Source organism: Gemmatimonas sp. (genome assembly GCF_044376735.1).
Classification (GTDB): Bacteria; Gemmatimonadota; Gemmatimonadetes; order Gemmatimonadales; family Gemmatimonadaceae; genus Gemmatimonas.
In genome coordinates, this window is record NZ_JBILKJ010000015.1 from 1 (window position 1) to 52,556 (window position 52,556).

Genomic DNA, 52,556 nt, shown 5'->3' on the forward strand with positions numbered 1-52,556 from the left:
TACATACTTTCAGGAGCCGTATGTCGACGCTCAAGCCGAGTCGTGATATCCAACCGGTGACGGAGTTTCGCGCCAATGCCGCGCAGTTCATCGAGCAGGTGCAGGCGACTGGCGAACCCGTGATTCTGACCCAGCACGGCCGGAGTGCTGCCGTGCTCCTCGACGTCGAGTCGTATGAGGGCATGCTCGACGAGCTGGCGCTGTTGCGCGACGTACGCCAGGCCGAACAGCAGGTGGCGACCGGGAAGACGGTGACGCACGCGGCGGTTGCGAAGCGGCTTCGGGCGCGACTCGGGCGATGAAGGTGGTCTGGTCCCCGCTGGCAGAGCAGCGGGCGCTCGAGGCCGTGGAGTATATCGCACAGTGTCGACCGCGGACGGCCGCGGTTTGGCTTGAAAGACTGCTGGAGCGCGTGAGCCAGCTCGACCGCTTCGAAGAGCAAGGCCGCGTGGTGAGTGAAATCGGCATTCCGGCCTATCGAGAGATCCTGCACGTGCCGTATCGCATCATCTATCGCGTCGACGCGTCACGTGTTGTGATTTTGACGCTCCGGCATGTGCGGCGTGCGTGGGACCCTGCGGAAGTCGACGACGCATAACGTTTCGCTGCTGCCGACAGCGACGGTGGGGTACGCCGTGTAACTGCGGCGCTGGCGCGCCTTCGTTCACGGCTATTTGTTGAGCGTCGCTGCTGCAGAGCTCCGCGTTATGCGCATCGAGGCCGGAATGGACGCGCGCGGCGGGGCTACTGGCGCGCTGTATATTATCAGCATATACTTTCGGGGTGACTGACTTTTCCGCCTTCGCGGCCCGACTGGCCGGCTTTGACTGGGATCGCGGGAATGCGGAGAAGAACTGGGCTCGGCATGCGGTCTCGCGGAACGAAGCCGAGGAAGTCTTTTTTCATGAGCCGGTGCTGCTGGCCGAGGATGCCAAGCACTCCACCCGAGAGCCGCGCTACCTTGTGCTGGGCCGTACGGCGGCGGATCGGCGACTCGCGGTGATCTTCACCGTGCGTCGCGATCTGGTCCGTGTGATCTCAGCCCGGCCGATGAGTCGAAAGGAGCGAACCCTGTATGGCAAAACCCCGCACGACGCCCCGTAAGCCGATCCCGACGTTCCGCTCCGAAGACGAGGAGCGGGCGTTCTGGGCGACGGCGGATACGTCCGAGTATTTCGCGTATCCGCAGGCGACCCGCGTGGCGTTTCCGAATCTGAAGCCGTCCACCGCGACGATTTCGCTGCGCCTGCCGCAAGGGCTCCTCGATGAGCTCAAGGTGTTGGCGAATCAGCGTGATGTCCCGTACCAGTCGCTCCTCAAGGTGTACTTGGCGGAGCGCATTGCGGCCGAACGGCGCGCGAGCGCATAACGTTTCGCTGCTGCCGACAGCGACGACGCGGTGCGCCGTGTAACTGCGGCGCTGGCGCGCCTTCGTTCACGGCTATTTGTTGAGCGTCGCTGCTGCAGAGCTCCGCGTTAGGCCGCTAGCCTTGAGTTGACATGTGTCACGTGACACAGTACACTTCTGAGTGATCAAGACATTCGCTGACCGCGCGACTGAAGAGCTCTTCCGGACTGGAAAGGCAAAGCGAGTGCCGGTGGATGTGGCTCGGCGCGCGCTACGCAAGCTCGAAGCGATCGATGTGGCAACGCAGCTTTCCGATTTGCGCGTCCCGCCGGGGAATCGGCTGCACGCGCTCAGGGACGATCGAGCGGGCCAGCATTCGATTTCCGTTAACGACCAGTGGCGCATCTGCTTTCGCTTCGAAGAAGGCGATGCGCATGATGTCGAGTTTTGCGACTATCACTAACCGGAGTCCTTCTCGCATGAGCATCCCCAACTCGCGTCCACGCGAACGCCGGCCGATTCACCCCGGCGAAATTCTTCGCGAAGATTTCCTGCCGGAATACGGGCTCTCCGTGACCGCACTCGCCGAGTCCGCCGGTGTGTCTCGTCAGTCGATGAATGAGCTGCTGCGAGAGCGCCGCGCGCTGACCCCAGAAATGGCGCTGCGGCTCGGCAAGCTGTTTGGCAACTCGCCCGAGTTCTGGCTGAATCTGCAGCGCAACGTCGACCTGTGGGACGCTGCACGCGGGTTGAAGCACGAAATTGCGCACATTCGACCGTTGCAAGTCGCATAACGATGCTTGCTGCAGGCGGGCGGCTTGGTAACTCGCTACGCTCGCGTTTTATTTGGCCGCCCGCTGCAGAAGCCAGGCGTTAGCGTGCCAAGGCAAGCTGGCGCGCTGCAACGGTAGCCGTTATAATAGATACTGTGATACGTACGTTCGCCGACGCCGCCACGGAGGACCTGTTTAACGGACTCGACAGCCGGCGTGCGCGCCGTGCGTGTCCGGCGACGCTGTGGCCGGCTGTGACGCGGAAGCTGACGCAGCTCAACCGCGTACGGGAACTGCGGGAGCTGGCATTTCCGCCAGGGAATCGACTCGAGGCGCTGCCTGGCACGCGTCGCGGCCAGCACAGTATCCGCATCAACGATCAGTTCCGGATTTGCTTCCGGTGGGAGGACGGCTATGCCGACGACGTCGAAGTCACGGACTGCCACTAAACGGCCGCCGACGCTGGTGCAGCGGCGACTGCCCACGCATCGCCCGCCCACGCATCCGGGTGAGATGCTGTTGGAGGAGTTCCTGCGTCCGCTCGGCATCTCGCAGTCGGCATTCGCGGTCCAGCTTGGCGTGTCGTTCCCGCGACTGAACGAGGTGATTCACGCCAAGCGCGCGGTCACCCCGGATACGGCGCTCCGCTTGGCGCAGGTGACCGGCATGAGCGCGGATTTTTGGCTCGGCCTGCAGCAGGATTGGGACCTGTGGCATGCGTTGCGCTCCGCCGAAGCCGCCGCCATTGCTCGACTGAAGCCTTTGCCGCGCGCCGGCTAGAGGCACGCTCACGGAACGTTGCTGCTGACAGCGCGGTGCAGTGTGCGGCAGGCGGCCGTCGTGCTGGCGCACGGCGTCCGTCCGGCCGCACTTTTTTTGATGCGCTGCAGCAGAACGCAAGGCATTCGGCGGGTTTCCAAACACCAGGAGAGGTGATGCGAACAACAGTGATGGCGTGGCTGACGATGCCGCTGTTTGCGGCGAGCGCCATGGCGATCGCCACGGCGAGCGCGTCTGCGCAGACGACGGGAGCCACGGGCGGCGCTGGGAGCGCCGCGCAGGCGGCCCGACAGGCGGCGGCGAACAAGCCGCGCACCATCGAGGGCATCAACACCGTGTGGCTCGAGGAACTCACCCAGCCCGAGTTCCGCGACATGATCAAGGACGGCTACACCACGGTGCTGATCATGACCGGAGGCGTCGAGAACAACGACGGCAACCTCTCGATGAACAAGCACAACATCAACAACAAGCTCCTGGGCGAGATGATCGCGCGGAAGATGGGCAAGACACTCGTCGCACCACTCGTCACGCTCGAACCCGGCAACGCCGGCCCCAACATTCAGCCCGGCCGCGCCGGCCCGATGCTGTCGCAGGCCACGTATACCGCGCTGCTGTATGACATGGGCAACTACCTGCGCAGCATGGGCTTCACGGAGATCTACTATCTGGGCGACAGCGGCGGAAACGCGCGCGGCATGCAGACCGCGGCCGACTCACTCACCAAGGTGTACGCCGACAGCCCGAACAAGGTCTCCTTCAAGCACGTTGCCGAGTATTACAACCACACCAGCGTGGTGCAGCCGTACCTCCAGAACGAACTCAAGATCCCCGAAGGCATCAAGATCGGTGCCAGCAGCGGCACCAGCGGTCTCCACGAAGAGCTCGGGATCGACGCCACGATGGCGCTGGCCGATCCACAGTCGATCCGCTTTGCGCAGCGCGTGAAAGCCGGTCAGGCCGAGATCAACGGCATCAAGTTCGAGTCGCTCACGTGGCTTCAGGACCTCGGCCGCAAGGTGGCCGTGCTGCGCGTGACCACGACGATCAACGCGATCACTGCCTATCGGGCTACGCTACCGAAGCCGCAGTAGGTCGTCGAAGGCGGTGATCCCCCGCCCTCACCGCCCGAGCGCGGCGTGCTCCAATCGCGGCAGCACGCACCGCGCGAACAGGTCGCACTCCGCGGCGTGCGGATAGCCGGAGAGGATGAATGACTCCATCCCCGCCGCACGGTACGCGTTGATCTTCGCCAGCACCTGATCGGGGTCGCCCACGATGGCGGCGTGGCGATCAGCGTGGTGACGGGACGGGTATTGGATGCGGGGTTCGGTTTCGCCCCACTGTTCCTGTTCGCCGCCTCGTCGTACCTGCTGGCCCTCGCGTGGCTGCAGCTGCTCCTGCCCCGCATTCAGCGGGCGGCGCCGACGCCGTCGTTTCACACGGCATTGCCAGCGTGACGTTGGCTCACGCGCCGCCGCGCCTGCTCAACGCACGGCAGTTCCGGCCGGCGTGGCGCGTACGAACCCGACGATGCGCCGCACGATCTCGCTGTCGCCGCGACTGATCCGCGCAAAGGCGCCCACGGTCACGCCGTGCGTTCCGGGTACCCAGAGCTCTTCCACCGGCACCTGCGCTTGGCGCAACGTGGACGCCAGCGAGCGGGTATTCCTGGGGTTCACCGTCTCATCGTCCAGCCCCATCACGAGGAGCGTGCGCAGCGACCGCGGCGTCACGAAGTGCACCGGCAGCGCATCGAACTCCCGCTCCTTCGGGCCGGCAAAGGTCCGTTTGAGGAGCTCGGTATCGAAGACAAAGTCGTAGGGACCCGACAGCCCCACGAAGCCGCCCAGGATGTCCGGCGTGGTCCCCTGCTTCGCGAGATAGCGGGGGTCGTAGGCCACCAGCGCGGCCAGTTGTGCCCCCGCGCTGTGCCCCATCAGCACCACGCGCGCCGTGTCTCCCCCCCACGTGGCGGCGTTCGCCTTCACCCGGGCCACCGCCCGCGCGACGTCGTCCACGAAGGCGGGAAAGCGCGTGTCGGGCATCAGCCCGTAGTTGGGGAGCACGGCCACGAATCCCATCTGCGCCAGTGCTTTCCCGACCCACGCGTAGTCGTCCTTGCTACCGCTCTGCCAGCTCCCGCCGTGGACGAAGATCACCACCGGGGCCGGCGTGGACCGTGGCGCCCCCGTGCTGTCGAGCGCGCGGTACACATCCATGCGCTGCCGCGGTCCATCGCCGTAGGCGATCTCCATGTGGGGGACGGCCACGGTCTCGATGAAGTTGGCCGCGTCGAGCTGGATGGCGGTGCACCCGGGGGCGCCGGCCAGTGCGAGGAGCGGCAGGAGGCGGACGAGGCGGCGGAGGCGCCCCCTCACCGCGGGTGGCGCGGGGCTGTCGTCGTGAATCGGCGTCGGCACGTGCATGGTGCGCTCGGTTCCTGTTGGCATGATCGCGGGTTGACGAGTGACCAGCGGCCGGACCTTCGCGGACACGGCCGTCCGCCCGCTCCCAGCCAAGTGACGCGCGGCGCGGCCACGATCATGGTGCACGGTGATCACGAAAGGTACTGCGCGAGGGGATGTCGCCGAGTAACGACAGTGTTGCGAGATCGATACACAAATGATGTATCACCGCAACATCTCCATGTACGCCGGCACGACGGAAAACCGGCTGCGCGTCGAGAGCTGCCGTCGCGCCGGTTCGGAACGGGATATGCGTATTCTGGCAAGTGGAATGATCGGTTCGACCGAAGTTCCCCTTGACGATGGAGTACTTATGCATGCGCGTCTCGCACTGTCCGGCCTGTTCCTGCTCGCGGCGCCCCTCGGCGCACAGACGGTCTACACCGGATTCACGCAGAACCCCGGCTGCGTCGTAAACGGCCCCAACATGTGCGCGCAGAAGATCGCGCCGCAGGGCGCGGCGCTCACCGCCCGCAACGCCTTCTTCGGCCAGCTCACCAACAACGTCGCCACCCAGAACTTCGAGAGCTTCGCGCCCGGGCTGGGTGCGCCGCTCGCCCTCGACTTCGGCTTCGCGGGTATCGCCACGCTCACCGGCGCCGGCAACATCGAGGCGGAGGATCCGGTCGACATCATCCCGTTCGGCCGGATGGCCATCAGCGGCAGCCAGTACTACCAGACCAGAGCCGCCGGGGTCGCCAACTTCTCCATCGTGTTCAGCCAGCAGGTGGCCGGCTTCGGCTTCTATGGCATCGACTTCGGCGACATCGGTGGCTCGGTCGGGCTCGATCTCTTCAGCGGTGGCAGCATGCTCAGCTCGCTGGTGATCCAGCCGCAGGTGGCGCCGTCGGGGACGTTCGTGCCGGAGCTGAACGGCGGCATGCGCTTCTGGGGCGTGCTCTTCGGCAGCAATGCCATTGATCGCGTGGACTTCACCCTGACCGGCCTGCCTGACGACGCCGACGTGTTCGCCTTCGACGACCTCACGGTGGCCGATGCGAGCCAAGTCCAGAGCACCGTGCCGGAGCCGGCCACGCTCGCCCTGATGGGGGTGGGGCTCCTCGGCGTGCTCGCGGTCAGGCGTCGGCGCGTCATCCGTCCATGACTTTGTCACGGGCGGGTACGAAGCGCGCCACACCTTCGATACGCTCTGGACGCAGGAAGCGGCAGGAGTCAACCATACACGGTTGACTCCCTCCACCTACCGCCTCGGACGATGATCCCATCTCGCGTCGGAATCGTGCTCATGAGCGCCCTCGGTGACGTCACTCTGGGGCTCCCGGTTGCCATGGCCATCAAGCGTGCGTCGCCGTGGACGCGGATCACCTGGATTGCCCAGCCGGGTCCGCTCGAGCTGCTGCGTGGCCATCCGGCGGTCGACGAGTTGATCCGCTTCGATCGGTTCGATGGGCTCTCCGGGTACGGCACCGTGCGCGACCGGCTGCGTGAGCGTCCCGTGGATGTGGTGCTCGACTTGCAGACCGCCTTCAAGGCGGGGTTGGTGACCGCGCTCTCGGGCGCCCCGCGACGCGTGGGGATCGACCGCCGTCGCTCGCAGGACGGCAACTGGCTGTTCACGAATGAGCGCCTCCCCAGCCGTCCGCGGGCGCACCTTGCCGACCAGTTTCTCGAGTTCCTCCCCGCCATCGGTGTGCCGAACGGTCCGGTGGAGTACGGATTGCGCACTTGCGACGTGGCGATGTCCGATGTGCAGCGACTGCACGCCGAGGATCCGCGACCGCTGGTCAGCATCGTCGTCGCCTCGTCGAAGGCGGCGAAGAACTGGTCACCGAACCGACTGGCGAGCCTCTGCGTGTCGATGGTGGCCGACTACGGCCTGCGCCCGGTGCTGGTCGGCGGACAGAGTGACGCGGAGATTGCCGCGGCGTCGGTCATCATGCGCCATGCGACGGCGCAGCTCCCGGTCGGCGATTGGCCCATCGTGGCCCTTGGCTGCGGGATTCGGGCGCTGCTGGCCTGGATTCAGCAGTCGGCGTTGGTGATCAGTCCGGATTCCGGACCGCTGCATATGGCGGTGGCGATGGAGCGACCGGTGATCGGCCTGTATGGCGCCACCAACCCGCTCTGGGTGGGCCCGTACGGTCGGTATCAGGACTTGGTGGTCGACCGTTTTCATCGCGCGGGCGAGACGCCGCGGCCGAGCGCCGAGAAGCGTCCGGGGCAGATGGCGCTCGTGACGGTGGATGATGTCCTGTCGCGCGTCGAGCACTGGCGGACCGCCTACGCGCCGTCGACGCTCGCGACGCTGCCCCACGTGCTCCGTCGGCCAACGGCGCGCGAGGTGGCCGTTGTCGGCCCGACCCCCAGCGCGCCGGCGATGCCTTGGGGCCTTACGGCCGCGACGAATCGCGCATAAGGCCGCGCGGCGAGTCCGCGCGTGACCAGATCCCGTTTAGTGCGGCGAGCACCTGCGACGCGCTGAGCTCCCGCATGCAGCGGAAGTGCCGCTGTGGGCAGCGTGGCGGGCCGTGGGCGTGGCAGGGGCGACAGGGGAGCGACGTCACCTCCGCGACGACCGAGCCATCCGCCAAGGGCCCGAAGCCGAAACGCGGCACCGTGGGGCCGAACACGGCCACCGTGGGTGTATTGACCGCGCTGGCGAGGTGAATCGCCAGCGAGTCGTTCGCCACCAGCGCGTCGGCGTGGCGAATCAGGGCGGCGGTTCCGAGGATGGACAGCTGGCCGGTGGCGTCGACGGCGTCGGGGCGGTGCGCGCGAATTTCTTGTGCGAGGGGCCGGTCGGTGCTGCTCCCCGCGATGACCACACGAGCCCGGCCGGCCAGCTCGGCGGCGAGTGCGGGGTAGCCGGGCCACCGTTTGGTTGCCCACACGGAGCCGGGAGCCAGCACGACCAACGGTCGCCCGTCGTCGGCGGGGATGAGCGCGCGTGCCGCCTCGACGTCTTGCCACCGGAGCGCCAACGACGGGCGTTCCGCCGTGGCGCGAGGGGCTGGCGTGGCGATCGCCCCCAACTGCCACAGGCGCGTGGCGGCATGCACCGTCGCGTCGTGCGGTACGCACTGCGTGTACAACCACCGCGCGCTGGAGGTCGTCCACCCGATGCGCGTCGGCACCCCGGCCAGCCACGGGAGCAGCGCCGACCGCCACGACCCCTGCGCAAGAAAGGCGTGCGTGCTCTGGCGCGGTGCGCCATTCGCGCGCTGCCGCACCTGCGCAGCCAGCCGGCGAATGCCGCCCCATCCGCGGTCCTGGCCGCGCTTGGCAAACACGAGCAGATCGCGAACGGCGGGGTGGCCGTCCAGAATCGCCGCGGCATCGGGGCGCACGATCACGTCCACCGGACCGTGCTCGGCGAGGGCGGTGAGGAGCGGCGTCGTGAGCACCGTATCGCCCAGGAAGCTCGTCTGCACGACCAGCGACACCATCGTCACCGCGCGCTACCGCGGTCGGGCGCGCTGCCGCACGGCCAGAGCGTCGAGATACACCGCCTCGGTGCGTTCTGCCGTGCGGGGGAGCGTGAACTCCGTGCGCACCTGACTTCGCGCGGCCGCCGCGACGCGTTGGCGGGCCGCCTGATCGGCGAGGATGCGATCGATCTGCGCCGCCCACGCCCTCGGATCGGTGGGAGGCGCAAGCCATCCCGTCAGGTCGGGTTGAATCAGTTCACCGTTGCCGCCCGCGTGGCTGGCGAGCACCGGCGCGCCGAGGGCCATCGCCTCGAGCAGCGCCTGAGAGAGCCCCTCGATGCGCGACGGCAGCGTCACCAGCGTCGCGTAGTGGTACAGGGGCAGGGGCTCCGGTACGGTGCCGAGGAAGACGGCCCGATGCCGGGCGGGGAGTGCGTCGGCCAGCGCTTGCAGTGTCGGGTCGGCGTCGATGCCAGCGAACACCGCCGCCACTGGCGCCGACACGTACGGCAACGCGCGCAGGAGTATGTCTTGATCTTTGCGGCGGGCGACGGTCAGCAGCACATGGTGCTGGTGCAGCGGCCGCATGACTTCGTCGGCAAAGGCCGCTGCCGCCGCCGAGGGCGCCTGATCGACCCGATCGAGCATGATGCCATTGCGCACGACATGCAGATGCCGATTCGGATGCCCGCGCCGCTGGAGTCCCTGGCGTACCGCCTCGCTCACGGCGATCGTGGCATCGGCGGTGTAGCCGACCGCCATCAACTCGGGAAACCAGGTAAGTGGCATCGTGCGGCGCGTAATGACGAGCGCGGGCGCCAGGGCACCTTGCCAGCGCAGCAGAGTGCAGGCCCGTCGATCGCGGGTGGCCTGCGGGTTCACGATATCGAACGGCGTCTGCTGCAGCAGCGTCCGCACCGAAGCCGCCAGCGCCGACGGCGTGTCGAAATCGAGTGCTGGACGGGGGAAGCCCTGCGCGAGCAGCTGCGTGTCCAACAGGAGGCCCGGTGTGCGTCCGACCGTGACCGCGTGTCCGCGCGCGCGCAGATGCGTGGCCAGACTGTACACGGACACGGTGGAGCCGGCGACGTGGCCACCATCGCTCAGGAGCAGGATCGACAAGCGTGACACGTCGTCAATCGTAATCGCCCTCGTCCAGCGGGTCGCGGGTGCTGTGTAACGGATCGGCGACAGCGCCTGTCGTCCGGCCGAGAGGTAGTCAGGTTGCCAAGCATTATGGAGAACGCTGAGTCAACGGACGCCGCCGTGACTGGTCGGTCGGCGAGTGGTGCCGGGGTTCGTTGGGGTGCGCTGACGGCCGACGGGTATGCGACGCCGCTGCTGTGGCTGCTGGTGGGCACCGCGCTGTTGCGCCTGATGTTGGCCGCGATGCTGGGGTTGGGGATCGACGAGGCATACGCGGTGGCGGTGGCACGTCCGGTGCAGCTCAGCTACTTCGATCATCCGCCGCTGGTCTTCTGGATCACGGCCCTGACGGAGTGGCTCACCGGCAGCCGCGAACCGTGGGTGCTGCGGGTGCCGTTCATTCTGTGTTTCGCCGCCACCACGTGGTTTCTGGCGTCGCTGGGGCGCACGCTGTACGGCCCACGGGCGGGGTTCCTCACGGCGGTCGTCGTCAACCTGACCGGGCTGTTCGGTGTGGCGCACGGCTCGTGGATCTTGCCCGACGGGCCGTTGCTCTGCGCGTTGGCCATCGCGGCCGACGCGGTGGCGCGGGTGTGCTTCACCCGCCTGTCGCGCGCGGCGACCGCCCGGCAGTGGCTGATCGTGGGGCTGGCGGCTGGCGCGGCGGGGCTCGCGAAGTATCACGCGATTTTCTTGCCCGTGGGCGTGTTGCTGTTTCTCGCGACGACGCGACGACTGGGGCTGCTCCGCTCACCGTGGCCGTGGGTGGCCGGCGCGATCGCGATCGCGCTGTGCACGCCGGTGGCGGTGTGGAACGCGCAGCATGACTGGGCGTCGCTTCGTTTTCAGCTGGGGCGCGCCGGGTCGTCGCGACCGGGCTATGACCCCACGCCGTTCATCCAGAACGTGCTCGGGCAGATCGGCTACGTGCTGCCGTGGGTGTGGTGGCCGTTGATGGTGAGCGCGGCCGGGGCGTGGCGCCGACGCCGTGGTGATGAACGGGCGTGGTTTCTGCTCTGTCTGGCCGCCGGTCCGCTGGTGGTGTTCACCACCGTCGCCCTCCTCGGCACGCGGGCCCTCCCCCATTGGCAGGGACCGGGCTACCTGTTCCTGATGCCGCTGCTCGGGGCGGCGCTCGACGCGCGCTTGTCCGCCGGTGACCGGCGCGCGACGCGCTGGCTGCGTGTGTCGGCGGGGCTCGTGACGTCGCTAGCCGTCCTGATCGGGGTGCAGGGGCGCACCGGCTTGCTTGCCCGACTCGCGCCCGGGCTGGTGCGCACCGGCGATCCGTCGCTCGAACTGCAGCCGTGGAGCAGTGTGCCGGCGGCGATCGACGAGGAGATCCGGACGGGCGGCCCGGTGGCCTTTGTGGCCACGACGCACTGGATGGACGGCGCGCGACTGGGCTCGGTGTGGCCCACGACGACGCGCGGGGCTGATGACCCGGCGGTGCTGGTGCTCTCCGACGACGCCCGACACTTCCCATTTCGCACGTCCCCGCGCCGCTACGCGGGGCGTACGGGCCTGCTGGTCCGGCGGGCTCAGCCGGCGCCGCTCGACACCGCGGTGCAGCGACAGTTCGCCTCCATCGTGCTCGTGCGCCACGTAACCGTGCGACGCGGGGGGCAGCCGGTGATCGACCTCGAGCTCTATCGGGTCAGCGGGTTCGCGCCGACTCCGTAGCGAGTGTGTATCGGTCGTCGGACGCGGTGGCGAGGTCGGCGATCGCGCCGCCAGCTTGAGGAGAGTTGCTGGTGTGCATTGATGTTTTGTTCCCGCGCAGGATCAACGTGTCATGCGTGACGCCGTTCGGGTTTCCGAACGGATTCGAGTGAAGATCACATGGTTCCAATCGTTCGCGACGTTCGCACAGTATTCCGTTCGTCCACGTTGGTTCGGCGTGCTGCGGCGCTCACGACGGCGGCGACCATCGTCCTGCTGTCCGCTTGCGCCGACACGGCGCTGACGCCTCCAGCCGCGGTGCTTCCGATCGACCCGGCGATCCCCGCGCAGTACCGCGGCGCGGCGTTCATTTTCGACGTCAACGCAACCAAGAAGACCGTCGGCGTCACGGCACCGACCACGACGATCAGGTCTCCCATCGCTGCCGCCTCGCTCAACCTCGGCGTCAACTCCGGGCGGAGCTACTCGGTGCTCGGTGGAGACGTCATCGGCCTGACCGTCTCGAACTTCCAGGCGAGTGCGGTCGGCGCGTTTACTCCGGGCAAGCTGCGCATCACGTTCGATCTGGGCATCAACAATCGCCTCGCCGGTATCCGCTTGGTCACGCCGACGTTCCCGGCGCCGCCGGTTGGTGTCACGGGTGTGCAGGCGTTCCCATTCCAAATGAGCGTGACCTCGACCTCCGGTAGCGTGGAAAAGGGTACGTCCAACAACGAAACCGTGATCACGCCGAGTCTCGGCCTCGTGGTGCCGAGCACGAACTGGGACGGCGACCCGCACAACTTCTTCAACGACACGGGCTGCCCCGTGACGGCCACCGACTGCTTCCGCTACGAGTCGTTCGGCGTGGTCGGGCCGCTGGGGTCGTCCACGACGCAGCAGATCGGTTTCGACGTCGACCCCACGATCGCGATCTTCCGCGTGCGGGTCCTCTTGGTCGCGGACCTCGAGAACGTCGACCTCTGGCCCACGGGCAGTGTGAGCGGCACCGTGACGACGCCGGCGGGTGTCAGCCTTGCGGGCGCGATCGTGAACGTGTCCGGTGGCTTCTCGGGTACGGTCGCGGCCAGCGGTGCCTATACGGTTGCCTCGGTCCCGACGGGCTCGCGCACAGTCTCGGTGACCAACCTGCCGAGCTTCTGTGTGACGCCGGTCAGTCAGAGCGTGACGGTGAGCGCCGGGGCCGCGGCGACAGCGAACTTCGTCGTCTCGTGCACGGTCCCCACGGCTCCATCGCCCGGGCGGTCACCAGCCGCCACGGCGGCGATCGCCGGCAGGTGAGCCTCACGCCGCGCCGACGAACATCCGGTCGTTGGCAGCGGTTGGCACGCGCGCGGCATTTCGGCCACGAAGGCCCGCGGCCTCGATGACAGGGGTGACGCTCGAGGTCGCACGCGATCCTCAAGTTCTGTGCCCGTGATGCCGAAAACGTGAGGGAATGAATGGCAGCAACTAGTCGTGTTGAATTTTGCAATTCCCGGGGACGGGGCATTGAGCCGGATCAGCGAACAGACATCAGCGGGTGCAGGACCGCCTGACGAGCGCATCGCCAAGATTGCGAGCTGGCTCGTGCAGTTTTCGCGCGTACTGAAGTCGGCCCGCCTCTATGATGCGCGCAGCCCCATCACCATCAAGTTCCGTAGCGAACTGGGCACCGCGATGGAGGCCCTGCTGGAGGAACACGGCGTATTCCGGCTGGATTTCTCCGCGCACCAGATTCACTGCGACGGGCACCCGGTGCTGGTGCCGCGGCCCGGCGAAAGCGACTTCGCCATGCCGTTCTACCGCGACGGCCTCCGCACGCTGACGTTCAACGACGACGCCGAAGCGTGGGAACTGGACCTGATCGTCGACTTTCTGCTGCTCGTCACGAGTCGCAACGACCACGGCGGCGAAGACCTGATCACGCTGCTTTAGGGCGCGGATCTGCCGCACATCGACATGAGCTACGTCGACGCCGAGACTGACGCGGACTTGGACGACGAGCGCCACGATGATTCGCCGGGCGAGCATACGCCGGAGACGGGCAAGGTGCTGCCGTGGCCCGGGAGCGGCGGGGGCACGCCGGGAGAAGTAGAGCCGAAGGACGGCCCCGGCACTCCTGGGCGAACGGGCGTCGATGAGTCTGCCCCCCCAACCGGCGAATCCGCCGGCGCGACGCCGTCGCTTTCCACGGCGGCCGAGGAGGAGCAGTCCGACGTGGCGACGGTCTCGATCCGGTTGCGCAGCGACGACTGGCTCGCGGGCGAGCCCGCGCACGAGCTCGAGGAGTGCTACCTCGCGCTGACTGCGACCAGCAGCACCGACCTCGACCGGTTCGCGGCGGACCTCCCGCAGGACCGTGGCTGCAGCCTCGTGCAGGCTACGCTCGGGATGGTGGGCGACGCCCTGCGCTCCAGCCTGCGTGAGGACGACCGCGCCGACCTCACCGACCTGCTGGAACGCGCGCTGTACGACGCGATCGCCGTGGCGGGCTGGGCGGACGCCCGCCAGGTGTTCGACGGCTTGACCGAGCTGACGGAGGGGCGGTGGGACGCGGCCCCGCTGATCGACCGGCTGGCGCGCGCCGACTCGCCGGTGAGCGGTTCGCTCGTACGCTACCTCGACGAGCGGACGATCGCCGATCTCACGGAGTTCGTGGCGTTCGCGCACACGCTCGGGCCAGTTGCGATCACATGGCTCATGAGCCTTCTCGCGCGCGCCAGCCAGGAGCCTACCCGGCGCACGCTGGTGCAGGCACTGACCGAGTTCTGCGAGGGGAATCCCGCGCTCGTGGCGCCTTGGCTGACCGATGAACGCTGGCACGTGGTGCGCAACGCCGTCTGCATCATCGGCACCACGGCGGGCGGGGCGATCCCCGCGCTGTTGCACCCGCTGGTGGATCACCCCGAACCGTGCGTGCGGCGCGAGGTGATCGTGGCGCTGGCGAACACCCCAATCGACGCGGCCCGCCCGCTGCTGATCGCGCTGATCGAGGACTCCGACGCGTCCAACCGCCGGGCCGTGCTCCATCGCCTGGGCTCGGAGCGCCACCCCGAGGTGAGCGCGGCGCTGCTCCGGATCGTGCGCGACCCCGACTTCCGCCGCCGGCCGGTCGAAGAGGTGCGCTCGGTGACCACGGCGCTGGGCGGCTGCGCGGGTGACGAGGCGCTGCCTGACCTCGAGCAGCAGCTCTATGCTCCCGGCTGGTTCAACAACTGGGCGGCACCGCACTGCCAGATGATCGCGCGCTGCATCATCCGCATCGGCACACCGGCGGCGGTGGCGTTGCTCGAACGGAACGCCTCCTCGCGCGTCGCCGCAACGCGCGACGCCTGCCGTCTGGTTCTCAGGGCGACGAAACATGCGTAACCGCGAGGGCAGTATGGGCGACGAGCTCACCATCGAAGGCGACGCCCTGCGTATGGCCACGCTCGGCGGCATCATCATCAGCCGCCTGAACGGCCTGCTGCGCGCCATGCGCCTGTACACCGGTGGCAACCGGGCGCTGCTCTCGCAGCAGCAGGAGTTGCTCGACGCCGTCAAGGCCATGCAGGTCGACGAGGTCTCGCTGCTCGGCATGGGTGAGTATTTCTACGTCAACGGGGTACGGCTGCGCCCCGCTGGTTCGTCCATGTCGGTTTTTCGCGCGCTGCTCGCCGAGTTCGAGGCGCGCCGCGTCGGTGGGCTGCGCTTCTCGGCCCAGCTGAGCATGGAAGAGCTGGAGTTCTTTCTGCGCGTCTTCCTGAGGGAGCGGCACGAGAAGGCCGCGGCGGTGCTGAGAGAGGAGTCCACCCGCGCGGTGCGGGGCACGAGCGCCCTGTTCAAGCGCACCGCGCGCACGGGCAGGCCGGCGCTGCAGCAGGCGCGGCGCGTGGTGCAGCCGCTTGTGGATCGGATGTTCGAGGACGCGGATGCGTTGATCGGCCTCTCGGCGCTGAAACGACACGACGAGTACACGTTCGTCCACTGCGTCAACGTGAGCATCCTCGCGGTCCGCATGGGACAACTGCTCGGGTTTTCACGCGCGGAGCTGGCCGGCATCGGCGTGGCGGCGCTGCTGCACGACACGGGCAAGCTCATGGTACCCGGTGAGGTGTTGCGCAAGCCGGGCCAGCTGGACGAAGCGGAGTGGGCGGCCATTCGCCGGCACCCGATCGAGGGGCTGCGCATCATCAGCCGCATGCCGGGGCTCTCGGCGCTGATGCTGAGTGCGATGCGGGTGGCCTTCGAGCACCACAGGAACGTGAACCACACGGGGTATCCGCCCTTGCGGGGTGCCCGAGACATGGGGACGTTCTCGCGCATTGTCGCGGTGGCGGATGTGTTCGACGCCCTGACCTCGCACCGCGCCTATCGTGCGCGTCCCATGACCGCCCACGAGGCGCTGCGCCTGATGCTCGGGCGGGAGTGTGAGCAGTTCGACCGCGCCGTGCTGTGGGCGCTGGTCAACACGGTGGGGCTCTACCCGGCCGGCACGCTGATGCGCATGGAATCCGGCCGGGTGCTGCTCAGTATTGCCCCGAATACGGAAGATCCACGTCGCCCCCTGTGCCGCGAGCTGTCGACGTCGCCGATGGCGGCCCCGATCGCGCCCGACGTTCTCCTCGACGCCCACGAGCGTGTGGCGCGCGTGCTCGCGCCGGAAGATGTCGATGTGGACGTCGAGGAGCAGTTGGCGGCCTGAGCGACCCCGATACCCGCCTGGGTGACGTGCCGCGATGCGACCGCGCGCGTGAACCGTGACCACTTCTTGACCGTACCGGTGTCGAGGAGTGGCCGCTGGCGCTTCGTGTATGGCGAACGGTCCCCATGTTTCGAGGGTGACCTCGTCTAACTCCTCCGTGGCCGCCTTCGTGGTTGAACTGCCGGCCGATCGATTCGTCGAAGACCTGTTTCCTTCGCTTGCCTGGGCGGCCACCGTCCGCCTTGCGGACCCGGTGATGAGCTCGCGTCTGGTGGAGCGGGTGCTCCGGCAGGCGTGGGACGAGCGTGCGCGATTCGCGACCCCGGAACTGCTGTACGAGCATGTACGGCACGCTGCGCGCGTCGCGATCGAACGCGAAGCCGAGCGTCGTCTGGCGACGGTGCGGTTCGACGATGCGGCGTCGATGCTGGTCCCCGGCGATCTGCACGCCATGACGGTGCAATCGGTGCAACGGCGGCTTCAGGCCATGACGTCGACGACGGCTGCGGTGGTGAGGGCGGTGCCGGCGCCTGACGCGCGCAGCGCGCCGGTGGTTGCCGCGCCGGTGGCTGCTCCGCCGGTGGTTGCCGCGCCGGTGGCTGCTCCGCCGGTGGTTGCCGCGCCGGTGGCTGCCGCGCCGGTGGCTGCCGCGCCGGTGGCTGCTCCGCCGGTGGCTGCTCCGCCGGTGGCTGCTCCGCCGGTGGCTGCTCCGCCGGTGGCTGCTCCGCCGGTGGCTGCGCCGCCGGTCGTTGTGCCTGCGGCGGGTGAGCCGAGACCGATGGTCGCGAGGTGGGCGGCGAAATCCGCTGCTGCGGCGCCGGCGGCTGGTGCGGCCGATGCGACCGGTGCGGCGGCGTCGAAGGCGAGTGGTGCGCCGAGCGGGCCGCGTGGCCGCACGCCATCCAAAGGCGCCCATGTGCACGCGGCACACGACGTCGCTCGCGAGGGTGGCGTGCGGATGTCGCCGCGGATCATGGGTGGTATTGGGGTGATGGTGGTCGTCGCGCTGATCTTGGCGTGGCGCGCGCTGGGGAGCACCCCGGCCGAAGAGCAGGCGATCGCCGCGCTGGCCGATACGTTCGGCGCGATGAGCGCCACGAAGCCGACGGAAGAACTCGACGTCGCGCTACCCGGCGGCGGGTCGGTGCACCTTGGTTCGGACGCCACGCTGCGGTTGAGCAGCGAGTTCGCTGATGGCGCGCGCGCGTTGCGGATCACCGGGCCAGTGATTGTGCGAATGGCCGTCGATTCCGCCAAGCCGACGGCCATTGCCTCGCGCACGCTCCGCTGGATGACGTACGGCGTAAGCGCGGCCTTCGATCGCGTGGGCAATGACCTGCTCGTGCAGGTCGACTCGGGCGCGCTCGAACTCGTCGGCGATTCCACTCGTACCCGGGTGTCCGCCGGCAGCAGCGTGCGTGTCGACGCGTCGGCGGTCGTGACGGCGCTGTCGGCCGCCGAACGTGACGAGGCATTCGCGTGGCGCACGGGTCGCCTGTCGCTCACGCGTGCGTCGGATCAGCGCATCGTGGATGAAGTGAGGCAGTGGTTCGGGCTGGCGGTGCGGTTTGCGCCTGCACTCACCGCGGCAGATTCGTTGTCGGTCAACGTGCCACTCCGTGCCGTGGATTCGCTCTCCGCCGCGCTCGGTGTGGCGGTCGGTGGCACCGTCGAACGCGACGGTCAACAGCTCACGGTGAGCGCCGCACCGCCGCCGCCGCCCGTCGTGGCGCCGAAGCGCGTCAGCGTGCGCCGCGCACGGTCGGGAGCCACGTCGGCGTCGCGACCGGCGGCCCGCCGGAGCACGGCGAGCGTGGAGTTGGACGACATCCGGCTCCCCGAACTCAAGCTCCTGACGCCGCCCGCAAAGCCGCCGATGTAGGTCCGTGGGCGGGGGCGCGCACGGCGTGATTGCTGAGCGATGTGTGGCGTGAACGCCCCGCGTTGAGGCCAACACGCGACACCGTCACGAAATGTGGAAACAATGCCTCTGAAATGATTTGCGATGTGCCTCCAGCTAACTCGTGTGGGCAAGCAAGATCGCATTTTTCCAATGGCGGAGCACGGTCGACGCCCCGCGCTGAATCGGGTCCGAAGGCAACCGGTCCCCGAATTGCAGGCCGTCCCACAAGTTCCTGCGCGATTCTCCCGATCTCTTTCATCACAGAACCATCATGAAGTTCAAGTTCTTCGTTGCGGCGACGCTGGCGTTGCTGCCGACTGCCGTGTCCGCTCAGACGGTGACCTCGACTCCGGGCACCACCTACTACACCAACGGTCCGATTTCCGGTGGCGTCTCGGCGAACCAGCTGTTCGGTGTCACCCTGACGGCCTACTGGGGCGCAACCAGTTCCACGTATGCCTTCGCGAGCTTGGGTTCCGGGATCTTTGGCTGGTCCGACGCCAATCTGACCTTGTCCGGACTCGGCGTCACGCCGACGTACACGCTGGGCTGGCTGCTGGACAACACGAACGCCGGGCAGAATCTCACGCGACTAGTTTTCGATGCCGGCACGACCAATTTCCTGTTCGATCGTGGCAACCGCTCCCTCTTGCCCGAGGGAACCACCGGTGGCACCCCGGGTTCGGGTCGTGGATTCGACTTCTGCGATGCCCAAATCGGAACCTGCACCCTGGGCAATGGCGATCAGTGGCAAACGCAGGTGCTGTATACCAATCAGGTGGCCGTCAATCCAAACGCGCCGGCGCTCGACTTGTATCGCACCATCGATGTGACCTTCGGCCTCGGCGGAATCAGTTCGGTCAATCCGACGCTGCCGATCATGGGGACGCTGCCCGCTGACGCCTATATCAAGTTCGATGTGGATGTCTCCTCATCGCCCGTGGTCACGCCGGAGCCGTCCACATACCTGTTGATGGCGACGGGATTGGTTGCGGTCGGCATGGTGTCGCGCCGCCGCCGCCGCGACGGCTGATCAACTTTCCCTCGCGGTCGCACGTTGCACGTGCGCCGCGCGGGAGACGCGGGTGCGAAGGTGGGAGAGGAGCCGGTCGAAGTCCTCTCCCGCCATCCCGATGCGTTCGGTACCGGGAATGCCGCCGTTCAGTGACCGACGATGCTATCCAGAATTCGGATCACGCGGATCAGGATGTTGAGCTGCCGGTCGCGAAAGCGTGTGCGCAGCACGGCGTCGTCGGAGAATTCCATGGTTCGGCTCCGGCGGGCCGTTGAGCGCCGCCAGTCAGGCTCGCCGGTCGGTGCCGGGCGGCCGGTCCGGGCGAAGGCCAGCCAGTAGGCGGTCATCCGCTCGGCCACGCGGTCATCCGCCGGGGTACGGATGTCCCGATACGCGGGCGTCCTGTCCAGCGTGCCGAGCACAAAGGCGATCTCGCCGCCATGGGGCGCGCCCGGTTCGGTTCCCTGCTGCTGCTCGGGCAGGTAATTGAAGTAGTAGCGCCAGGCCGGAGCGCGGCGCGAATGTTGGTCGGCGATTCGCTTGACGAAGGCGCCGAACACGGCGTCACGGACCGCATGACGCGCCAGGTCGGCGTCGTCGGTCGCCTCGGGAAACAGCAGACGCACGGCGATCTTCGCCACACCCAGTTTCTGCACCAGACTGGCTGGGTCGATGCCGAACAGTTCGGCAACCGACGCCTCATTGCTGTTGTTGCCGATCACGAGCGGGAGGGCGGCCGACTGGCCCTGTTCGAACCGGTCGAGGATCCGCGCGGGCAGGACCGCGTCGCCATAAACAAGGCTTGGTGCAAGGGACGCGCCTCGGCCGGTGATGGTGGCGAACGCCTCGGCCGCGATACCGCGCAGGGCGGCCGCAGACGCGTGCTCGCCATCGAGTTCGAGGGCTTTCGCGACTTCGATCCCGGCGGCTCGGGCTTTGGCGGGACTATGGCTGGGAATGCCGTAGGGACTTTGGGCGATGCCCTTGTGAAACAGCCCTTGGGCGAGTGGGGAGGCGAAGAGCGCCAGCACACTCTCGGCACCGGCGGATTCCCCGAGGATGGTGACGTTGCCCGTATCACCACCGAATGCGCCGATGTTGTCCCGGACCCACTGGAGCGCCGCGATCTGGTCCAGCAGGCCGAAATTGACCGGACCGTCGGGTGACTCCTGATCGAGGGCCGGATGGGCGAAGAAGCCGAGCGCGCCCAGCCGGTAATTCAGCGTGACGACCACCACACCGTGTCGGGCCAAGGTGGAGCCGTCGTAGGCGGGCAGGCTACCTGCCCCCGAGACGAAGCCGCCACCGTGGATCCAGACCATGACCGGCAGGCTGGAACCGGGATTCCGTGTCGGGGTCCAGACGTTGAGGGTGAGGCAATCCTCGGACTGGACCCCGAGCGGCCCGAAGGCGGCGTCCTGTACCGCCGAGACGGGTTGAATGCAGGCCGGGCCAAAGGCCGTCGCGGACCGTCTATTCCAGGCGTCCGGCGGTCGGGGGGCGCGCCATCGCAGCGCTCCGACCGGAGGGGCAGCATAGGGAATGCCCCGAAACACGGACAGGGGCCCGGCCTCGACCCCGACCACGTCACCTTGCTGGGTGCGAACTACGGGATCAGCGAGGGCGGTGGTTGCCGAGAGGGCCGAGCCGGCCAGCGCGATTGCGCCGAGCACCATCAGGCGTACCCGACCGCCCCGGCTTTTCAGGCGACTGGTTTCGTTGAGCATATCCACCGTGGTGTGGGTGTGCGGTATCGCGCAATACTACGCCTCACGCTGTGTCGAATCTCACCGTTGATCGGGCGTACGGCCAGCCAGCGCCGACGTGCTGGGTGACGTGGGCGATGATCGGCGGCGGCGTGTCCGGGTGCGTGATTCGATTGCAGGCGGTCGCCCATCGCGTGCCTTGCCAGAACGCGCCCCCCCGCGCGTTGTTTCGGGCATGACAGACGCGCCCGTCGCCCCGCCGCGCTATCCTCCCGGTCCGCGAAATCGCTACCCGGGCGAGCTCCTGCTGCGGTTCCGCGGCTCGTTCCTCGGCTTCATGGCGGCGGCGGTGGCTGAGTACGGCCCCGTCGTGGGCTTCAACCTCGCTGGAGCGCGCTGGGCGATCGTCAACGACCCGGAGCTCATTCGCGATATCCTCGTCACGCATCAGCGCTCATTCGCGAAGGGCCGAGCGCTCGAGCGGGCGCAGCGCGTGGTCGGCACCGGCTTGCTGACGAGTGAGGGCGAGTTTCACCTCAGGCAGCGTCGGCTCGCGCAGCCGGCCTTTCATCGCGATCGCATCGCCGCGTACGCCGAACAGATGGTGGTGCTGGCGACGCGTACGGCCCACGGCTGGCGTGATGGCGCCACCGTCGACATGCACGACGAGATGATGCACCTCACGCTGGCCGTCGTAAGCAAGACGCTCTTCGATGCCAACGTGGATGCGGACTCCGACGAGATCGGCGCGGCGGTCACGACGGTGCTCGCATCGTTTGCGCTGATCATGCTGCCGTTCCCGGGGCTGATCGAACGATTGCCGCTGCCCTTCGCCCGTCGCTTTCGCAAGGCGCGCGCGCGGCTGGACGAGACGATCTTCGGCATCATCGCTGCTCGTCGGGCCAGCGGCGAAGATCGGGGCGATCTGCTGTCGATGTTGTTGCACGCCACGGATGCCGAAGGCGACGGTACGGGCATGAGCGACAGGCAATTGCGCGACGAAGTGCTGACGATCTTTCTCGCCGGGCACGAGACGACGGCCAACGTGCTCACCTTCGCGTGGTACCTGCTCGCCGAGCATCCGGAAGTGGCGGCGCGGTTGCAGGCGGAAGTGGATGCGTTGGGCCGTGCACCCTCGGTTGCCGACCTGCCGCGCTTGGGCTACACGCGGCAGGTGGTGGCGGAAACGATGCGTCTCTATCCGCCCGCGTATGCCATCGGTCGGCGTGCGCTCGAGGATTATCGCTGTGGCGACTTCGTGCTGCGCAAAGGGACGATCGTGCTGGTGCTGCCGTGGCTGCAGCAGCGTGATGCACGGTGGTGGCCGGACCCCACGCGCTTCGATCCGGATCGCTGGGCCGGTGAACAGCATACGGAGCGGCCCAAGTTCTCGTACTTCCCGTTTGGCGCGGGCACGCGCATTTGCATTGGCGAACAGTTCGCCTGGACCGAAGCGATCCTGATGCTCGCCACGCTGGCGCAGCGTTGGACGGCCTCACTCGTGCCCGGGCACCCCGTGGCGCTGCAACCGCTGATCACCCTGCGGCCGGCCCACGGGATGCGCATGGTGTTGCACCAGCGTGCGGCGTCTTCGTCCGTGTCACTGTGATCACGTCATTGGCTGCCGCCGACCAGCCATTCCCTCTTCTGTATCTCTGGTGGAGTAGGACACGACCATGACACCTCGCCCCTCGTTCTCCGCTGTCGCCGTTGCCTGCGCGCTGCTCGTGGCCTCGTCGCTCGGCGCGCAGCCAAAACCGTTCACGTGGCCCATCGCGAAGCCGTCGCAGGTTGGTCTCAACCCCGCCGTGCTCGACAGCCTTGACGCCGAGATCACGGCAGGGAAGTACGGCAATATCGATCGCATGCTCGTGATTCGTCGCGGTCGGATCGTGATGAACAAGTGGTATCCGCACGATTACGACACGATCTACGGCGACTCGTCGCGCGCCAGTTCGTCGCTGAACAATTCGCACGACCCCACGGGCCCCTTCAACTACTTCAACCCGTGGTGGCACCCGACGTATCGGCGGGGCACGCTGCACACGCTGCAGTCCGTCTCCAAGACGGTGGCCTCGGCGGTCATCGGGGTGGCGGTCACCCGTGGTGAGTTCCCCACACTCGACACCCCGATTCTCACGTTCTTCGACACCACCGCGGTGGCGAACCTCGACGATCGTAAGCGGCGCATCACGATTCGCCACTTGCTTACGATGAGCGGTGGATTCGATTGGAACGAAAGCATTCCGTACAGCGATCCGCGCAACACCGCTGGCGCACTCGAGGCCAGCCCGGACTGGGTCAAGTTCACGATTGACCGACCGATGATGCGCGAGCCGGGAACGCAGTTCAACTACAGCAGCGGCGAAAGCGCCTTGCTTGCGCACATCTTCTTCCGCGCCACCGGCGTCGACATCGAGGAGTACGCGGCGCGCCATCTCTTTGCGCCACTCGGCATCACCAACTGGCACTGGAAGCGCACCACCTCGGGCGCCATCGACACCGAGGGTGGGTTGTATCTCGACGCGACCGACTTGGCGCGGATCTGGCAGCTGTGGCTGCAGGGCGGCCGGTGGCAGGGAACGCCCGTCGTGTCGGAAGCCTGGGTGCGCGAATCGGTGACCCCGCAGATCGCGACCAGCACTCGCGCGGGCGCGCCGAAGTACGGCTTCAAGTGGTGGCTGTACAACAATCCGGTGCAGAAGGACGCGTTCATCTGGGCCGGGTCCGGATTCGGCGGGCAGTTTCCGATGGCGTTTCCCGATCAGGAGATGGTGGTGGTCTTCAATGCATGGAACATCGCCGGCGGGCCCACGCTGCCACTCCGTGCGGTTCAGGAACGGCTGATTCGCGCAGCGAAGTAGGCCATGGCGATCAATCCCCTTGAGCACGGTGTCGCTGTCGCGTACGATCGGATCGGCGCGGAACGCGATGATGATGCCCACTCGCTATCCAACTGAGAGGAGATGATGAGAACCTACCTCCGCTCGTGGTGGATCCGCGCCGGTATCGTGTGCCTGGTGCTGGGCACGGGCCCTCTGGCGAGCATCATGCTTGCCGCTCGCTTGGGGCTAACCGACGATCCCAATCCCAATCCCGTGCTGCACGGAATGCTCGCCGGCCTCACCTTCTGGCCAAGCGTGGGGCTCATTGCCATCGGCATCTGGCGCGTGCGTACGGCACCTGGTGAGATGCGATAGACACGAACGTCACGGCCGTGCGCGACGGTGCGCGCACGGCCGACAAGACAACCGGTGGGGCTGCCGCTTTACTGGCGCACTTTCGCCTTGGCCGCGTCGACGATGGCCTTCACTTCGCGAAGCAACTGCGGGCCGTTGTACGGAATCCCGTCCTTGATGATCCACTCCGTTCCCAGCGTCTTGACTTCCTTGCCCTGGCGGATCGCCGAGGTCCCGCCGGCGTAGAGCACCTTGATGTCTTCGAGGGGATTGCCGTCCACCACAATCAAGTCGGCCAGCCAGCCGACGCGCACGCGGCCAAGCCGAGCCTCTTCGCCGAGAATGCGCGCGTTGTTGCCGGTGCAGTGCTCGATGACCTTGAGCGGATGGAAGCCCGCTTCGGCATGCAGCTCCATCTCCCGGATCAAGCCGTAGCCGTAGAGCTGATAAATGAAACCGGCGTCGTCGCCGCAGCCGACGGTGCCGCCCTTGCGTTCGAAATCACGCAGCGTCGCCATCCAGATGCGGTAGTTCTCCTTCCAGTAGACTTCGTCCGTGCTGCTCCAGCCAATGAAGTACGACCCGTGATTGGCCGGGTCGGGCTTGAAGTAGTCGGCCAACGCCGGATGCAGATACTCCTGAAACCAGGGCTGGGTCTGGGCCCGTTGCAGATCACGGCTCGCCTCGTAGATGTCGAGCGTCGGCACCCAGGCCACGTTCGCTTTCACCATGGCAGTCAGCAGCGAGTCGAGACGCTTGGGCTCCGCTTCGCGCCAGAGACGGCCAGCCCACCGAAAGCGATCCGTTTCGTCGGAGTAGTTGTAGTCGCTCGGAAAGTTCTGGCGCAGGTTGGGGATGGCCGCGTCGGGAATGCCGTACCAGTGCTCGATCGAGGTCGTGCCGAACTTCACGTCATCCCAGGCGTTGGTCTGCTCCACGCCAACGTGATGCGCGACACGAAGACCAACCTTCTTCGCCTCGTCGAGCATCGCTTCCATGATGTCGCGCTCGATGCCGCCGATCTTGATGCCGTCCACGCCCAGCTTCTTCATGGCCTGCACCCGCGCGCGGGCTTCGGCCGGCGTGCGGATACTCGCCGAGAAATCGAAGAAGGGGTAGATGAACATGCGTGGCGCGACGATGTCGGCACGCTGTGACTTCGTGCGGAGCGCCACGCTCAGCGACTCGCTTTCGGCGCCGACTTCCCGCACCGTCGTGATGCCGTTGGCGAGCCAGATCTTGTGATTGTACTCGAAGCCGCCCATCGACTGTCCGCTGCGATTCGACTGCATGTGCGCATGCGCGTTGATCAGCCCGGGCAGCACGTACTTGCCGGTGGCGTCAATCTCGGCGTCGGCCGGCGCCCGCTTGCTGAATCCGCGGCGGATGGCGACGGGATCGAGAGCGATGATATCGGTGATGACGTTCCCTTCGACGATGATGTCGAACGGGCCGCGGGTGGGCGTGCCGTTGCCATCGATGACGAGGGCATTGCGGATGGCGAGGCGCTTGGCGCGCTGTCCATGCGTGACGCCGGTGGTCGGACTAGGCTGGGCAGCCAGTGGAACGGCGGTGACGCAGAGCAGCCAGAGCAAACCGAGACGAGACATTGGGCCCTGAACACGGAAGAAGGTGAGGAGGCCCGACGGCGTCGCGCCCGCCCGATATTGCGTCGCGGAACGTCCGGTGCGCAACCATGGGCGGTACGCCGTCGGCGGTCGCACGATCGGCATTACCTTTGACGCACGTGCTCCGTACCCGTACGTGAGAAGCGAGCATGGTCAGGGTCTCCTGACGCGTCCGCGGTCGCTCAGGCCGCACCGTGCGATACTCTGATCACCTGTGTATGTCGTATCCCACGCTGGTTGAACATGGGGATTGCCTGGAGATTCGGTCCCGGATGCTCGTCGGGATGCGTGTCCTGCTCGCCGCCCTGAGCCTCTTTCCATTGGCCGCTCCTTACGAGCTGCTCATCAAGATTGAGTGGAAGTCTTTCCTGAATCCCTACTTCTTCGTGGCCGCTGGCATTTCTGCGGGGGCGATGGCGCTCAGCGTATTCCTCGTCTTCGCGGCGGTCGCCGGCATGAGCTCGAAGATCGTCTTCGATCGGCGTACGGCGACGCTCAGCTACTCTACGGAGGCACCGGTCGTGAGGCGCACCAGTCAGGTGCTGCCGTTGTCCGACGTCGTGCGTACGGAGATCGGCGTTCGCGACGAGGACGAAGGTGCACCGACATACCGTGTTCGAATCACCGTGAAAGACGGCACCGTCTTCGAGAGTGGCCCATCGTGGTCGCGCGACGAGGTCGACCGGATCCGGCGCCGTGTTGACCAATTCCTGGCCACCGTCGATGCCTAGAGGAACCGGTCCGCGACGCGCCTGACTACGGAGGCAGCACCTTCCCCGGGTTCATGATGCCCAGTGGGTCGAGCGCCCGCTTGATGGCCCGCATCACCTCGAGCGCCTCGCCGTGCTCGGCGGCGAGGAAGCGCAGTTTCCCCGTGCCGACGCCGTGCTCCCCCGTGCAGGTGCCGTCCATGGCCAGCGCGCGCCGCACCAGCCGGTCGTGCAGCCGCTCCGCCTCGGCCACCTCGCGCGGATCGTCGCGCCGCACGAGCAGGCCGAGGTGGAAGTTGCCGTCGCCGACGTGCCCGATGAGCGGCGCCACGAGGAAGCTGTCGCGCAGGTCGCGCTTGGTCTCGAGGATGCACTCGGCCAGACGGGAGATCGGGACGCAGACATCGGTCGCCCACATGCCGCACCCGGGGCGCAGCACCTTGTTGGCATAGGCCGCGTCATGGCGCGCCGCCCAGAGCTGCCGACGCTCCTCGTGGCCGGCGGCCCAGGCGAACGCGCCCCCACCAAGCTCCGAGGCAATCTGCTGCACCAGCGCGGCGTCCTCGCGCACCGACGACTCGGACCCGTGGAACTCGAGGAAGAGCGTGTCCTGCACCGGGTGCGACAGCCCCGCGTACCGGTTCACGGCATCCATTTGGACATCGTCGAGCAGCTCGACGCGTGCGATGGGGACGCCGAGCTGGATCGTCCGGATGACGGTATTGACGGCCCCGGCGAGCGAGTCGAACGAACACACCGCCGCCGCGATGGATTCCGGCACGCCGAACAGGCGCACCGTGACCTCGGTGATGATCCCGAGCGTCCCCTCGCTACCCACGAACAGCCGAGTGAGGTCATAACCGGCGGAGGACTTCCGGGCGCGACGGGCGGTGCGCACGATGCGGCCATCGGCGAGCACCACCGTGAGACTGAGGACGTTCTCGCGCATCGTGCCGTAGCGCACCGCGTTCGTGCCGGACGCGCGCGTCGCGGCCATGCCGCCGAGTGAGCAGTCGGCACCGGGATCGATCGGGAAGAAGAGGCCGAGGTCCCGCAGCTGCGCGTTCAACGCGCGGTGCGTGACGCCGGCCTGCACCGTGGCGTCGAGGTCCTCCGCGCTCACCCGCAGCACTTGATCGAGTCGCTGGAGATTGACGATCACCCCGCCGTGCTCCGGAATGGCGCCGCCTTCGAGCGCCGTGCCGGTGCCGTACGCGACCACGGGAATGCGGTGCGCGGCACACACGCGCACCACCGCCGCGACCTCGTCGGTGGACACCGGGAAGGCGACGGCGTCCGGTCGGTGGGGCGCGTGCCACGACTCGTCATGGCTGTGGAGATCGCGCACGGAGTCGCTGGTGGACAGCCGATCGCCAAGCTGGCGGCGCAGGTCGGCGATCGCGGCGTCGAGCCGCGCGGGAACGACGCTCATGAGGGAGAAGTCCGGGACTGGTGGCTGGTTTTCATGACCGCTGTTATGATAACGCGCCGCAGCAACGAGTCGGAACCCTCCCGCCTCCCACCCGCCATCAGGCCGACATGACTCCCCCCTCTGCATCCTCGGCCGGCCGCTGGCCGGCGTACCAAACGGTGGTGCTTCTCTGCTTCGCCGCGGTCTTCATTTCGTACCTCGACCGCAGCAACCTGTCGGTGGCGGCCATCCCCATGCAGCAGGAGCTGGGGTGGACCGAATCCGTGAAGGGGCTGGTGCTGTCGTCGTTCTTCGTGGGGTACCTGCTGCTGCAGGTGGGCGCCGGCTGGCTGACCAACCGCTACGGCGGGCGTCGCGTGCTGGGGGCGGCGGTGATCTGGTGGTCGCTGTTCACCCTGCTCACCCCCGTCGCGGCGCAGCTGTCGCTCCCCGCGCTCATCGCGGCGCGCATTGCGCTGGGCATCGGCGAGGCCGCGGTGTTCCCGGGCTCGTTCAACATGCTGGGGCGGTGGGTGCACCCTGACCATCGCACCCGGGCCGTCGCGCTAGTGAGCAGCGGGGTGGCCATGGGCACGGTGTTCGCGCTGCCGGTTACCGGGTGGATCATCCGCGACCATGGCTGGCCCATGGCGTTCTACGCATTCGGTGCGCTGGGGTTCGTGTGGGGGGCGGGGTGGTACGGGCTGGTGCGCGAGGGGCGCGACGTGGCGCTCCCGGATGCCGCCGACGAGACCCCGCGCAGCGTCCCGTGGGGGCGCATCCTGCGCGCCCCTGCCGTGTGGGCCATCATCATCAATCACTTCTGCCACAACTGGTCGCTGTACGTGCTGCTGGCGTGGCTGCCGTCGTACTTCAAGACCACGTTCAACGTGTCGCTGGCCAACGCCGGGCTGCTGTCGGCGGCCCCGTGGCTGGCGTCGTTTCTCATGGCCAACATGGCCGGTGCCTGGGCCGACCGCCGGCTGAAGGCCGGGGTGTCCGCCACTCTCGTGCGCAAGCAACTACAGTGCACCGGGCTGTTGGGCGGGGCCGCTTGCCTGTCGCTGATGCCGCTGGTCCCCTCCGCCGGGCTGGCCGCCGTGCTCATGTGCGCGGCGGCGGCCGCGTTGGCCTGCTGCATGGCGGGGTTTGGCGCCAACGGCCTCGACATAGCCCCGCGCTACGCCGACGTTATCTGGGGGATCAGCAATACCGCGGGGACGATCCCCGGCATTGTTGGCGTGTATGTCACCGGATGGCTGGTGGAGCGCACCGGCGCCTACACCGCCCCGTTTCTTGTCACGGCGGCCATCTCAGTGGTGGGCGCCGTGGTCTACCTGTTCATGGGGTCAGGGGAGCGGCAGATCGACTGACCGTCCCCACCTCACCCGTCCCGCCCCCATGGAAACGCCACTCTCCCCCCTGGAGTTCGCTCGGCGCGCACGCGCCATTCACGCGCACCGCGAGGCGGTGGTCGACGGCGACCGCCGCTTCACGTACGCGCAGTTCTTCGACCGCGTCGATCGCTGGTCGCAGGCGCTGCAGCGTCTGGGGGTGGGACCCGGCGACCGGGTGGCGTACATCGCCCCCAACACGCATGCGCACCTGGAGGGGTACTACGCCGTGCCCCAGATTGGCGCGGTCATCGTGCCCCTCAACTACCGCCTGCTCCCCTCCGACTGGGCGTACATGATCACCCACAGCGGCAGCCGAGTGGTGTGCGTGCACGAGGACTACCTGGCGCAGGTGGCAGCCATCCGCCACGAACTCCCGCATGTCGAGCACGTGGTGGCGCTGGAAGGGACCGAGACGGGGTGCCTGGACTACGAGGCGCTGCTGGCGGCGGCAGGCACTGAGGTCGCGCGCCCCGCCATCGCCGAGGGCGACCTCATCGCCATCAACTACACCAGCGGGACCACCTCGCGCCCCAAGGGGGTTATGGTCACGCACCGCAACGTGTGGGTGAACGCCGTCGGCACGCTGGTCCATCACCCTATGACGAGCGCCGACCGGTACCTGTGGACGCTCCCGATGTTCCACGCTAATGGATGGACCTTCACGTGGATCGTAACCGCCGTGGGGGGAACGCACGTGTGCCTGCGCAAGGTGGACGCGGCCGGAGTGTTTGGCACCGGGGCGCGCGAGCGCATTACCGTGCTGTGTGCGGCCCCCACGGTGCTCATCACCGTGGCCAACGCCCCCGCTGAGCTGCGCGCGGAGGCCCCGCGCGGCGTGCGGGTGCTCACCGCCGGCGCGCCCCCCGCCGCTGCCACCATCGAGCGGGTGGAGGAGGAGCTGGGGTGGACCATCACGCACGTGTACGGACTCACCGAGACCTCCCCGCTGATCACGGTTTGCGAGCCGCGTCCCGAAGACCACGGGCTCGGGCCCGCCGAGCGCGCACGGCGCAAGGCACGGCAGGGGGTGGAGCTGGTCACGTCCGGCGAGGTGCAGGTGGTGGATGACACCGGCGCGCCCGTGCCGCATGACGGCGCCACCGTGGGAGAGATCGTGGTGCGCGGCAACGTGGTGATGGCGGGCTATTACAACGACCCCGAGGCCACCGCCCGCGCCTTTGCCGGCGGGTGGTTCCACTCCGGCGACGCCGCCGTCGTGCACCCCGACGGCTACATCGAGATCCGTGACCGCCTCAAGGACGTCATCATCAGTGGCGGCGAGAACATCTCCTCCATCGAGGTGGAGGGGGCGCTGCTGCGCCACCCCGCGGTGCTTGAGGTGGCCGTGGTCGGGATGCCGCACGACCACTGGGGCGAGGTCCCGCACGCCTTCGTGGTGCTGCGCCCCGACGTTGCCACCACCGACGAGTCGCTCCGCGCATTCGCCCGCGAGCAGCTGGCAGGGTTCAAGGTCCCGAAGGGGTTCACCCTGATCGCCGAGCTCCCCAAGACGGCCACCGGCAAGATCCAGAAGTACATCCTGCGCGGCGGGCGCGGTGTCATCGGGGGGGGGTACCACGACGGAGGAGCTGGGCTCGCGAGTGGCGGTGGTGGCGGAGCTGGCACACAACCGGGACGTTGACATCCACCGGTGTTTCCGCCGGACGCTGGCTCAGACGCGGGCGGAGGACTTGGTGCCCGCGCATGGTGATCACGGGGCGGGTCTCACGGGGTCGGAGTGACCCTTGGGGGCGTCGCCGGCGCCACGAGCCGTTCCACCTGCGTGCGGGCGAAGGCCCGCTGCCAGGCGGCGGGGCGGGGGCGTTGCATCATGGCCAGGTGCACCGCCATCCCCTCCACGAAGAGAGCGACGGCCATGCCCGTGGCTTCGGCGTCGGCGACGCCCAGCGGTGCCACCAACTCGGCAAAGAAGGCGAACCAGGCGCGCATGCGGCGGTCGTGTGCGCGCCGCATGGCGGCCGAGCCCACGGCGCTGCCGTGGAACGCCACCAGCAGCCGCCAGCTGGTGCGTCGCTCGGCGTCGACGGGGAGCAGCTCGGTGACCACGGCGTGGAGGCGCTCGATGCCGTCAGTGCCGGCGGCGGCGTCGCGCGCGCGGGTCAGGTGCCGGTTGAAGGCCTGGGCCTTGGTGAAGGCGACCAGGGCGTCTTTGGAGGGGAAGTAGTGGGTGAGGACGCCGGTGGTGACGCCGAGGGCGGCGGCGATGTCGCGCAGGGTGACCTGCTCGAGCCCGCGGGTGGCGATGGCGTCGGCGGCGGCGCGGGCGATGACCTCACGCCGTTCCGTGTGGTTGCCGCGGGGGCGGCTCACCGGGGGGTCGGTTTGCGGGTTTCCATAACAGCAGTTACGATAACACGAAGATCGGCCGGGTGCGAGCGCGCCGCGGCGCTCGCCTTCCCCCACCCGCACACCCATGTCCGCCGCCCCCTTCCGCACGCACCGCACCTGGACCACGCAGCCGGCCGCCGCCCTGCTGGTACGCACCGTTCTGGACGACGCGCTGGCGCGGGTCCCCGAGGCGTCGGCGCTGGCCGGGCGGCTGATGGACGACCTGGGTGTCCGGATGCTGGACCTGCTGGACCATGTCCGCGTGGGCGACGCGGCGCTGGTGGCGTCGTTTCGCGAGGCGGGGTGGGAAGACGACCCGGCGCAGCCGGGCGTGTTGCGCAACCCCACGGGGATGTTCCCCGCCGTGCTGTCCGGCGGCGTGGGGCTCACGGTGGGGTTCAAGGTGGAATACGCGCACGAGTTCGTGGCGGCGCAGGGGCTGGGCGCACCGGTGGAGGGGGCGATGCACGCCCCCTTCCGGCGGGTGCGCGTGGCGACGGGAGCGCGGGTTGCCTTCGACGCGATCGAACGGCGCGGCGCTTTGGGCTTCGAGCCCGACGACCCGTCGCCGGTGCAGCTGCGCGAGGCGCGACTGCAGCTGCAGGCGTTCCGCGCGCGTCGGCGGGCCTTCGACGACATCGGCGCAGGGTACGATCACACCGACGTGCTGGTGTCGCGGGCGGTGGAGGCGCTGGGGCAGGATTGGGCGTGCTGGCTGTGGCTGCGCGCCGAGCGGGAATACTGGGAGTCGCGCAACCGCGCGGGGCGCATTCAGAAGGCGCGGCAGGACGCGCACGGCATCGGATGGGCCAACCAGGACCACCACACCTATGACAGCTCGCGGGAGTGGTTCCACCGCAACGTGGCGGTGCTGGAGGCGCTGGGGTTCGAGTGTCGTGAGCTGTTCTACGCGGGCCACGCGGCCGGGTGGGGGTCGCAGATCCTCGAGCAGTCGGCGATCGGGTCGGTGATCTTCGCCGACATCGACCTGGCCCCCGAGGAGCTGGACATCGACTTCGCGCACCTCCGGCTGGAGCCGCTGCCGTACCTGCGGCGCGCGGGGCTGTGGTGCGCGCTGCACGGCGAGTCGGTGCTGGAGTCGGGGATCAACCACCTGGAGTGCATGTACGACCACGTGCGGATGCCGGCGGGACTGGAGGCCGCGGGCGTGTCGTTCATGCCGCCCTTCTCCGACTTCCCGCACCTGTACCAGGCGTTAACGCAGGGGGAGTGGTGGCCGGTGGACCCCGCGCGGGTGGATGCGCTGGCAAGCGCGGGGCACATCACGCCGGAGCAGGCCGAGGATTTCCGTTTGCACGGGGCGATCGGGTCGCACCTCGAGAACCTGGAGCGGAACGACGGCTTCAAGGGGTTCAATCAGCCCGGCATCGATGGGGTGCTGCGGATCATCGACCCGCGCAAGAACCTGGTGGGGGCGGTGGAGTAACGGGGCGACCCGTCGCTCCATCGCGTGTTTCGAATGTGGTTGATCGTGGTGGCGCGAACGGACCGCGCCGTCGCCATACGCCTGTTACCTGCCTGACCTCGTGCAACGGCGGGCGAGCCTGCATCTTCTCGTCTGACATCCGGCGCCTCCGCACCGGACCGGATGGGCGAACCGACGCGCTGTCCTGCCCCCAAGATCAGGAGCCCCTTTCGTGCAATTTTCCGTCATGCACTCGTTGGTCACCGCAGTCTCCGTCGCTGGCGCGCTTACCCTCGGCGCCGCGGCGCTGAAGGCGCAAGAGATCCAGCTCTGCGACGACAAGTTGTACCGTCGCCCCTGTTACACCGTCCGCCGCGATATCGCCGATCTGCGACGGTCTGGCATCGACAATAAAACGTCCAGCCTGCGGGTTTCCGGGGGGGCGTGGATGGTGTGCAATCGCCCCAACTTCCGCGGAGCTTGCCGCACCTTTACGCAGTCCATCGGCGATCTGCGGAACACCGAGTTTCAGGACAACATTTCCTCGGTGCGACGCGTCGGGAACGGTGGCGGCGGCTACAACGACGGCAACGGTGGCGGTGGCTACAACGGTGGCAACGGTGGCGGTGGCTACAACGGCGGTAACGGTGGCGGCGGCTACAACGGCGGCAACGGTGGCGGTGGCTACAACGGCGGTAGCGGCTGCAGCACGAGCGGCCGCGAGTCACTGGTCCTGTTCGAAGATCGCGTCTACCGCGGTTCGTGTCTTTCCGTGACCGGCTCGGTCGGGGATTTGTCCAACTTCCGGAATCGCGCGTCGTCGGTACGGGTCGTGCGCGGGCGGTGGAAGCTGTGCACGGGCCTCAACTTTCGCGGTGCCTGCCAGATCGTCTCGAGCGATCGCCCGCTTCTGGGGAGCGATTACGACAATCGCATTATGTCGGCGCAGCAACTGAGTCCCTGAGCCGCTCGCACGACGTGATCTGCCAGCACGGGCTCTCCTTGTATACCATCTCTTCTGCGCGCGCTTCCCGAACTCACCCTCGCATGAACGTGACACCGATTTCATGGGTGGCTACCGCCACCGTCCTGACGCTGCTGACCGCCTGTCGTGCCGCCGACCCCACCACGACCGCCGACGCCATTTATCATGGCGGCACCATCATCACGGTGAACGATTCCGCACCGTCCGCGGAAGCGCTGGCGGTGAAGAATGGCCTCATCGTGGCGGTCGGGGCCAAGGCTGACATTCTCAAGCTGCAGGGCGACTCCACCACCGTCGTCGACCTCGCGGGCAAAACACTCATCCCGGGCTTTGTGGATGCGCACAGTCATTTCTCGGTGATTGGCCTGCAGGCCATCGCCGCGAATCTGCTGCCCGCACCCGACGGCCCCGTGAACGACATTCCGGCGCTGCAGCAAACGTTGCGCGAATTCATCGCCACGTCGCCGATGGTGAAGGCGCATCGCGTGGTGATCGGCATGAACTACGATGATTCGCAGTTAGCCGAGCGCCGCCACCCCACCCGCCAGGAACTCGATGCGGTGTCGACCGAGATGCCGCTGTTCATCATCCATCAATCGGGGCATCTGGGCGTCTACAACAGCAAGGCGCTGGAGCTGATGGGCATCAACGCGAAAACGCCCAATCCGCCGGGCGGCGTGATCGAGCGCGAGGCCGACGGCAAGACGCCGAACGGGGTGTTGCAGGAGAATGCACACTTCGGACCGATGTACAAATTGGCGCCGAAGTTCAGCCCTGAGGAGGTCAAGGCGCAGTTCCAGGCAGGGGAGGCGAGCTATATCGCGAACGGCTTTACCACCGTGCAGGAAGGCAAAACCGATCTCGCTACCCTCAAGGCGTTACCGGAGTTTGCGGCGTCGGGCGCATTCAAGGTCGATATCGTGGCGTATGCGGACATCATGACGATGGGGGATGATCCCATCCTGCATGGTCCGCTGATGTCCCGCCGCTACACCAACCATGTGCGCCTCGGGGGCGTCAAGCTCACCTTTGACGGGTCGCCTCAAGGCAAGACGGCGTGGTTTACCCAGCCCTACTTGAAGGCCCCTCCCGGCGAGAAGGCGTCGTATGCCGGGTATCCGGCGTTCACCGATGCCGAGGCGTTGAAGTGGTACACGTTGGCCTATCAGAACAACTGGCAGATGTTGACGCATGCCAACGGCGATGCGGCCATCGATCAGTTGATCACCACCGTGCGAGCGGCGCAAGCCGCCGTGCCCGGTACCGATCGCCGCACCGTCCTCATTCACGGGCAGTTCCTGCGCAACGATCAGGTGTCCGCGCTCCAGGAGTTGGGGATCTTTCCGGCGCTGTACCCGATGCACACGTTCTATTGGGGCGACTACCATCGCGAATCGGTCGCGGGTCCAGCGCGCGCCGAGAACATCTCGCCGATGGGTTGGCTGCTCGCGAAGAACATGATGTTCACGATCCAGTCCGATGCCCCGGTCACGTTTCCGAACTCCATGCGCATCTTCGACAGCGCCGTGAATCGCACCACGCGCAGCGGCTATGTGCTCGGTCCCGAGCATCGGCTCACGCCGTTGCAGGCGCTCAAGGCCATGACGCTGTGGTCGGCCTATCAGCACTTCGAGGAGGACAGCAAGGGTTCGCTCCAAGTGGGTAAGCGCGCCGACCTCGTGATCCTGGATCGGAATCCGCTCACGGTGGAGCCTTCCACGATCAAAGACATCACCGTGCTGGAAACGATCAAAGACGGCACCTCGATTTATCGCCGCAAGTAGATCAACACGATTTCCCACATGATGTCGCGGAGCGTTCGATGGGCAAGTACACACTCAACGTGAACGGTGCGTCCAAAACCGTGACCGTCGAAGCCGACACCCCCTTGCTGTGGGTGCTGCGCGATTCGCTGGCGCTGACCGGCACCAAGTTCGGCTGCGGCATCGCACAGTGCGGTGCCTGCACGGTGCATGTGAACGGCGTTCCCACGCGATCCTGTCGCACGGCCGTCTCGACCGTCGGCACGGCCGCCGTCACCACGATTGAGGGCATCGACACGCCGCAGGCGCGCGCGCTGCAAGAGGCGTGGTGCGAGCTCGATGTTCCGCAGTGTGGATACTGTCAGGGCGGACAGATCCTGGCGGCGGCCGCGTTACTCAAGTCCACGCCGCGTCCCACCGACGCCGACATCGATGCGGCAATGTCGAGAAATCTGTGCCGCTGCGCATCGTACACGCGGATTCGTGCCGGCATCAAGCGCGCCGCCGAGTTGGTCGCGACGGGCACTCCAGCCAACGGGACACGCGAATGACACTCGATCGACGTCAGTTCATCAAGATCAGTGCGCTGACTGGCGGTGGGTTGCTGGTCGCCAGCGCGTTGGACGCGGCCGAGTCGTTCGTGGTCGCCGATGCGGCGCCAGCGACCGGGCTCGCGCCGTCAGGCGTCGCACCCATCGCCGACTTTGCCCCGAACGTGTTTGTGAGCATCGCACCGAGCGGCGCCGTCACCCTCATCGCGCCCAACTCGGAGATGGGACAAGGCATCAAGACGTCGCTGCCCATGATCATCGCCGAAGAGCTCGACGTGGCGTGGGAGCAGGTGACCGTCGTGCAGGGTGACCTCAATCCGGCGTACGGCCGGCAGTTCAGCGTTGGCAGCGGCTCGACGGTGGCGAACTACACCGCGATGCGCCGCGCCGGTGCGGCCGCGCGGGCGGTGCTCGTCGAAGCGGCGGCACAATCGTGGAACGTGAGTGCAAGTGAATGCACCACCGCCGATGGCGTCGTGATGCACGCGGCGTCGAACCGCAAGGCCACGTACGGCGCCCTCGCGACGGCGGCCGCGCAGCTGCCGGCCCCCGTCAACGTGCCACTCAAGGATCCGAGCACATTCAAACTGCTCGGCACCCGCATCGCGGGCGTGGACAATCGCCAGCTCGTGAAGGGGGCGCCGCTCTTCGGCATTGATGTCACGCTGCCGGGGATGCTGTACGCGACGTACACCAAGTGTCCGGTGTTCGGTGGCGAGGTGGTGAGTGCGAACCTGGATGACGTGAAGGCGAAGCCCGGCGTGCGCGATGCGTTCGTGCTCAGTGGTATCGCGGGCCTGCCATCGGGAGTGGCCGTGGTGGCCGATTCCACATGGAACGCGTTCAGCGCCACCAAGGCGTTGAAGGTACAGTGGAACGAAGGGCCGCAGGTGGCGCAGCGCAGCACCGAGATGGCCGAGCAGGCCGTTGCGCTGGCGAAGGCCAATGCGCCGGCGGCGCTGCCGGCGGGGGTACGTGCGGTCGACGCGGTGTATCACTATCCATTTCTCGCGCATGCCACGCTCGAGCCGCAGAACTGCACCGCGTGGTTCAAGGACGGCGTGATGGAGATGTGGACGCCCACGCAGATTCCGTCATCGGGACAGGGGCTGGTGATGAAGGGCCTCGGCCTGTCAGCGAAGGATGTGAAAGTGCACATCACGCGCTTGGGTGGCGGATTCGGCCGACGCGGCAGCAACGAGTTTTCGATCGAAGCGGCGGCCATTGCCCAGAAGCTGGCGGGGACCCCCATCAAGCTCACGTGGACGCGCGAGCAGGACTTTGCGCACGACAACTATCGCTCGAACGGGTGGCACTTCTTCTCGGCCGGACTCGATAGCCAAGGCAAAGTGGTCGCGCTGCACGACGCGTTTGTGAAGATGCAGGGCGGACCGGGCGACATGGCCGCCGAGGGTTTCCCGTTCAATGCGATTCCCGGGTCGCAGGTGCGTTCCAGCAAACTGCGCGGGGGCATTCCCACCGGGTATTGGCGGGCGCCCGGTGACAACGGGAATGTGTGGGCCACGCAATGCTTCATGGACGAACTCGCCCACGCCGCAGGAAAGGACCCGCTCGCGTTTACGCTCGACATGCTGGCCACGGTGCCGGCATCGCCGCGGTTCAACGCGAACAAGATGATGGCGGTGTTGAAGCTGGCCACCGAGACCGCGAAGTGGGGACAGCCGCGTCCGCGCGGCGAGGGACAGGGATTCGCCGTGTGTTTCGCGAACAACGCCTATGTGGCGATCGTCGCTGATGTGGCCGTGAGCAAGGCGGGTGCACTCACGATCAAGAAGCTCACGGCCGCCGTTGATGCGGGCACCATCGTGAACCTGAGCGGCGCCGAGGCACAGGTGCAGGGCTCGATGCTCGATGGCATCAGCGCGGCGTGGTTTCAGAAAGTCACGATCGAGCGTGGCGCGGCGGCGCAGACGAACTTCAACAAGTATCCGATGCTGCGCATGAATCATGCGCCGCCGGTCATCGATGTGCGGTTCGTCGCGTCGTCGGCGCCGCCAACGGGGCTGGGTGAACCGGCACTGCCGCCTGCTGCGCCCGCCGTGTGCAATGCGATCTTCGCGGCGACGGGTCGGCGTATTCGCACGTTGCCGATTACCGATGACACGTTGGCGTGGACGTAGGGTGGTGTTGCGCTGCCGACGCTGTCCAGCCTAGCACGCCAACCGACCGCCGAGCGCAGGCGGGGATCCCCGTCGGCGTCATCTCCCGCTACACCGTGAGACTCGCCCGGAATCCGCGCACGGCGTAGTACGACTGCACCCCGTTGTGGTACGTGAAGACACGGTCGTAGCGTCGGTCGCCGAAGATCGCCCCGCCGAGCGCGCGGATCTCGGGCGGGGTGTGCAGCCAGCTCGACGTCTTGCGGTCGAATGCACCGAGCGTCTGCAGCTGCGCGTACTGCGCTTCCGTGAGGAGCGTGACGCCCATCGCGGTCGCCATGCCCACCGCGCTGCCGGCGGGCTTCGCTTCCTTGCGCGCATGGAGCGCTTCGTCGTCGTAGCAGAGGCTGCGTCGCCCGCTCGGACTTTCGGCCGCGCAGTCCGCGAAGGTGACCGCCCCCGACGTGGGGTCGTGGGCGATGACGTCCGGTTCGCCGCCGGTGTCGTCCATGGCCTGCAGGACGGCGAGTGCGCCCGGACTGGCTTCGAGGCGCGCGAGCACCTGCGCCCAGGTGACGTCGGGGTGGCGCGCGGGGTGCTGCGCGAAGCGCGTGCGCAGGGTGTCGAGGATGGCCGCCGCCGGGGTCACTGCGCGAGCGACAACGGGGTGAGCCCCTGGCCCAGCGTAAACGACGAGCCGACGGCGCTCACGATCGCTGTGCGCCGCGTCAGCCCGGCGAGGTCGCGCAGGCGATACGTCGCCTCGATGCCGGTGCAGTGGCCCGCCAGCAGATACACGAGCCCCACCGCCTTGAGCTGGGTCGCCGTCCACTGCAGCTGGGCGTCGGTGGCGGCGAACAGGTGGAAGCCGCCGATAGCCGCGTGAATGGGCGCCGCCCGCACCACCTGCCGCGCATACGTCACGGTATTGATGATCCCCGAATGACCGCACCCCGACACCAGCACCAAGCCGTCGGCCGTGTTGATCACCAGCGAGGCATCTTCCGGGACGTTGTCCTCGACCGTGCCAGTCGGCGTCGTCACGGACCCGCGCATGCTCCAGTTGCGCTCGGTGAAGGGGCGAGGAACCGGGCCCGTGAACCAGACGCCGGGCATCAGCTCCACCGGTCCATCGTGCTCGATGAAGGTGCCCCCGGTTGCCTCGTAGGCGGCCCGCTTGTCGAGGAGTCCGTTGCCCTCCTTGCCGTTGTCGGGGCGCGCCCAGAAGATCCCGCGGGCCACGTGCACCCGCGATAGCGCGTCGCGCCGCGTCCCCATCACCGCACGACGCAGCGTGAGCAGCCCGCCCGTGTGATCACCGTGGTTATGGCTCAGGATCACGTCGGTGACCGTGGCCAGATCGACGCCCAGCTCTTTCGCGTTGTGCAGCACCACGTCGGGGCGGGCCCCGGTGTCGAACAGGTAGCGCGTGCCGTCCACCTCGATGAGCGCCGCGTACCCCCACTCACCGATCCCCTTGTCGGGGTTGCCGGCCAGCATCGTGGAGAGGACGGTGACCTTGAGTGTCGAGACGGTTGCCCGTGCCGGCGCTCCCGCCGCGGGGCGTACCGGGGCCGATGGCGCGCGCGAGGCGGCCGCGAGTGGCACGGTGCTGGCGAGCAGCGCGAGCGCGCACCACGGAAGGAGGGCGTGAGGACGGCGCATGGGGCGTGGGTGAGTGGTCTGGTGTGATCGCGATCGTGGAGGCACTCGGGGGATCAGCAGTTGTCGAGCGCGTGGTCAGTGCTTCGCGCCGCGCTGCGGCGGCAGGCTGCCGAGATACGCGCTCACGGCCGCCATGTCGTCAACCGTGAGCGCGTTCACGATGGGCCGCATGACGACACTGGCCGAGTCGGCGCGGGCGCCGGTGCGAAAGCTCACCAGCTGCCGCAGCATGCCCGCCGGACTGCGTCCCGCCAGCGGGGGGGTACCGGCCATGCCCAGCAGGTCGGGGCCGTGGCACGTGCTGCACGCGGTGGCGATCCCGGCTGGCCCCTGGGTGGCCACGCGGCGGCCGCGCGCGAGTGTACCGGGCGGCACGTAGGTGGTGTACCGCACGGTCGGGTCGCGCATGGCGTGCCGGGAGAGTTCATCAGGCACTTCGATGAGGCGGCCGGCAATGGGCTCGGTGCCCTCGCCCTCCTTCACGGCGAGCATCGTTTCCACGCGCGTGACCGGCACCCGCGTGGTTTCCACGATGCGATTGCGGCGGGTGAGCGCGAGCCGCTCGAAGTACGCGGCGGCTTCGCGCACGTCGTCGTCTGTCACGCCGGCGGCCACGGCGTGCATCGAGTTCGTGGGCCAATCCTTGGAGGCGCTCTTGCGCGAGCTGTCGCGGAAGGCGCGCATCTGCGCGATGGTGTAGGCGGCCGGCAGACCGGCGAGCGTCGCGTTCTCCGGCCGCCCGGCGCCGTTCGGCAAGTGGCAGTAGCCGCAGGCGCGGCCGGTGGGGCGCGTGCCGTACAGCACGCTCTTCGGGGCCGGCGGATGCGCGTCGGGGAACCAGTCGGGGATATCGAACGCGTTGCCGATCTGCTGCATGGTGTACGCGCGCGGTGAGCCGGCCACGTGGTGCCACACGGTGCTGTCGGGGCGCGGTGCCGCGCCGACGGGTATCGGCGCGCTCGGCACGGCCCACGCCGGGGGCGCGAACGGCTTGAGCGGGACCACGCGCGCGGGGCTCGCGGCCGGGCGCTGCGCGAGGGCGACCGAGGGAATCAGCAGCAGGGCCAGCGCTCTCAAAGGAGCGGTCCGGTCGATCGGTGAAAACCAGCGGCGCTGCACCTGCACCATACCCGAGTGCCCCTGCGTGAAGAGGTACGCCTGCGTGCGGAGGTCGGTCGCGACCGACGTCGCGACGGCCTGACCATGCGATCGGCGTGGGGAGTATAGGGTGCGGTTCTCCGTCTAGCGAGCACCCGGTGCCGTCCTGCTTTGACAGCGCGCGACCTCCGCACCAAACTCCGCGGGTGCTCATGCGTTCACGCGTTCACGCGTTCACGCGGCTCGACGCGGTACACTCCCCTCAACCCTCCCTCCGGAGCTTTCGTCGTGTCCACGATCCCTCGATCGTTTCAGCTGGCGTTGCGGCTCGCGCCCACCGGCCTGCCGGTCACCCTGTCGATCGGCCTCGTGCTTGGCGCGTCGGCGCTGCAGGCGCAAGCACGTGGCGCGCAGCCGGCGGCTCCGGTGCGCTACGCCGCGGGCCCCGGCCAGCCGGACAACTCCCCGGAGGCGCAGGCGCTGCGTTCGCTGCGGTGGCGCTCGATCGGCCCCATCAATCAGGCCGGTCGCATTTCGGTAGTGGCCGGCGTGGCCGGTGATCCGCTCACGTACTTCGTGGGTGGAGCGAACGGTGGCATCGTGCGCACGCAGAATGGCGGCGTGACGTTCGAGCCGGTGTTCGACAAGCAGACGTCGATTTCGATCGGCGCGATTGCGGTGGCGCCAAGCGATCCGAATGTGGTGTATGTCGGCACCGGCGAAGGGAACCCGCGCAACAACGCGTCGGTGGGCGACGGCCTGTACAAGTCGGTGGATGGCGGTGACCACTGGACGCACATCGGCCTTGCCAAGACCGACAAGATCGCGCGCCTCATCGTGGACGGAAAGAACGCCGACATCGTGTACGCGTGCGGCATCGGCCGCGAGTGGGGACCGAGTGAAGAGCGTGGTGTCTTCAAGACGACCGACGGCGGCAAGAACTGGAAAAAGGTGCTGTACGTCGATCCGCAGACCGCGTGCTCGGACATTTCGGCCGACCCCAACAACTCCAACATCATCTACGCCGGCATGTATACGTACCGGCGCTGGGCGTGGCACCTGGAAAGCGGCGGTGGCAACACGGCGGTGTGGAAGTCGGTGAATGGCGGCGAAACCTGGGAGCGGTTGTCGGGGAAGGATCGCGAACTGGGGCTGCCGAAGACGGCGATGGATCGCATCGGCATCGCGGTCAGCCCGAGTGAGCCGGACATCGTGTACGTGCTCACGGAAACGAAGGATGAAGGGGAGCTCTGGCGCAGCGATGATGGCGGCAAGCGGTGGCGCATGATCAACCGCGACCCGAACATCAACTTCCGCCCGTTCTACTACGCCGACATTCGAGTGGACCCGAAGAACAGCAACCGGGTCTTCACGCTGTCGGGAGCGCTCTACTTCTCGGAAGATGGCGGGAAGAATTTCACGACCATCGCGCGCGACATTCACGGCGATCATCAGGCATTGTGGATCGATCCGGTCGATCCGCGGCGCATTCTCTCCGGCTCGGATGGTGGTTGGCAGATCAGCAACGATGGCGGCAAGAACTTCGAGATCGTGAACACGTTTCCGTTCACGCAGTTCTACCACATCCACTACGATCTGCAGAGCCCCTACTGGGTGTGTGGTGGACTGCAGGACAACGGCACGTGGTGTGGCCCGTCCAACTCGCTCAATCCGCAGGGCATCCTGCGCCGCGACTGGTACACGGTGTCGGGGGGCGACGGGTTCTTCGGTGTGCCCGATCTCGAGCGTCCGTGGATCATCTACTCCGACGCGCAGGGCGGCATGATCTACGTGACCGATCGTCGCAGCGGCTCGCAGAAGATGATCTATCCGTATCCCAACCGCGTGGGCTCGGTGGGCGATGCGATGGCGGGCCACAAGTATCGCTTCAATTGGAATTCGCCGATCGAACTGTCGCCGCAGGATCCGGGCACGGTGTACTTCGGCGGCAACGTGCTGTTCAAGAGCAGCAACCGTGGCCAGTCGTGGACCGTCATCTCTCCCGATCTCACCACCAACAATCCGGCCAAGCAGGTCTCCAGTGGTGGCCCGATCGTGGTGGACAACACCGCGGCCGAGTTTCACTGCACCATTCTCAGCATCGCGCCGTCGGCGCTCGATCCCAACATCATCTGGGTGAGCACCGACGATGGCAACGTGCAGGTCACGCGTGATGGCGGCAAAACGTGGAGCAACGTCTTCACCAATCCGCCGGGGCTTAAGCCGGCCGCGTGGCTGCCCACCATCGAAGCGTCGCGCTTCGACGCGGGCACGGCCTACGTGGTGGCCGATCATCATCAGGACGATGACTACGCCCCGTACGCGTTCATGACCACCGACTTCGGCAAGACGTGGACGAGCGTGCGCGGTGATCTTCCGGACAACGCGGGATGGGCGCATGTCATTCGCGAGGACCCGAAGAATCGCAACCTGCTCTACATCGGCACCGAGATGGGCGCGTGGGCGTCGTGGGACAGGGGCAAGCACTGGGTCTCGATCCTGAATCAGCTGCCCATCGTTCAGGTGCGTGACATCAAGATCCATCCGCGCGAGAACGATCTCATCCTCGCCACGCACGGCCGCGGCGTGTACATCCTCGACGACATCTCGGCGTTGCAGCAGCTCGGTTCGACCATCACCGCCGAGGCGGCGCTGTTCGATGTGCGGCCGGCGACGGAGTGGGTGACGTGGACCAAGGACGGCAACTTCGGCCAGAAAAAGTGGGCCGGCGAGAATCCACCGGCCGGTGCGATCCTGTCGTACTACCTCAAGTCGCAGCCCGTTGGCCAGGTGGACATTCTCATCACCGACAAGGACGGCAAGCCGGTGCGCCGTCTGGCACGTGTGCCCGACGAAGCGGGCGTGAATCGCACCACGTGGGATCTGCGCGGCGAAACGCCGGCTGGCGGTGGCGGCGGACGCGGTGGGGCGGCGGCGGCGCCGCAGGACACCACGCTCGCGGGACTGCGCGTGCGCCGTCGCCTGGCGGCGCTCTCGGCGGGTGGCGGCGATGTAGGCGAAGGCTTTGGCGGTCCCGCCGTGCCGACCGTGCTGCCCGGCACCTACACGGTCACCCTGGTGGCCGACGGAAAGCGCTACAGCAAGACGGTCGAAGTCCGCGCCGATCCGCGCTCGGAGATGACGTCCGCGCAGCTCGTGGCGCAGGCTGAAGCCACGCAGCGCATTCAGGCGGTCGGGGCCGGGGTCAATCGCACGATTGCCGCCGGCGATGACATCACCCGCCAACTGACGGCATTGCAGGATCAGCTGCGTCGCGCGCCCCGTGCGCCGGGTGACAGCAGCGGCGCGGCGACGCGTGTCGTGCTCGGCGAAATCGATGTCACCCTCAAGGAGCTCAAGCAGTTCCGCGACTCCGTGCTCGCCCGCCCGCTCCCCGGGCTGGGCTATCGCCAGTATCCGCGGCTGCGCGAAGAAGTGCAGTCGGTGCAGCAGATGATCGCGCGCCCGTTCGGGCCGCCCACGGAGGGCGAATCGCTGCGGTCGGGTGAGCTGCGCGTCGAGTCGACCGAGGCCCAGGCACGGCTGGATGGCATCATTCGCGATCGGGTCGGCAAGATCAATCAGCTCCTCGCGGGGACGCCACACGTGATCACGCTGCCACCGCGCGTGTTCGTGCCGTAGGGCGCGCGAACCGAATGCCGCACAAATCGTGATTGCGCGATGCACGGGCGCCAACCATGCTGCGTGCACTGAGGGTAGCCAGAGGGTAGCCAGAGGGTGCGAGGCAGGGTCATCTGCCCCGCACCCTTTGTGACACTAGCGGCGCGTGCCCACGCAGCTGCCCGCGACGACATCACCCACCGCGAACCTCACGACAAGCAACGCGTCACGCACCTCGAGTTTGCCGTTGCAGTCCGCATCACCAGCGGGGAACAGCGACACCGCGGACGATACCTGCACACCGATCAGGCCTTGCTGGATGACCAGTGCGTCGGCGGCGTCCACGCGGTTATCGCCGTTGACATCGCCGCGCAGCACCGTCGCGGCGGTGGTGAAGTCGAAGGCCCAGATGCCGCGTCCGTAGGTGGCCGCCACCAAGCGGTTGGTGCGCGCATTGTACACCAGGTCCGTAATGCGGATGGAGGGTAGTCCTTCGTTCCGCGTCCAGGTGGCCCCGCGGTCTCGGCTCTCGTACACGCCGAGCATGTTGCCCACGAACAGCCGTCCACCGGGTCCCCACGCGGCGGCCTGTGTCGTGACGTCGGGGAGCGTGCCGTTGATGTCCGTCCACGTGGCGCCGCCGTCATCCGAGCGAAACGCGTGCGAGGTGCCTGAGCTGCCGAATGTGACCACGATACGATTGGCATCGGTGGGGTCGATCGCAAAATCAGTGATCGAGCGCGAGGGCAGCGTGGTGGTGGGCGACAACCACGTGACGCCGAAGTCGCGGGAATAGCGTAGGTTGCCGTCGTTGGTGCCCACGAAGATCACATTCGTATCGCTGGGCGCGACCGCGATCGCGGCGATGGTGCCGGATCCGCGCGTGAGGTCGTTGGAGATCGCCGTCCACGCGGTTCCCTCATTGCTGGTGCGATACATGCGGGCGCCACCGAAGTACAAGCGCGTCGATCGCTGCGGGTCCATCACGAAGGGCGCGATGAAGGCCCGCCGTTCAGCGGCATCGATGCCGCTGACGATGCCGCTGGATGTGCCTGTGCTCAGTCGGTGTCTGCGCAGGGCGCCGAGCTGGCTGGAGACGTACACGATGTCGGGGTTGTCCGGATTGGTGGCCGTAAACGCGCCGTCACCACCGTTCACGCCGTTCCATTGCAGCATCCCGTTGCGCGCAATGATCGTTCCGTTGTCCTGCAAGCCCGTGAGTACGCCCGTGGGGTCGGTGGGGTGTACCGACAATCCCGGATAATGCAGCGACGTGGCCAGTCCCGCATTCAATGACTCGAACGAATCGCCGCCGTCGCGCGACAGAAAGGCGCCGCCATCGTTGCCCGTCAAGATGCGGCGTGAATCGTTCGGGTCCACCAGCACGACGTGCCAGTCGCAGTGGATATTGGGCGCCATTTCGGTAAACGATTGCCCACCGTTGCGCGATCGGTACGCCCGTACGCCGCCGGTGTAGATCACATTGGCGTTGGCCTGATCGACGGCGATCATGAGGTTGTACTCGCTCTGGCCGCCGAAGTTGTTGCGGTTGGCGACGGCTGGCGCATCAGTCAAGCCGCCGGCGCTGAGCGTGGTGCGCGTGCCAGTGGCGTCGTCATACCGAAACAGCCCACCGAAGTTGCGGTCCGGGCGACCGGCCACCATCCACACGCTGCCGGGCTGTGCTCTGGATACGGCGATCTCGATGCGCACCACCGAGTCGGCGGTGAAATTGGTGACCGTGCTCCACGTGGCGCCACGATCGCTGCTGCGCCAGAGACCCGGTGGCGTTGGGCTTCCGGACACGCCGACGCGCGCCGCGTACATGACGTTCGGATCGGTGGGGTGCTGCACGATGTCGCTGAACGTGAGTGCCGGCGTGACCACCGTCCACGATTGCCCGGAGTTGGTGGAGCGCATGATGCCGCGCAGCGTGGCGGCCAGGATCGTGGTGGCGTTGGCGGTACCCGCGCTCGCCCGGTCGATCACGAAGCCGTACACTGCCCACGCCTGCGTGGGCGAGGTCGTGAACACGTTCTGTCCGAGCGTCGTCCAACTGGCGCCGCCGTCGGTGCTGCGCAGCACGCCACAGCCTTGGGTCGTTTCGCTCGGCTCACCAGTGGCGGCATACACGATCTCCGGATTCACGGGGTCCACCGCGACCGCGCCGATGACCAGTGAACACTGATTGTCCGTGAGCGGCATCCAGCTGGCCCCTTCGTTCGTGCTCTTCCACAAGCCGCCGGCCGCCGTGCCCACGTAGAGCACATTGCGGTCGGTCGGGTGAAACGCCACCGTGGGAACGCGCCCCGCATCGAGCTGCGGCAGTGACCCGAAGAAGCCGTTGTCGCCGTACATGCCGCGAGGTCCGATGCTGGTCCAGCGACCAGGCGTGGGCACGGGCACGCCATCGCGCAGCATGGCGCTGCTGGCACTCGGCTGCGCGGCCAGCCACACGCCATATGACATGCCCGTGCGCGCCTCGAGCGAGCCCGGCGCGGCATCCCACAAGCTGATCAGCGCCTGCCGGCGGATCTCGGGGTCACCCTCGCGAACGATTTCCTTTTGCCGTTGCGCCACGGCCAGCTGTGGCATGATGACGGCACAGAGTGCCGCGAACCCCAAACGATTTCGAAAACGATGTCTCATCGGACATTCCCGCTCAGAGTAAACGGCAGGGCATTCGAGGTCCCACGCGTGGTGGTGACCGACACGGAGTACATCCCACTGGCCAGCGGTACCACGGGCGCTGCGCCGCGATCCTGCATCTGCTCATCGTCGCGCGGAACGGTGAAGCGCAGCGACGTGGGTGAGGTGCGCGGCACCTGGCGCAGGAGCACGCGACCGAAGTGGACGGTGTTGAGCGAATCGAAGCCGCGACCGGCGATGGTGACGTCGATCATGGCGCCTCGGGACACGTCAGCCGTGGCGGGGGTCAGCCGTTCAATCACCGGCGCCGCGGAGCCGCGCTGATGGCAGGCGGCGAATACCGGCAGCAGCGTAAGGAGCCACGCCGTGCGTGGACGACGCGCCGTCATGGCGTCCCATCCGTGACGTCAGCGCGGACGTCGAGGTCTTCGAGCAGCGACTGCCCACTCACACCGTGCGCTTCCTGCACCGACAGCTGCCACGACGCGCGGGCGGCGGGTGCGGTGCGCACGAACGTGAGCGTGATGAGATCGCCGGTGTGGGTGCCCGCGGCCCACGCGGCCGCCACGCGCACGGATCCGTTGTGCGCCTTGCAGGCCAGCAGCGGCTCACCTTGTGCGGCCACGCAGCCGGTAAAGCTCCAGTCGGGGCTGTTGGCCACTTCCGCGGTGACGCTGCCGAGCGCACGCAACGGACCGGTGCCGAGCGTGAGGGTGAGGTGCACCGTATCGCCGTGTGTGCTGCGCGCGTGTACGGCGAGGGTACTGCGCACGACGGGCTGCGGCGTATCGAGCAGGGCGTTCCGGCAGGCGGTCGTGCCGAGTACGGCCAGCAGGGCGAGCAGTGGGGTCTTCATGCGTACCATTGAGTTGCCCGGGAAGAATGTGGCGTGTGGTGCACTCATCGCACGATCACCACAGGATTGAACACACTGACGGCACTCGTGATGTCCGTGAGGTCACCGGCCAGCAACTGATTGAGGGTGAACACCACCTGGTTCCCGACGCCACGTTGGTTGACGAGGCAGGAGAGGCGAACGAGGGCGACCGGCCCCGACACCGGCGTGGCCGACACCCACGTGACGCGCACATTCTCCTGCGCATCGACGATTTGTGACGCGACACCGGCGCGGAGTGGCGTGATCGCCGTCACCCTGAACGGCGAGAACGGGAAGGCGGCGGCCCCCGGCCACGCCACCTCGAGGTCGGCGGCGGACAGCGTGCGCCCGTCGCGCGGCACCACCTCGACCACGATGGAGAACGTGTCCGTGGTGATGCGATAGCTGGGCAACGTCGCGCGAAGAATGGGTCCCGTGGCGTTACGCGGCACGAACACCAGAATCGAGTCGGCCACCGTCGGTGTGCGGCTGCCTTGTGCGACCACGAAGGTGCGGCCGGGCAGCGCGCCGGTGACGCGCCCGTCGAAGGTGACCGTGGCGCGCGACGGATCGCGCGCGAACCAGCGAACACCGCCGGTTCCCATCAGTGCTCCACTGGCGTTGCGAGCCGCGATGAACGGCTGGAACGAGGCGGTGGTACCCGTCAACTCGAGGACGCGACCAACGGTGTCACTCGCTGAGAGCGTCGTGCGGATGCTGGACGGCTGCGCCGCGGTGTCGGGAGGGGTGACGGCAATCGTGCGCGACGAGACGCTGGTTAGTCCAACGCCGCTGAACTCCAGCACGCGCGTGCTTCCGGCATCCAGAATGGTCAACGTGGAGAAGGTGGCCCGACCGTCGGTATCGGTGCTCGCCGTGCTGTTGGTGAGCGAACCGCCACCTCGCAGGGACGCGCGGAGCACCACCCCCTCGTCGGCCGACGTGTTCCCCACACTATCGAGCATGCGCACGATCGGAGCTGGTGAGAGCGGTACGCCAGTCTCTCCCGTAGGCGGGGCATCACGCTCGATGGCCAGTCGCGTGGGGACGCCACCCACGAGGGTGAGTGTGGCCGTGGCGGCCGTGGCAATCGAGTCGGCGACGAACGTGAGCGTGCGTGCGCCCGCCACGCCGGCGACGGTGAGCGCACTGAACACCGCCCGCCCCGAGGCATTGGTGAGCGCGGTCGTGTTGGCCGTGGCGGTGACGCCGAAGCCACCCGTCGCCGCGACCACCACTCGGCGCCCGGCCACCGCGGCGTCATTCCCTTCGGCATCGCGCAGCTGCACCTGCATCGCGTTGGCGCTGGGTACGCCGCTCCGCAGCCGGGGCGGCGTACCCACGAAGGTTACCGCCGCGGCGGGACCAGCCGATAACGTCACGACGCCCGAGAAGACCGGCGTCAGTCCGATCGCGCTGAACAGCAACGTCCGCCCGCCCACCAGGCCCGCGATCGTCAGGTTGGTGAATCGCGCCTGCCCCTGGGCGGCGGTGACACTGGTCGTGCCCGTCAATGTCCCGCTGCCAACGAGCGCGACGGTGACCGTGGTGCTGGCGGTCGTGACCACGTTGTCGGCGTTGTCGCGAATCTCGACGACGGGCTGCGTGGTGAGCCGGATGCCCGAGGCCGCGCCATTCGGCGCCGTGCTGAGGAACAGCTTGGCGGGCGCGCCCGGGGTGACGGTGAGGCTGTAACTGCCCACGGTGCCGCTGGACGTGGCGGAGATGGTGGTGGTGCCCGCCTGTGCTACGGTCACGAGACCGCTGGCCGTCACGGTGGCGACGGCGGTGTTGGACGACGCCCACACAAAGACCGCGTTGCGGGCCAGCTTGCCGCGATTATCGGTGTAGGTGGCGCTGAGCTGCGCGCTGGCGCCGGACGCGAGGGTACTGACTCCGCCGGCGGCGGTGATGGCCACGACCGGGGGCACATCAGGCGCGGCGGGGTCGCCACCGCAGGCCGCGACGAGGGCGATCGCGGCGAGGATGGCGCGGTGACGAATGGAAGGCATCAGAGGCATTGGAAGGAAGGGCGAGCGGACCGACGAGAAAATGCAGCCGGGGCCGCCATCCTGTGAGCCCTCTGGCCACCGAAGGTGCAGCGCGGCGCGATGCGCTGATTGTGGCGCGCGCCTCATGGACGAGTCGCACGGGCGCATCGATGACGCGCTCGATCGCGAAGCCGCGCGCCGGCTTACCGCGTCACCCCATCCAGCCGCCACAGATACACGTCTCCACGGTAATCCTCCACCAGGCAGGTGCCGACCGGCGCCCGGGCGGCCACCACGGCTGACGGGACCTTGCACCGTTCGGGCAGGGTGAGGGCGACCGGGGCGCGACCGGTAACGGGCGCGCGGGGGTCCAGTCGGCGCAGCACGGGCATCCGCAGTGCGGTGTCGAAGTCGCCGTAGTACACGAACCCGTCGTCGCGCCATGACAGCGACGTACCGATGGCCGGCCCGGGGATGCGCTCGAGCACGGTGAAGGCCCAGCGGTCGAGGGGGGTGACGCCGAACAGCGTTTCGCGCGGTCCGTGCAGCTCGACCGCCATGCGCGAGCCGTCGGGGCTCAGTGTCGTGGCCATGATGAGAAACGAATCGGGGGCCGCGACGCGGCGCACCGGGCGGCCGCGCCCCTCCGCTACCAACAGCGCCCGCAGGTCGGCCGCCACCCCCGCTACGCCATCGGTGCCGAACGGGAACAGCCCGGGGCGCCAGCGGCCGTCGGCGCCGATCGGCAGCGCGGTCACCGTCGGCTGGCCTTCGACGTTCACGTCGAGCGTACGCATCGTGTCGCCCACGTACCGTTGAAAAATCACACGGCGCCCATCGGGCGACACGAGTGAATAAATCGACACGCCGGCGCCGTTCCCGGTGGTCAGCGCCTCTTCCACGGGCTCCGGCGTGTCGGTGGCCACGCGGAACAGGTTGTCGCCGTTGCCGTTGCCGCTCAGGTAGTAGATCGCGCGCCCGTCGGGGGCGATGGTCGGGTAGCTGTACCACGAGGTGCCGCTGGTCACCTGCCGCGAGGTGGCCCGCTCGCCGGGGCGCACCGGGAAAGTGTGCAGGTCACCGGTGGCGTTGCCGGTGACGATGGCCAGCAGACCGCTGGTGCGCGCCACGTCGAAGCTGCCGCGAAATACCGTTTGCCCGCGCGGCGCGATCGGCACCGGCGCGCCGGCGAAGTGTCCTTTCCCGTCGACCGCCACCCGCAGGAAGTCGTCATCGCGACCGGCGGCCGGCTGAAAGAACAGCAGCCCGTCGCCGGCCGGCGTCCAGCGGAGGTGCTGGCGCGTCACGGTGGCGAGCGAATCGGCTCGGCCGGTGGCGCGATCGACCAGGTACAGTCGCCCGCGCGAGTCGGTGGTGGCGATGTGGCCACCGTCGGGAGACCAGGCGATCGCGGTGAGCACCCGCGAGGGCATCGGCACGCTGTCGGTGATCTGGCCGGTGGCCAGCGCGATCACGAGCGCGTGCGAGGCACTCTCGAACTCGACGGTGCCCGGAAGCACCAGCACCGTATCGCCGCGGGCATGCACGTCCACGAAGCCCATGGGCCCCACGCGCCGTGGGGTCCCCCCCAGCCGCGGGAGCACGTAGGTGCCCGGCGAGACGGAATCGAGCTCGGCCGACAACACGAGCGCGGTGCCGGTGTGCGTCCACCGCAGATTCTGCATCTCGCGTACCCCGCGAAGCACGGTCACTGGCGAGGTGGAGCCGGTGTCCTGCACCAGCACGCGGTCCACGCAGGGGACGGCATCGACGCCGATCGCGAACTCGCTCTGATGGCCGTCGTGGCTGGGCTGGGCGCAGCGCCGCTCCACGTACGCCAGCACCTCGCCGTCGGGGGAGAGCGCGGGGAGCCCGGCCGTGCCGGTGAAGGTGGCCTGCACCCGCGTGAGCGTTGCCATGTCGGCCGCTGTGCTGCCCGCGCGCGAGGCGCCCCAGAGCCCCCACCCGGCGGTCACGCCGAGCACGGCCGCCAGAGTGCCGGCCACGGCCGCCGCCGGCCAGCGCGAGCGCGGCACCGTGGTACCGGTGGCCGTGGCGGTGCCACGCGGGCCCGCCGCACCGAGCGCCTCGGCGGTGGTGAGCGCCGCGAGGAAGGCCGCCACCGACGCAAAGCGGTCGGCCGGCAGCTTGGCCAGCGCGCGCCGCACCGCGGCGTCCACCGCCGGCGTCACGGCCTTCCGCACCAGGGTCAGCGGCTCCGGCTCGGCGCTGATCACCTTGGCGACGACCGCCTGCATG

45 protein-coding genes and 2 pseudogenes are annotated in these 52,556 nt (G+C 67.8%); 31 read left to right on the plus strand and 16 right to left on the minus strand.

Annotated elements, in window-relative coordinates:
• Positions 1–20: 20 nt before the first annotated feature.
• From ACIRA7_RS03975 to ACIRA7_RS04015, 9 genes are all read left to right on the plus strand, one after another.
• Positions 21–302: a type II toxin-antitoxin system Phd/YefM family antitoxin gene (locus ACIRA7_RS03975; protein ID WP_396219520.1), complete on the plus strand. Its 282-nt coding sequence runs from the start codon at positions 21–23 to the stop codon at positions 300–302.
• Positions 299–598 carry a type II toxin-antitoxin system RelE/ParE family toxin gene (locus tag ACIRA7_RS03980; RefSeq protein WP_396219521.1) on the plus strand — a complete coding sequence of 100 codons (300 nt, stop codon included), beginning with the start codon at positions 299–301 and terminating at the stop codon, positions 596–598. The genes ACIRA7_RS03975 and ACIRA7_RS03980 overlap by 4 nt, the downstream gene beginning before the upstream one ends.
• A 185-nt stretch (positions 599–783) precedes the next feature.
• Positions 784–1,104 carry a BrnT family toxin gene (locus tag ACIRA7_RS03985; protein WP_396219522.1) on the plus strand — a complete coding sequence of 107 codons (321 nt, stop codon included), beginning with the start codon at positions 784–786 and terminating at the stop codon, positions 1,102–1,104.
• Complete coding sequence (locus ACIRA7_RS03990) at positions 1,076–1,369, plus strand: BrnA antitoxin family protein (protein ID WP_396219524.1); 294 nt, start codon at positions 1,076–1,078, stop codon at positions 1,367–1,369. Before ACIRA7_RS03985 ends, ACIRA7_RS03990 begins: the two co-directional genes overlap by 29 nt.
• A 160-nt stretch (positions 1,370–1,529) precedes the next feature.
• Complete coding sequence (locus tag ACIRA7_RS03995; RefSeq protein ID WP_396219526.1) at positions 1,530–1,811, plus strand: type II toxin-antitoxin system RelE/ParE family toxin; 282 nt, start codon at positions 1,530–1,532, stop codon at positions 1,809–1,811.
• 16 nt (positions 1,812–1,827) lie between these two features.
• Positions 1,828–2,142, plus strand: coding sequence for a HigA family addiction module antitoxin (locus ACIRA7_RS04000; protein WP_396219565.1), 315 nt, complete (start codon positions 1,828–1,830; stop codon positions 2,140–2,142).
• 134 nt (positions 2,143–2,276) lie between these two features.
• Entirely contained in the window at positions 2,277–2,570 is a 294-nt protein-coding gene (locus ACIRA7_RS04005) for a type II toxin-antitoxin system RelE/ParE family toxin (protein ID WP_396219527.1), read from the plus strand.
• Positions 2,536–2,901 (plus strand): HigA family addiction module antitoxin, encoded by a 366-nt coding sequence (locus tag ACIRA7_RS04010; RefSeq protein WP_396219528.1) that lies wholly within the window; start codon positions 2,536–2,538, stop codon positions 2,899–2,901. The genes ACIRA7_RS04005 and ACIRA7_RS04010 overlap by 35 nt, the downstream gene beginning before the upstream one ends.
• Before the next feature lie 155 nt (positions 2,902–3,056).
• A complete protein-coding gene (locus ACIRA7_RS04015; protein WP_396219529.1) occupies positions 3,057–3,995 on the plus strand; it encodes a creatininase family protein in 939 nt (312 codons plus the stop codon).
• 27 nt (positions 3,996–4,022) lie between these two features.
• Here the strand turns inward: ACIRA7_RS04015 and ACIRA7_RS04020 are convergent.
• A pseudogene (locus ACIRA7_RS04020) lies at positions 4,023–4,187 on the minus strand (alkanesulfonate monooxygenase); the annotation flags it as partial.
• Here ACIRA7_RS04020 and ACIRA7_RS04025 point away from each other — a divergent pair.
• The gene (locus ACIRA7_RS04025; protein ID WP_396219567.1) at positions 4,188–4,361 is read left to right on the plus strand and encodes a hypothetical protein; all 174 of its coding nucleotides are present in this window, start codon (positions 4,188–4,190) and stop codon (positions 4,359–4,361) included.
• A 27-nt stretch (positions 4,362–4,388) separates the two neighbouring features.
• Here the strand turns inward: ACIRA7_RS04025 and ACIRA7_RS04030 are convergent, their stop codons facing one another.
• Entirely contained in the window at positions 4,389–5,354 is a 966-nt protein-coding gene (locus ACIRA7_RS04030; RefSeq protein WP_396219530.1) for an alpha/beta hydrolase, read from the minus strand.
• Between the two features lie 328 nt (positions 5,355–5,682).
• Between ACIRA7_RS04030 and ACIRA7_RS04035 the strand changes: the two genes are divergently transcribed.
• Positions 5,683–6,474 carry a PEP-CTERM sorting domain-containing protein gene (locus ACIRA7_RS04035; protein ID WP_396219531.1) on the plus strand — a complete coding sequence of 264 codons (792 nt, stop codon included), beginning with the start codon at positions 5,683–5,685 and terminating at the stop codon, positions 6,472–6,474.
• A gap of 111 nt (positions 6,475–6,585) precedes the next feature.
• Entirely contained in the window at positions 6,586–7,746 is a 1,161-nt protein-coding gene (locus ACIRA7_RS04040) for a glycosyltransferase family 9 protein (protein ID WP_396219532.1), read from the plus strand.
• Here ACIRA7_RS04040 and waaF read toward each other — a convergent pair.
• Together waaF and ACIRA7_RS04050 are read right to left on the minus strand one after the other, a co-directional pair.
• The gene (gene waaF, locus ACIRA7_RS04045; protein ID WP_396219566.1) at positions 7,721–8,776 is read right to left on the minus strand and encodes a lipopolysaccharide heptosyltransferase II; all 1,056 of its coding nucleotides are present in this window, start codon (positions 8,774–8,776) and stop codon (positions 7,721–7,723) included. The two genes, ACIRA7_RS04040 and waaF, sit on opposite strands and share 26 nt — an antisense overlap.
• A gap of 12 nt (positions 8,777–8,788) precedes the next feature.
• Entirely contained in the window at positions 8,789–9,889 is a 1,101-nt protein-coding gene (locus ACIRA7_RS04050; protein WP_396219533.1) for a glycosyltransferase family 4 protein, read from the minus strand.
• Positions 9,890–10,024: 135 nt separating this feature from the next.
• Between ACIRA7_RS04050 and ACIRA7_RS04055 the strand changes: the two genes are divergently transcribed.
• The 7 genes from ACIRA7_RS04055 (at position 10,025) to ACIRA7_RS04085 (ending at position 19,189) form a co-directional block, all read left to right on the plus strand.
• Complete coding sequence (locus tag ACIRA7_RS04055; RefSeq protein WP_396219534.1) at positions 10,025–11,587, plus strand: ArnT family glycosyltransferase; 1,563 nt, start codon at positions 10,025–10,027, stop codon at positions 11,585–11,587.
• A 159-nt stretch (positions 11,588–11,746) separates the two neighbouring features.
• On the plus strand, positions 11,747–12,868 hold the full coding sequence (locus ACIRA7_RS04060; RefSeq protein ID WP_396219535.1) for a carboxypeptidase-like regulatory domain-containing protein: 1,122 nt from the start codon (positions 11,747–11,749) through the stop codon (positions 12,866–12,868).
• A gap of 210 nt (positions 12,869–13,078) precedes the next feature.
• The gene (locus ACIRA7_RS04065) at positions 13,079–13,504 is read left to right on the plus strand and encodes a hypothetical protein (RefSeq protein ID WP_396219536.1); all 426 of its coding nucleotides are present in this window, start codon (positions 13,079–13,081) and stop codon (positions 13,502–13,504) included.
• 24 nt (positions 13,505–13,528) lie between these two features.
• Entirely contained in the window at positions 13,529–14,938 is a 1,410-nt protein-coding gene (locus ACIRA7_RS04070) for a HEAT repeat domain-containing protein (protein ID WP_396219537.1), read from the plus strand.
• On the plus strand, positions 14,931–16,253 hold the full coding sequence (locus ACIRA7_RS04075) for an HD-GYP domain-containing protein (RefSeq protein WP_396219538.1): 1,323 nt from the start codon (positions 14,931–14,933) through the stop codon (positions 16,251–16,253). Before ACIRA7_RS04070 ends, ACIRA7_RS04075 begins: the two co-directional genes overlap by 8 nt.
• A 157-nt stretch (positions 16,254–16,410) precedes the next feature.
• Positions 16,411–18,135, plus strand: coding sequence for a hypothetical protein (locus ACIRA7_RS04080; protein ID WP_396219539.1), 1,725 nt, complete (start codon positions 16,411–16,413; stop codon positions 18,133–18,135).
• Between the two features lie 292 nt (positions 18,136–18,427).
• Positions 18,428–19,189: a PEP-CTERM sorting domain-containing protein gene (locus tag ACIRA7_RS04085; protein ID WP_396219540.1), complete on the plus strand. Its 762-nt coding sequence runs from the start codon at positions 18,428–18,430 to the stop codon at positions 19,187–19,189.
• Positions 19,190–19,317: 128 nt separating this feature from the next.
• Here ACIRA7_RS04085 and ACIRA7_RS04090 read toward each other — a convergent pair whose 3' ends face one another.
• Entirely contained in the window at positions 19,318–20,898 is a 1,581-nt protein-coding gene (locus tag ACIRA7_RS04090; protein ID WP_396219541.1) for a carboxylesterase/lipase family protein, read from the minus strand.
• A gap of 214 nt (positions 20,899–21,112) precedes the next feature.
• Here ACIRA7_RS04090 and ACIRA7_RS04095 point away from each other — a divergent pair, with 214 nt between their 5' ends.
• From ACIRA7_RS04095 to ACIRA7_RS04105, 3 genes are all read left to right on the plus strand, one after another.
• On the plus strand, positions 21,113–22,486 hold the full coding sequence (locus tag ACIRA7_RS04095; RefSeq protein ID WP_396219542.1) for a cytochrome P450: 1,374 nt from the start codon (positions 21,113–21,115) through the stop codon (positions 22,484–22,486).
• 67 nt (positions 22,487–22,553) lie between these two features.
• Positions 22,554–23,741 (plus strand): serine hydrolase domain-containing protein, encoded by a 1,188-nt coding sequence (locus tag ACIRA7_RS04100; RefSeq protein ID WP_396219543.1) that lies wholly within the window; start codon positions 22,554–22,556, stop codon positions 23,739–23,741.
• A 105-nt stretch (positions 23,742–23,846) separates the two neighbouring features.
• Entirely contained in the window at positions 23,847–24,077 is a 231-nt protein-coding gene (locus tag ACIRA7_RS04105; RefSeq protein ID WP_396219544.1) for a hypothetical protein, read from the plus strand.
• A gap of 68 nt (positions 24,078–24,145) precedes the next feature.
• On the opposite strand, the gene ACIRA7_RS04110 is transcribed toward ACIRA7_RS04105, so the two are convergent.
• The gene (locus ACIRA7_RS04110; RefSeq protein WP_396219545.1) at positions 24,146–25,666 is read right to left on the minus strand and encodes an amidohydrolase family protein; all 1,521 of its coding nucleotides are present in this window, start codon (positions 25,664–25,666) and stop codon (positions 24,146–24,148) included.
• Positions 25,667–25,956: 290 nt separating this feature from the next.
• Between ACIRA7_RS04110 and ACIRA7_RS04115 the strand changes: the two genes are divergently transcribed.
• Positions 25,957–26,415 carry a hypothetical protein gene (locus tag ACIRA7_RS04115; RefSeq protein ID WP_396219546.1) on the plus strand — a complete coding sequence of 153 codons (459 nt, stop codon included), beginning with the start codon at positions 25,957–25,959 and terminating at the stop codon, positions 26,413–26,415.
• Positions 26,416–26,440: 25 nt separating this feature from the next.
• Here ACIRA7_RS04115 and ACIRA7_RS04120 read toward each other — a convergent pair whose 3' ends face one another.
• A complete protein-coding gene (locus ACIRA7_RS04120; protein WP_396219548.1) occupies positions 26,441–27,826 on the minus strand; it encodes an FAD-binding oxidoreductase in 1,386 nt (461 codons plus the stop codon).
• Between the two features lie 107 nt (positions 27,827–27,933).
• Between ACIRA7_RS04120 and ACIRA7_RS04125 the strand changes: the two genes are divergently transcribed.
• Positions 27,934–29,178 (plus strand): ACS family MFS transporter, encoded by a 1,245-nt coding sequence (locus ACIRA7_RS04125; protein ID WP_396219549.1) that lies wholly within the window; start codon positions 27,934–27,936, stop codon positions 29,176–29,178.
• A 28-nt stretch (positions 29,179–29,206) separates the two neighbouring features.
• On the plus strand, positions 29,207–30,844 hold the full coding sequence (locus ACIRA7_RS04130) for a long-chain-fatty-acid--CoA ligase (protein WP_396219550.1): 1,638 nt from the start codon (positions 29,207–29,209) through the stop codon (positions 30,842–30,844).
• Positions 30,845–30,927: 83 nt separating this feature from the next.
• On the opposite strand, the gene ACIRA7_RS04135 is transcribed toward ACIRA7_RS04130, so the two are convergent.
• Complete coding sequence (locus ACIRA7_RS04135) at positions 30,928–31,533, minus strand: TetR/AcrR family transcriptional regulator (protein WP_396219551.1); 606 nt, start codon at positions 31,531–31,533, stop codon at positions 30,928–30,930.
• A 103-nt stretch (positions 31,534–31,636) separates the two neighbouring features.
• Between ACIRA7_RS04135 and ACIRA7_RS04140 the strand changes: the two genes are divergently transcribed.
• The 5 genes from ACIRA7_RS04140 to ACIRA7_RS04160 all read left to right on the plus strand — a co-directional run bounded on the left by ACIRA7_RS04140 (position 31,637) and on the right by ACIRA7_RS04160 (position 38,417).
• On the plus strand, positions 31,637–32,998 hold the full coding sequence (locus ACIRA7_RS04140; protein WP_396219552.1) for a hypothetical protein: 1,362 nt from the start codon (positions 31,637–31,639) through the stop codon (positions 32,996–32,998).
• A 211-nt stretch (positions 32,999–33,209) separates the two neighbouring features.
• Positions 33,210–33,941 (plus strand): beta/gamma crystallin-related protein, encoded by a 732-nt coding sequence (locus ACIRA7_RS04145; RefSeq protein WP_396219553.1) that lies wholly within the window; start codon positions 33,210–33,212, stop codon positions 33,939–33,941.
• 107 nt (positions 33,942–34,048) lie between these two features.
• Complete coding sequence (locus tag ACIRA7_RS04150; RefSeq protein WP_396219554.1) at positions 34,049–35,746, plus strand: amidohydrolase; 1,698 nt, start codon at positions 34,049–34,051, stop codon at positions 35,744–35,746.
• A gap of 38 nt (positions 35,747–35,784) precedes the next feature.
• Entirely contained in the window at positions 35,785–36,276 is a 492-nt protein-coding gene (locus ACIRA7_RS04155) for a (2Fe-2S)-binding protein (protein WP_396219555.1), read from the plus strand.
• Positions 36,273–38,417 (plus strand): molybdopterin cofactor-binding domain-containing protein, encoded by a 2,145-nt coding sequence (locus ACIRA7_RS04160; RefSeq protein ID WP_396219556.1) that lies wholly within the window; start codon positions 36,273–36,275, stop codon positions 38,415–38,417. Before ACIRA7_RS04155 ends, ACIRA7_RS04160 begins: the two co-directional genes overlap by 4 nt.
• Positions 38,418–38,505: 88 nt before the next feature.
• On the opposite strand, the gene ACIRA7_RS04165 is transcribed toward ACIRA7_RS04160, so the two are convergent.
• The 3 genes from ACIRA7_RS04165 to ACIRA7_RS04175 all read right to left on the minus strand — a co-directional run bounded on the left by ACIRA7_RS04165 (position 38,506) and on the right by ACIRA7_RS04175 (position 41,138).
• The gene (locus tag ACIRA7_RS04165) at positions 38,506–39,045 is read right to left on the minus strand and encodes a DUF4256 domain-containing protein (RefSeq protein ID WP_396219557.1); all 540 of its coding nucleotides are present in this window, start codon (positions 39,043–39,045) and stop codon (positions 38,506–38,508) included.
• Positions 39,042–40,061 (minus strand): MBL fold metallo-hydrolase, encoded by a 1,020-nt coding sequence (locus tag ACIRA7_RS04170; RefSeq protein WP_396219558.1) that lies wholly within the window; start codon positions 40,059–40,061, stop codon positions 39,042–39,044. The genes ACIRA7_RS04165 and ACIRA7_RS04170 overlap by 4 nt, the downstream gene beginning before the upstream one ends.
• A gap of 75 nt (positions 40,062–40,136) precedes the next feature.
• Positions 40,137–41,138, minus strand: coding sequence for a c-type cytochrome (locus tag ACIRA7_RS04175; RefSeq protein ID WP_396219559.1), 1,002 nt, complete (start codon positions 41,136–41,138; stop codon positions 40,137–40,139).
• 309 nt (positions 41,139–41,447) lie between these two features.
• Between ACIRA7_RS04175 and ACIRA7_RS04180 the strand changes: the two genes are divergently transcribed.
• Positions 41,448–44,801, plus strand: coding sequence for a WD40/YVTN/BNR-like repeat-containing protein (locus ACIRA7_RS04180; RefSeq protein ID WP_396219560.1), 3,354 nt, complete (start codon positions 41,448–41,450; stop codon positions 44,799–44,801).
• Positions 44,802–44,936: 135 nt separating this feature from the next.
• Here the strand turns inward: ACIRA7_RS04180 and ACIRA7_RS04185 are convergent, their stop codons facing one another.
• From ACIRA7_RS04185 to ACIRA7_RS04205, 5 genes and pseudogenes are all read right to left on the minus strand, one after another.
• Entirely contained in the window at positions 44,937–47,375 is a 2,439-nt protein-coding gene (locus tag ACIRA7_RS04185) for a dockerin type I domain-containing protein (protein ID WP_396219561.1), read from the minus strand.
• Positions 47,376–47,425: 50 nt separating this feature from the next.
• A complete protein-coding gene (locus ACIRA7_RS04190) occupies positions 47,426–47,818 on the minus strand; it encodes an IPT/TIG domain-containing protein (RefSeq protein WP_396219562.1) in 393 nt (130 codons plus the stop codon).
• Positions 47,815–48,285, minus strand: a complete 471-nt coding sequence (locus ACIRA7_RS04195) for a hypothetical protein (protein WP_396219563.1) — start codon at positions 48,283–48,285, stop codon at positions 47,815–47,817. The genes ACIRA7_RS04190 and ACIRA7_RS04195 overlap by 4 nt, the downstream gene beginning before the upstream one ends.
• A 44-nt stretch (positions 48,286–48,329) precedes the next feature.
• Positions 48,330–50,318, minus strand: a complete 1,989-nt coding sequence (locus ACIRA7_RS04200; RefSeq protein ID WP_396219564.1) for an Ig-like domain-containing protein — start codon at positions 50,316–50,318, stop codon at positions 48,330–48,332.
• 182 nt (positions 50,319–50,500) lie between these two features.
• Positions 50,501–52,556, minus strand: a pseudogene (locus ACIRA7_RS04205) (hypothetical protein); the annotation flags it as partial.

Coding starts and splice junctions, on each gene's coding strand:
- ACIRA7_RS03975 (WP_396219520.1), top strand. CDS start 21: ATGTCGACGCTCAAGCCGAGTCGTGATATCCAACCGGTGACGGAGTTT.
- ACIRA7_RS03980 (WP_396219521.1), top strand. CDS start 299: ATGAAGGTGGTCTGGTCCCCGCTGGCAGAGCAGCGGGCGCTCGAGGCC.
- ACIRA7_RS03990 (WP_396219524.1), top strand. CDS start 1,076: ATGGCAAAACCCCGCACGACGCCCCGTAAGCCGATCCCGACGTTCCGC.
- ACIRA7_RS04000 (WP_396219565.1), top strand. CDS start 1,828: ATGAGCATCCCCAACTCGCGTCCACGCGAACGCCGGCCGATTCACCCC.
- ACIRA7_RS04010 (WP_396219528.1), top strand. CDS start 2,536: ATGCCGACGACGTCGAAGTCACGGACTGCCACTAAACGGCCGCCGACG.
- ACIRA7_RS04015 (WP_396219529.1), top strand. CDS start 3,057: ATGCGAACAACAGTGATGGCGTGGCTGACGATGCCGCTGTTTGCGGCG.
- ACIRA7_RS04030 (WP_396219530.1), bottom strand. CDS start 5,354: ATGCCAACAGGAACCGAGCGCACCATGCACGTGCCGACGCCGATTCAC.
- ACIRA7_RS04035 (WP_396219531.1), top strand. CDS start 5,683: ATGCATGCGCGTCTCGCACTGTCCGGCCTGTTCCTGCTCGCGGCGCCC.
- ACIRA7_RS04040 (WP_396219532.1), top strand. CDS start 6,586: ATGATCCCATCTCGCGTCGGAATCGTGCTCATGAGCGCCCTCGGTGAC.
- waaF (WP_396219566.1), bottom strand. CDS start 8,776: ATGGTGTCGCTGGTCGTGCAGACGAGCTTCCTGGGCGATACGGTGCTC.
- ACIRA7_RS04060 (WP_396219535.1), top strand. CDS start 11,747: ATGGTTCCAATCGTTCGCGACGTTCGCACAGTATTCCGTTCGTCCACG.
- ACIRA7_RS04070 (WP_396219537.1), top strand. CDS start 13,529: ATGAGCTACGTCGACGCCGAGACTGACGCGGACTTGGACGACGAGCGC.
- ACIRA7_RS04075 (WP_396219538.1), top strand. CDS start 14,931: ATGCGTAACCGCGAGGGCAGTATGGGCGACGAGCTCACCATCGAAGGC.
- ACIRA7_RS04085 (WP_396219540.1), top strand. CDS start 18,428: ATGAAGTTCAAGTTCTTCGTTGCGGCGACGCTGGCGTTGCTGCCGACT.
- ACIRA7_RS04090 (WP_396219541.1), bottom strand. CDS start 20,898: ATGCTCAACGAAACCAGTCGCCTGAAAAGCCGGGGCGGTCGGGTACGC.
- ACIRA7_RS04095 (WP_396219542.1), top strand. CDS start 21,113: ATGACAGACGCGCCCGTCGCCCCGCCGCGCTATCCTCCCGGTCCGCGA.
- ACIRA7_RS04100 (WP_396219543.1), top strand. CDS start 22,554: ATGACACCTCGCCCCTCGTTCTCCGCTGTCGCCGTTGCCTGCGCGCTG.
- ACIRA7_RS04105 (WP_396219544.1), top strand. CDS start 23,847: ATGAGAACCTACCTCCGCTCGTGGTGGATCCGCGCCGGTATCGTGTGC.
- ACIRA7_RS04110 (WP_396219545.1), bottom strand. CDS start 25,666: ATGTCTCGTCTCGGTTTGCTCTGGCTGCTCTGCGTCACCGCCGTTCCA.
- ACIRA7_RS04115 (WP_396219546.1), top strand. CDS start 25,957: ATGCTCGTCGGGATGCGTGTCCTGCTCGCCGCCCTGAGCCTCTTTCCA.
- ACIRA7_RS04120 (WP_396219548.1), bottom strand. CDS start 27,826: ATGAGCGTCGTTCCCGCGCGGCTCGACGCCGCGATCGCCGACCTGCGC.
- ACIRA7_RS04125 (WP_396219549.1), top strand. CDS start 27,934: ATGACTCCCCCCTCTGCATCCTCGGCCGGCCGCTGGCCGGCGTACCAA.
- ACIRA7_RS04130 (WP_396219550.1), top strand. CDS start 29,207: ATGGAAACGCCACTCTCCCCCCTGGAGTTCGCTCGGCGCGCACGCGCC.
- ACIRA7_RS04140 (WP_396219552.1), top strand. CDS start 31,637: ATGTCCGCCGCCCCCTTCCGCACGCACCGCACCTGGACCACGCAGCCG.
- ACIRA7_RS04155 (WP_396219555.1), top strand. CDS start 35,785: ATGGGCAAGTACACACTCAACGTGAACGGTGCGTCCAAAACCGTGACC.
- ACIRA7_RS04160 (WP_396219556.1), top strand. CDS start 36,273: ATGACACTCGATCGACGTCAGTTCATCAAGATCAGTGCGCTGACTGGC.
- ACIRA7_RS04170 (WP_396219558.1), bottom strand. CDS start 40,061: ATGCGCCGTCCTCACGCCCTCCTTCCGTGGTGCGCGCTCGCGCTGCTC.
- ACIRA7_RS04185 (WP_396219561.1), bottom strand. CDS start 47,375: ATGCCACAGCTGGCCGTGGCGCAACGGCAAAAGGAAATCGTTCGCGAG.
- ACIRA7_RS04190 (WP_396219562.1), bottom strand. CDS start 47,818: ATGACGGCGCGTCGTCCACGCACGGCGTGGCTCCTTACGCTGCTGCCG.
- ACIRA7_RS04195 (WP_396219563.1), bottom strand. CDS start 48,285: ATGAAGACCCCACTGCTCGCCCTGCTGGCCGTACTCGGCACGACCGCC.
- ACIRA7_RS04200 (WP_396219564.1), bottom strand. CDS start 50,318: ATGCCTTCCATTCGTCACCGCGCCATCCTCGCCGCGATCGCCCTCGTC.